The 57,528-nt window shown below is 59.7% G+C and carries 52 protein-coding genes (2 of these 52 cut by a window edge); 43 read left to right on the top strand and 9 right to left on the bottom strand.

What is annotated here, in order from left to right; all coding sequences use genetic code 11:
• A protein-coding gene (gene mutM / locus ACYQ54_RS17870; protein WP_460084730.1) for a bifunctional DNA-formamidopyrimidine glycosylase/DNA-(apurinic or apyrimidinic site) lyase crosses the window boundary here: on the bottom strand, positions 1-485 show its 5' portion. Its footprint begins 409 nt before the window's first position; 485 of the gene's 894 nt are visible here — the first part of the coding sequence; its start codon is at positions 483-485; the stop codon falls past the left edge of the window.
• Positions 486-726: 241 nt separating this feature from the next.
• Here mutM and ubiE point away from each other — a divergent pair, with 241 nt between their 5' ends.
• Both ubiE and ubiB read left to right on the top strand, forming a co-directional pair.
• Positions 727-1,530, top strand: coding sequence for a bifunctional demethylmenaquinone methyltransferase/2-methoxy-6-polyprenyl-1,4-benzoquinol methylase UbiE (ubiE, locus tag ACYQ54_RS17865; protein ID WP_460084729.1), 804 nt, complete (start codon positions 727-729; stop codon positions 1,528-1,530).
• Between the two features lie 3 nt (positions 1,531-1,533).
• Entirely contained in the window at positions 1,534-3,114 is a 1,581-nt protein-coding gene (gene ubiB, locus ACYQ54_RS17860) for a 2-polyprenylphenol 6-hydroxylase (protein WP_460084726.1), read from the top strand.
• A 96-nt stretch (positions 3,115-3,210) separates the two neighbouring features.
• On the opposite strand, the gene ACYQ54_RS17855 is transcribed toward ubiB, so the two are convergent.
• Positions 3,211-3,831 carry a GntR family transcriptional regulator gene (locus ACYQ54_RS17855; RefSeq protein WP_460084724.1) on the bottom strand — a complete coding sequence of 207 codons (621 nt, stop codon included), beginning with the start codon at positions 3,829-3,831 and terminating at the stop codon, positions 3,211-3,213.
• Positions 3,832-3,914: 83 nt separating this feature from the next.
• Between ACYQ54_RS17855 and ACYQ54_RS17850 the strand changes: the two genes are divergently transcribed.
• Positions 3,915-4,385: an OsmC family protein gene (locus tag ACYQ54_RS17850; protein ID WP_460084722.1), complete on the top strand. Its 471-nt coding sequence runs from the start codon at positions 3,915-3,917 to the stop codon at positions 4,383-4,385.
• Between the two features lie 3 nt (positions 4,386-4,388).
• Here ACYQ54_RS17850 and ACYQ54_RS17845 read toward each other — a convergent pair whose 3' ends face one another.
• Positions 4,389-5,012 (bottom strand): alpha-ketoglutarate-dependent dioxygenase AlkB, encoded by a 624-nt coding sequence (locus ACYQ54_RS17845; RefSeq protein WP_460084874.1) that lies wholly within the window; start codon positions 5,010-5,012, stop codon positions 4,389-4,391.
• Positions 5,013-5,033: 21 nt separating this feature from the next.
• Entirely contained in the window at positions 5,034-5,864 is an 831-nt protein-coding gene (locus ACYQ54_RS17840) for a glycine-rich domain-containing protein (RefSeq protein ID WP_460084719.1), read from the bottom strand.
• 354 nt (positions 5,865-6,218) lie between these two features.
• Here ACYQ54_RS17840 and dnaK point away from each other — a divergent pair, with 354 nt between their 5' ends.
• The 30 genes from dnaK to pnp all read left to right on the top strand — a co-directional run bounded on the left by dnaK (position 6,219) and on the right by pnp (position 38,012).
• Positions 6,219-8,141, top strand: a complete 1,923-nt coding sequence (gene dnaK / locus ACYQ54_RS17835) for a molecular chaperone DnaK (protein WP_460084717.1) — start codon at positions 6,219-6,221, stop codon at positions 8,139-8,141.
• A 163-nt stretch (positions 8,142-8,304) separates the two neighbouring features.
• On the top strand, positions 8,305-9,438 hold the full coding sequence (gene dnaJ / locus ACYQ54_RS17830) for a molecular chaperone DnaJ (RefSeq protein ID WP_460084714.1): 1,134 nt from the start codon (positions 8,305-8,307) through the stop codon (positions 9,436-9,438).
• Between the two features lie 105 nt (positions 9,439-9,543).
• Positions 9,544-10,206 (top strand): class I SAM-dependent methyltransferase, encoded by a 663-nt coding sequence (locus tag ACYQ54_RS17825; protein WP_460084713.1) that lies wholly within the window; start codon positions 9,544-9,546, stop codon positions 10,204-10,206.
• 127 nt (positions 10,207-10,333) lie between these two features.
• Positions 10,334-10,909 carry an NADPH-dependent FMN reductase gene (locus ACYQ54_RS17820; RefSeq protein WP_460084710.1) on the top strand — a complete coding sequence of 192 codons (576 nt, stop codon included), beginning with the start codon at positions 10,334-10,336 and terminating at the stop codon, positions 10,907-10,909.
• Between the two features lie 174 nt (positions 10,910-11,083).
• On the top strand, positions 11,084-11,644 hold the full coding sequence (gene hslV / locus ACYQ54_RS17815) for an ATP-dependent protease subunit HslV (protein WP_148582125.1): 561 nt from the start codon (positions 11,084-11,086) through the stop codon (positions 11,642-11,644).
• A gap of 6 nt (positions 11,645-11,650) precedes the next feature.
• Positions 11,651-12,169, top strand: a complete 519-nt coding sequence (locus ACYQ54_RS17810; protein ID WP_460084708.1) for a GNAT family N-acetyltransferase — start codon at positions 11,651-11,653, stop codon at positions 12,167-12,169.
• A gap of 3 nt (positions 12,170-12,172) precedes the next feature.
• The gene (gene hslU, locus ACYQ54_RS17805) at positions 12,173-13,477 is read left to right on the top strand and encodes an ATP-dependent protease ATPase subunit HslU (protein WP_460084705.1); all 1,305 of its coding nucleotides are present in this window, start codon (positions 12,173-12,175) and stop codon (positions 13,475-13,477) included.
• A gap of 88 nt (positions 13,478-13,565) precedes the next feature.
• Positions 13,566-14,060: a universal stress protein gene (locus ACYQ54_RS17800; protein WP_460084702.1), complete on the top strand. Its 495-nt coding sequence runs from the start codon at positions 13,566-13,568 to the stop codon at positions 14,058-14,060.
• 189 nt (positions 14,061-14,249) lie between these two features.
• Positions 14,250-14,807 (top strand): NifU family protein, encoded by a 558-nt coding sequence (locus tag ACYQ54_RS17795; RefSeq protein WP_460084699.1) that lies wholly within the window; start codon positions 14,250-14,252, stop codon positions 14,805-14,807.
• A 162-nt stretch (positions 14,808-14,969) separates the two neighbouring features.
• Positions 14,970-15,662, top strand: coding sequence for a tRNA (adenosine(37)-N6)-threonylcarbamoyltransferase complex dimerization subunit type 1 TsaB (gene tsaB, locus ACYQ54_RS17790; RefSeq protein ID WP_460084696.1), 693 nt, complete (start codon positions 14,970-14,972; stop codon positions 15,660-15,662).
• Positions 15,659-16,147, top strand: coding sequence for a ribosomal protein S18-alanine N-acetyltransferase (gene rimI, locus ACYQ54_RS17785; protein WP_460084694.1), 489 nt, complete (start codon positions 15,659-15,661; stop codon positions 16,145-16,147). Before tsaB ends, rimI begins: the two co-directional genes overlap by 4 nt.
• 54 nt (positions 16,148-16,201) lie before the next feature.
• Positions 16,202-16,651, top strand: coding sequence for a Fur family transcriptional regulator (locus tag ACYQ54_RS17780; protein ID WP_460084691.1), 450 nt, complete (start codon positions 16,202-16,204; stop codon positions 16,649-16,651).
• Positions 16,644-17,510: a lyso-ornithine lipid O-acyltransferase gene (gene olsA, locus ACYQ54_RS17775; RefSeq protein ID WP_460084688.1), complete on the top strand. Its 867-nt coding sequence runs from the start codon at positions 16,644-16,646 to the stop codon at positions 17,508-17,510. The genes ACYQ54_RS17780 and olsA overlap by 8 nt, the downstream gene beginning before the upstream one ends.
• Before the next feature lie 190 nt (positions 17,511-17,700).
• Entirely contained in the window at positions 17,701-19,176 is a 1,476-nt protein-coding gene (miaB, locus tag ACYQ54_RS17770; protein ID WP_460084686.1) for a tRNA (N6-isopentenyl adenosine(37)-C2)-methylthiotransferase MiaB, read from the top strand.
• Positions 19,177-19,260: 84 nt separating this feature from the next.
• A complete protein-coding gene (locus tag ACYQ54_RS17765) occupies positions 19,261-20,322 on the top strand; it encodes a PhoH family protein (RefSeq protein ID WP_460084871.1) in 1,062 nt (353 codons plus the stop codon).
• A gap of 16 nt (positions 20,323-20,338) precedes the next feature.
• Positions 20,339-20,854 (top strand): rRNA maturation RNase YbeY, encoded by a 516-nt coding sequence (ybeY, locus tag ACYQ54_RS17760; protein WP_460084870.1) that lies wholly within the window; start codon positions 20,339-20,341, stop codon positions 20,852-20,854.
• Between the two features lie 35 nt (positions 20,855-20,889).
• A complete protein-coding gene (locus tag ACYQ54_RS17755) occupies positions 20,890-22,086 on the top strand; it encodes a hemolysin family protein (RefSeq protein ID WP_460084683.1) in 1,197 nt (398 codons plus the stop codon).
• 156 nt (positions 22,087-22,242) lie between these two features.
• Positions 22,243-23,859 carry an apolipoprotein N-acyltransferase gene (gene lnt, locus ACYQ54_RS17750; protein ID WP_460084680.1) on the top strand — a complete coding sequence of 539 codons (1,617 nt, stop codon included), beginning with the start codon at positions 22,243-22,245 and terminating at the stop codon, positions 23,857-23,859.
• Positions 23,860-24,049: 190 nt separating this feature from the next.
• A complete protein-coding gene (locus ACYQ54_RS17745; protein WP_023014432.1) occupies positions 24,050-24,454 on the top strand; it encodes a helix-turn-helix domain-containing protein in 405 nt (134 codons plus the stop codon).
• A 112-nt stretch (positions 24,455-24,566) separates the two neighbouring features.
• Positions 24,567-25,739 (top strand): methionine adenosyltransferase, encoded by a 1,173-nt coding sequence (gene metK / locus ACYQ54_RS17740; RefSeq protein WP_460084678.1) that lies wholly within the window; start codon positions 24,567-24,569, stop codon positions 25,737-25,739.
• 82 nt (positions 25,740-25,821) lie between these two features.
• Positions 25,822-26,508, top strand: a complete 687-nt coding sequence (trmB, locus tag ACYQ54_RS17735; RefSeq protein ID WP_460084676.1) for a tRNA (guanine(46)-N(7))-methyltransferase TrmB — start codon at positions 25,822-25,824, stop codon at positions 26,506-26,508.
• 301 nt (positions 26,509-26,809) lie between these two features.
• Positions 26,810-27,403: a ribosome maturation factor RimP gene (rimP, locus tag ACYQ54_RS17730; protein ID WP_460084674.1), complete on the top strand. Its 594-nt coding sequence runs from the start codon at positions 26,810-26,812 to the stop codon at positions 27,401-27,403.
• A gap of 67 nt (positions 27,404-27,470) precedes the next feature.
• A complete protein-coding gene (nusA, locus tag ACYQ54_RS17725) occupies positions 27,471-29,126 on the top strand; it encodes a transcription termination factor NusA (protein ID WP_460084670.1) in 1,656 nt (551 codons plus the stop codon).
• A gap of 141 nt (positions 29,127-29,267) precedes the next feature.
• Positions 29,268-29,903 carry an RNA-binding protein gene (locus tag ACYQ54_RS17720; RefSeq protein ID WP_460084668.1) on the top strand — a complete coding sequence of 212 codons (636 nt, stop codon included), beginning with the start codon at positions 29,268-29,270 and terminating at the stop codon, positions 29,901-29,903.
• 29 nt (positions 29,904-29,932) lie between these two features.
• Complete coding sequence (gene infB, locus ACYQ54_RS17715) at positions 29,933-32,665, top strand: translation initiation factor IF-2 (RefSeq protein ID WP_460084665.1); 2,733 nt, start codon at positions 29,933-29,935, stop codon at positions 32,663-32,665.
• A 245-nt stretch (positions 32,666-32,910) separates the two neighbouring features.
• A complete protein-coding gene (gene rbfA / locus ACYQ54_RS17710) occupies positions 32,911-33,318 on the top strand; it encodes a 30S ribosome-binding factor RbfA (protein WP_460084663.1) in 408 nt (135 codons plus the stop codon).
• A gap of 203 nt (positions 33,319-33,521) precedes the next feature.
• The gene (locus tag ACYQ54_RS17705) at positions 33,522-33,998 is read left to right on the top strand and encodes a hypothetical protein (RefSeq protein ID WP_460084660.1); all 477 of its coding nucleotides are present in this window, start codon (positions 33,522-33,524) and stop codon (positions 33,996-33,998) included.
• Between the two features lie 108 nt (positions 33,999-34,106).
• Positions 34,107-35,051 carry a tRNA pseudouridine(55) synthase TruB gene (gene truB / locus ACYQ54_RS17700; protein ID WP_460084657.1) on the top strand — a complete coding sequence of 315 codons (945 nt, stop codon included), beginning with the start codon at positions 34,107-34,109 and terminating at the stop codon, positions 35,049-35,051.
• A 209-nt stretch (positions 35,052-35,260) separates the two neighbouring features.
• Entirely contained in the window at positions 35,261-35,530 is a 270-nt protein-coding gene (rpsO, locus tag ACYQ54_RS17695; protein WP_006935430.1) for a 30S ribosomal protein S15, read from the top strand.
• Between the two features lie 352 nt (positions 35,531-35,882).
• On the top strand, positions 35,883-38,012 hold the full coding sequence (gene pnp / locus ACYQ54_RS17690) for a polyribonucleotide nucleotidyltransferase (protein ID WP_460084654.1): 2,130 nt from the start codon (positions 35,883-35,885) through the stop codon (positions 38,010-38,012).
• 79 nt (positions 38,013-38,091) lie between these two features.
• Here pnp and ACYQ54_RS17685 read toward each other — a convergent pair whose 3' ends face one another.
• Positions 38,092-40,848 carry an EAL domain-containing protein gene (locus ACYQ54_RS17685; protein ID WP_460084652.1) on the bottom strand — a complete coding sequence of 919 codons (2,757 nt, stop codon included), beginning with the start codon at positions 40,846-40,848 and terminating at the stop codon, positions 38,092-38,094.
• Positions 40,849-41,342: 494 nt separating this feature from the next.
• Between ACYQ54_RS17685 and dapB the strand changes: the two genes are divergently transcribed.
• Entirely contained in the window at positions 41,343-42,146 is an 804-nt protein-coding gene (gene dapB, locus ACYQ54_RS17680) for a 4-hydroxy-tetrahydrodipicolinate reductase (protein ID WP_460084867.1), read from the top strand.
• Between the two features lie 29 nt (positions 42,147-42,175).
• Positions 42,176-42,796, top strand: coding sequence for a 2,3-bisphosphoglycerate-dependent phosphoglycerate mutase (locus tag ACYQ54_RS17675; RefSeq protein WP_460084650.1), 621 nt, complete (start codon positions 42,176-42,178; stop codon positions 42,794-42,796).
• A gap of 210 nt (positions 42,797-43,006) precedes the next feature.
• On the opposite strand, the gene ACYQ54_RS17670 is transcribed toward ACYQ54_RS17675, so the two are convergent.
• Complete coding sequence (locus ACYQ54_RS17670) at positions 43,007-43,831, bottom strand: helix-turn-helix domain-containing protein (protein ID WP_460084648.1); 825 nt, start codon at positions 43,829-43,831, stop codon at positions 43,007-43,009.
• A 155-nt stretch (positions 43,832-43,986) separates the two neighbouring features.
• Between ACYQ54_RS17670 and ACYQ54_RS17665 the strand changes: the two genes are divergently transcribed.
• Together ACYQ54_RS17665 and ACYQ54_RS17660 are read left to right on the top strand one after the other, a co-directional pair.
• Positions 43,987-45,720, top strand: coding sequence for a UGSC family (seleno)protein (locus tag ACYQ54_RS17665; RefSeq protein WP_460084645.1), 1,734 nt, complete (start codon positions 43,987-43,989; stop codon positions 45,718-45,720).
• 112 nt (positions 45,721-45,832) lie between these two features.
• On the top strand, positions 45,833-47,383 hold the full coding sequence (locus ACYQ54_RS17660) for a class I adenylate-forming enzyme family protein (RefSeq protein ID WP_460084642.1): 1,551 nt from the start codon (positions 45,833-45,835) through the stop codon (positions 47,381-47,383).
• 49 nt (positions 47,384-47,432) lie between these two features.
• Here ACYQ54_RS17660 and ACYQ54_RS17655 read toward each other — a convergent pair whose 3' ends face one another.
• From ACYQ54_RS17655 to ACYQ54_RS17645, 3 genes are read right to left on the bottom strand one after another with little or no spacing between them, the layout of a single operon-like run.
• Positions 47,433-48,434: an adenosine kinase gene (locus ACYQ54_RS17655; protein WP_460084639.1), complete on the bottom strand. Its 1,002-nt coding sequence runs from the start codon at positions 48,432-48,434 to the stop codon at positions 47,433-47,435.
• Between the two features lie 31 nt (positions 48,435-48,465).
• A complete protein-coding gene (locus tag ACYQ54_RS17650; RefSeq protein ID WP_460084636.1) occupies positions 48,466-49,356 on the bottom strand; it encodes a prephenate dehydratase in 891 nt (296 codons plus the stop codon).
• Between the two features lie 29 nt (positions 49,357-49,385).
• A complete protein-coding gene (locus tag ACYQ54_RS17645) occupies positions 49,386-50,132 on the bottom strand; it encodes a 3-deoxy-manno-octulosonate cytidylyltransferase (protein WP_460084633.1) in 747 nt (248 codons plus the stop codon).
• A gap of 185 nt (positions 50,133-50,317) precedes the next feature.
• Here ACYQ54_RS17645 and ACYQ54_RS17640 point away from each other — a divergent pair, with 185 nt between their 5' ends.
• From ACYQ54_RS17640 to ACYQ54_RS17615, 6 genes are all read left to right on the top strand, one after another.
• A complete protein-coding gene (locus tag ACYQ54_RS17640; RefSeq protein ID WP_460084630.1) occupies positions 50,318-50,869 on the top strand; it encodes a c-type cytochrome in 552 nt (183 codons plus the stop codon).
• Positions 50,870-51,027: 158 nt separating this feature from the next.
• Positions 51,028-52,449: a diguanylate cyclase gene (locus ACYQ54_RS17635; RefSeq protein WP_460084627.1), complete on the top strand. Its 1,422-nt coding sequence runs from the start codon at positions 51,028-51,030 to the stop codon at positions 52,447-52,449.
• Positions 52,450-52,559: 110 nt separating this feature from the next.
• On the top strand, positions 52,560-54,440 hold the full coding sequence (locus tag ACYQ54_RS17630; protein ID WP_460084624.1) for an extracellular solute-binding protein: 1,881 nt from the start codon (positions 52,560-52,562) through the stop codon (positions 54,438-54,440).
• Complete coding sequence (locus tag ACYQ54_RS17625) at positions 54,437-56,332, top strand: extracellular solute-binding protein (protein WP_460084622.1); 1,896 nt, start codon at positions 54,437-54,439, stop codon at positions 56,330-56,332. The genes ACYQ54_RS17630 and ACYQ54_RS17625 overlap by 4 nt, the downstream gene beginning before the upstream one ends.
• Positions 56,333-56,395: 63 nt before the next feature.
• Entirely contained in the window at positions 56,396-57,520 is a 1,125-nt protein-coding gene (locus ACYQ54_RS17620; protein WP_022999057.1) for a microcin C ABC transporter permease YejB, read from the top strand.
• A gap of 3 nt (positions 57,521-57,523) precedes the next feature.
• Positions 57,524-57,528: the beginning of an ABC transporter permease gene (locus ACYQ54_RS17615; protein WP_460084619.1), read on the top strand. 1,279 nt of this gene lie beyond the right edge of the window; 5 of the gene's 1,284 nt are visible here — the first part of the coding sequence; its start codon is at positions 57,524-57,526; its stop codon lies off the right edge, out of view.

Here is a 57,528-nt window from a genome sequence, read left to right as displayed (position 1 = left end):
GTTTCGCCGCCAAGGTCGTTGCCCAGAGGTTCCAGGCCGAGGTCACGGAAAAAGGGATGATCTGCAAGCACGGGTCGGGCAATGAGATCCATGAAGCCGAACCGGCGCGGGTCGTTGTAGACGATCCGGGCGCGTGCACCGTCGGCGGTCTCCAGGTGGAAGACGACGTGGTCGTGTTTCGGGTCCTTGCTGCGCGCATGGGCAAAGGTGCCCGGCGTATCCGCGGAAAGATCGTTTTCGATCCGGAACGATCCAGACATGCCAAGGTGCATCACCAGCACATCGCCGCTGTCGACATCGCCCAGAAGATATTTCGACCGGCGTGACAGCACGGTCATCCTGCGTCCGGTGAGCCGGTCCGCAAACCCGTCCGGAAATGGAAAGCGCAGGTCCGGCCGGTTCTGGTCGACCTTTGCTATCAGCGCCCCTTCGAAAGTGGGGGCAAGACCGCGCTTGACGGTTTCGACTTCCGGGAGTTCTGGCATGTCAGGTCTGGTATCCGCTGTCATGGCAGGCTATAGGCCTGCGGCATATGGTTTTTGGTGGCCGGCAACGATAGCGCTTGCCAATGGCTTGTACTATGGTCCGGCGCACTTTGAAGATAGTTTCGAAACGGCAATCCGCCAGCACTTTCAACAGGTGGATTGTCCAACGGGTAAGAAGTGATCGGCCCCGCCGCCGGCCGGCATCATTGCCGCGGCGCAGGGCGATCTTGGAGGCGCTTTCATGACGCAACAGGCACACGGACATTCGGCCAGGTCGAACCGCGCACCGGAAGAGATGCCGACCAGTTTCGGCTTCACAAGGGTAGCCGAAGGTCAGAAGCAGGCGCTGGTGGACGATGTCTTTCACAAGGTTGCCGAGCGCTACGACCTGATGAACGACCTGATGTCCGGCGGGCTGCACCGGGTCTGGAAGGATGCCATGGTCTCGTTCCTGGCGCCGCCCAAGACACCGGCCTCCAACTGGCGGCTGCTGGATGTGGCCGGCGGAACCGGCGACATCGCCACTCGTGTGGTTCGCCGGTCCAACGACACCGCCCGTGCGGTGGTGTGCGACATCAACGAAAGCATGCTCGGCGTCGGCCGTGACCGCGCCGAAAAGGCCGGTCTTTCCGATCTCATCACCTTCAGCCAGGGCAACGCCGAGGAACTGCCGTTTCCCGACAAGAGCTTCGATGCCTACACCATCGCTTTCGGCATCCGCAACGTGCCGGACATTCCCAAGGCCTTGCGCGAAGCGCGCAGGGTTTTGAAGCGGGGCGGCCGGTTCCTCTGCCTCGAGTTTTCCGAGGTCGACGTGCCGTTGCTCGACAAGGTCTACGACACCTTCTCCTTCAACGCGATCCCGGCCATGGGACGCTGGGTCACGGGTGACGGGGACCCTTACAGGTATTTGGTGGAATCGATCCGCAATTTCCCGAACCAGGACCGCTTTGCCGACATGATCCGCGAAGCCGGGTTCGAGCGTGTCGGCTACCGCAATTATTCCGGCGGAATCGCCGCCCTGCATTACGGCTGGAAACTCTGATACATGGCCTTTCCCGTGATGCCTTTCCTCCGCTTGGCGCGGGCGGGTTTCGTGATGGCGCGCGAGGGCGTGTTCGGTCTCGTTTCGCTGCCGGATCTGCCGCCCGGGCCACGGTTCGCCATTGCCATGGCGCGGCTTCTGGAGCGCCGGTCCGTTCGCAACAAGCGGGCGGACCTTCGTCTGTCCGACGCGCTCAACAAGCTTGGACCTTCCTATGTGAAGCTTGGCCAGTTCCTGGCGACCCGCGCCGATGTGGTCGGCAAGGAAGCCGCCCGCGAATTGTCCGCTCTTCAGGACCGCCTGCCGGCCTTTGATCACGACGCGGCCCGCGCCGCCGTGGCCGAACAACTCGGCAAGCCTGTCGAAGAGGTCTTCGTCTCGTTCGGTGAAGCGGTTGCCGCCGCCTCGATTGCCCAGGTCCATCCGGCGGTGATCCTCGACAAGGACGGCACGGAGCGCAAGGTTGCCGTCAAGGTTCTGCGGCCAGGGGTTTCCCGCCGCTTCCAGCGCGATCTTGAAAGCTACTACCTCGTTGCCCGACTGGCCGAACGGTTCCATCCGCCGTCACGGCGCCTGCGGCCTGTTGCCGTGGTGGACACCCTGGCGCAGTCGGTGGCCATGGAAATGGACTTCCGTCTCGAGGCCGCGGCCCTTTCGGAAATGGCGGAAAACACCGCAGACGATCCCGGTTTCCGCGTTCCTTCCGTCGAATGGCTGCGCACAGCCAAGGGCGTGCTGACCATGGAATGGATCGACGGCCGCAAGATGTCGGACGTCGAGGGCCTCAAGGATGACGGCCATGACCTTGAAGCGCTCGGGGCCGCTGTCATTCAGAACTTCCTGCGCCACACGCTGCGCGACGGCTTCTTTCACGCCGACATGCACCAGGGCAATCTCTTCGTTGAGCCGGACGGAACTCTGGTTGCCGTTGATTTCGGTATCATCGGCCGTCTCAACAAGCGCGAGCGCCGGTTCCTTGCCGAAATCCTGTTCGGCTTCATCACCCGCAACTACCGGCGGGTGGCCGAGGTTCACTTCGAAGCAGGATATGTGCCCGCGCATCAGGACGTCGACATGTTCGCCCAGGCGATCCGCGCCATCGGTGAGCCTATCCATGGCCACGACGCTAGCGAAATCTCCATGGCCCGGCTGCTCACCCAGTTGTTCGAGGTGACCGAGCTCTTCGAGATGAGCACCCAGACCCAGCTGATCATGTTGCAAAAGACCATGGTCGTGGTCGAGGGCGTGGCCCGCTCGCTCAATCCCAATCTCGATATGTGGCGAACGGCGGAGCCTGTGGTCGGCAACTGGATCAAGGACAACCTGGGTCCTGTCGGCAAGCTGCGCGATGCAGGTGATGCACTGACGGCACTCGCGCGCATCGCCAACGACATGCCGCTCTTTGCCGACAGAATCGGCCGGATGTCGGAAGAGCTGGAAAAGATGACACATGGCGGGCTCAGGTTCGACGAGCAGACCGCCGAGGCGATTGGCCGGGCGGAGGCGCGTCACACCCGCTCGGGGCGGGTCGCCTTGTGGGTCATTGCCACCTGCGCGATCGTGACGACCTACATGCTTTTCTGAGGCAGTTGGCCGGGCACTCAGCCCGGCCTTTTGCCGTCGAACCGCCGGTCCCGGTGCGGAGCGTCGCCCGGCGGAGCGCGCGGCCGCCTTGTCCGGTCAGCCGGGCATTGCCGCCAGCAGCGTCTCGCGCGCATCCGCAATATGGCGGATCAGAATCTCCGTCGCCCGGTCTTCAGCGCGCGATCTGCAGGCCGCGACCAACTCTTCATGATCCTTCAGCCATCTGTCGGTGAGGGTCGGCAAGACACCGTAGCCGGCAATGTGAATCCGGCAGGTCCGTCGCAGGTCTTCAATCATCGTCAGTTCCCTTGGCCGTTTTGCCGGCGCATAGAGGCTCTTGTGAAAGGCCCAGTCGCCGTCGGCCCACCGATCGGTGGCCGCATCGATGCTGGAATGGGCAAGGGCCGTCTCAATCTTCACAAGATCGTCGGTGTCCAGCCGTCTGATCGAGTGCCGCAGGCAGTCGGTCTCCAGCAGGCCGCGCAGATGATAGACCTCGTCGATCTCTGCCGGAGCAAGGTTGATCACACGTGCCCGGCGATTGCGTTCAAGGTCGATCAGCCCCCGTGCTGCCATAAGTTGCAGGGCGTCACGCACGGGTATGCGGCTCACGGAAAAGCGGGCCGCAATTTCTCCCTGTTTCAATTCCTCACCGGGACGGAAGAGTCCCGAAACGATGTCGGACTCGAGCGTGGCTGCAATTTTTTCCGCGGACATGGCGCCTCCCCGAATGTGCAATAGAGCCTTGACAGTGGCCTGTAAATCCAAAATGTATAAATGTATACATTTTAGGAGGCTGCATGAGCAACGAACACGGCTATTCATCTCTCATACGCTGGACAGGTAATCGCGGAGAGGGGACGAAAAGTTACAGATCTTACGACAGGACGTGGGAAATCCGGACCCCCGGAAAGCCTCCTGTATTCTGTTCAAACGACCCGCTGCTCGGCGGAAGTCCGGCGCTCCACAATCCGGAGGACCTGCTTCTCTCCGCCCTGGCGAGCTGCCACATGCTCTGGTTCCTGCATCTGGCAAGTGACGCGGGCATCGCCGTTACGGCCTACGAGGATGCGCCGGAGGCGACGGGGGAAACGGAGCCGTCCGGCGCCGGACGGTTTCTGCGCGCCGTCCTGAAGCCGGCCATCACCGTGCCAAAAGGCACGGACCTGGCAAAGGCCGATGCGATCCACCAGGAGATTCACAAGGTCTGTTTCATTGCCCGGTCGGTAAATTTTCCGGTGAGCTTCGAGGCGACTTATCTGGAAACGTGAGTGTCAGGCCGGATTGACCCGCCTCAGCGTGAGGTTGATCCGGCCGCCGTTCTTCAAAAGAGTGGATGTTCCCTTCAGCACCCGGTCGATGCCGTGAAAGGCGAGGCGAGCTTCACCGCCAAGCACGACAACGTCGCCCGACTGCAGGCGGAAGGATTTTGTCGGATCCTTGCGGGACAGACCACCGACGCGAAAGGTTGCCGTATCTCCCAGAGAGACCGAGACGACCGGCGCGTCGAACACCTGTTCGTCCCGGTCCTGGTGCAGGCCCATGCGCGCGCCTGCATCATAGAAATTGATCAGACAGGCCTCTGCGGGCGGCGCTGCGGCGGCAACCTCCGTCCAAAGGCCCGTCAAGGCGTCAGGCATGGCGGGCCATGGAGCACCGGTTACAGGGTGTGCGGGCTGGTACCGGTAGCCACGGATATCCGACACCCAGCCAAGCGGCCCGCAGTTGCTCATGCGCACCGAAAAAGGTTTGCCGGTTTTCGGCATCACCGGCTGGAACAGCGGTGCTTCGGCCACGATGGTGCGGATGTGCTCAAGCAACTGCTCCTGACCTGCGCGGTCAAAATAGCCGGGCAGGTAGAGAAGTCCGCTCAGACCGTTGATGGGGATTTCCTGCATGGTCAAGTGGTAGCCGCTCGTTCAGTCGCCTCCGCCGCAACCGCTGCAGCCGGAACTGCAGCTACTGTCGCCCCCGCCGCTGCTGGTGCCGCAGCCCGTGCTGCACCCGGAGGATTTTCCGGCGGTTGATTTCTTGAAGAGGATGAACAGCACCACGGCAATGAGGAACAGGGAAATCAGGAATTCGGACGTGTGCATGGTGGCCCAATGCCAGACCATATTGCGCAATCTCTCGATCAGGGTGTCGCCTTGCGCCTCTCCATGGGCGAAGGCCAGTCTCGTCCCCAGAAGCAGGGACATTGCCGTCAGCAGGGCACAGTGAACGACGGCGGGCGCTTTGCCGAACCTTCGGGCAAGGCCGGCAATCCGGTTTGGCCATTGCGGCTTGCGGATGATCCAGACGTCCTGCGCATTCACCCGCACAAACCCGGGTGCCTTTCCGAACCGGATGTCCTCCTGCGGCCAGATGTCCCGTGGCGGTTCACCGAATTCGGACCGGTAGAGCCGGAGTGTCCTGGCATAGGCTTGCCGGAACCGGAGCTCCTGTTCCGGGCCGCCCCTGGTCGGCATATGGTGCAGCGGGCCGCCAAGCGCCTCCCGCATAGCTCCCCAATAGTGTTTGGTGTAGGTCAGGTGCAGATGCCAGGCCTGGTCCACTTCGTCGCTCGGCGTCACGATGCCTTCGCCAAGACGGCTGAGATAGGCAAACCGAAGATATTCGGTCACGACACGTCTGGCGAAACCCCTGCTCCACCCGTTGTCGCGGGCAAGGCGCGCGGAAAACGGGAAGTCCGCTTCCACATCGTCCGGGTGGCTTGCTTCAAGCCTGTTCCAAAGACTGGGGTCTCGCAAATCCGATCTCCTTACCGTCTGGTGATTGCGCTGACAGATCGATCTTAACCGGTTTGCCCTGCCCATTTGAGCAAAACTCTCTGATGCCAGCCGATTGCATGTGGAATTCGCAAAGCTGACAATGTTGGTAACGATCTGGGAAGAAATATCGGCGAAGAACGGAAGGTCTGCGAAATGTCAGTGGACAGATGTCTTGCAGGTAAAGTTTCATCCACCTATATAGCGGTCAAGCTTCGCGCCAAATCATGAACCCATCGTTCTGGTGCGATGTCCGGGGAAACCCGGAACCCAACTGAGAGGAGCCGGAATGACGCCTTTTTGGGTCTATCCGGTTTGCTAGAAAGAGAGGCAGATATGGCAAAGGTCATTGGTATCGACCTCGGCACGACCAACTCGTGCGTCGCCGTCATGGACGGTAAAGATTCCAAGGTAATTGAAAACGCAGAAGGCGCCCGCACCACCCCGTCGATGGTGGCCTTCTCCGACGATGGCGAGCGTCTCGTCGGCCAGCCGGCAAAACGCCAGGCGGTCACGAACCCGACCAACACCCTGTTCGCGGTCAAGCGCCTGATCGGTCGCCGGTACTCCGACCCGACCGTCGACAAGGACAAGAAGCTTGTCCCGTTCGAAATCGTCAAGGCCGACAATGGCGACGCATGGGTGGAAGCCAACGGCGAAAAATACTCCCCGTCCCAGGTGTCCGCTTTCATCCTTCAGAAGATGAAGGAAACCGCTGAGAGCTATCTCGGCGAAAAAGTGACCCAGGCGGTCATCACCGTCCCGGCTTACTTCAACGACGCGCAGCGCCAGGCAACCAAGGATGCCGGCAAGATCGCGGGTCTTGAAGTCCTGCGTATCATCAACGAGCCGACGGCAGCAGCGCTTGCCTACGGGCTCGACAAGAACGACGGCAAGACCATCGCGGTCTATGACCTCGGCGGTGGTACGTTCGACGTCTCGGTCCTGGAAATCGGCGACGGTGTCTTCGAAGTGAAGTCCACAAACGGCGACACCTTCCTCGGTGGTGAAGACTTCGACATGGTCCTCGTCGACTACCTTGCGTCCGAGTTCAAGAAGGACCAGGGCATCGACCTGAAAAACGACAAGCTGGCCTTGCAGCGCCTGAAGGAAGCTGCGGAAAAGGCGAAGATCGAGCTGTCGTCCTCGTCCCAGACCGAAATCAACCTGCCGTTCATCACGGCGGATGCCTCCGGTCCGAAGCACCTGACCCTGAAGCTCACCCGCGCCAAGTTCGAGTCGCTGGTTGAAGCTCTGGTCAAGCGCACCATCGAGCCGATGAAAGCCGCTCTGAAAGACGCCGGTCTTTCTCCCGGTGAAATCGACGAAGTGGTTCTGGTTGGCGGCATGACGCGCATGCCGAAGATCCAGGAAACCGTGAAGACGTTCTTCGGCAAGGACCCGCACAAGGGTGTGAACCCGGACGAAGTCGTTGCCATGGGTGCCGCGATCCAGGCAGGTGTTCTGCAGGGCGACGTCAAGGACGTTCTGCTGCTCGACGTGACCCCGCTGTCGCTCGGCATCGAGACGCTCGGCGGTGTCTTCACCCGTCTGATCGACCGCAACACGACGATCCCGACCAAGAAGAGCCAGGTGTTCTCGACCGCTGAAGACAATCAGACGGCTGTGACCATCCGCGTCTTTCAGGGCGAGCGCGAAATGGCCGCGGACAACAAGGTTCTCGGTCAGTTCGACCTGGTCGGCCTGCCGCCGGCACCGCGCGGCGTTCCGCAGATCGAAGTTACCTTCGACATCGACGCCAACGGTATCGTCAACGTGTCCGCGAAGGACAAGGGCACCGGCAAGGAACAGCAGATCCGTATCCAGGCCTCCGGCGGCCTCAGCGACAGCGACATCGACCAGATGATCAAGGACGCTGAATCCCACGCCGATGAGGACAAGAAGCGGAAGGAACTGGTGGAAGCCAGGAACCAGGGCGAATCCCTGGTCCATTCCACCGACAAGTCCTTGAAGGACTACGGCGACAAGGTTTCCGAGGACGACAAGTCCGCGATCGAGACCGCTCTCGCCGCCCTGAAGTCTGCGCTTGAAGGTGAAGACCTGGAAGACATCAAGGCCAAGACACAGGCTCTGGCGGAAGCTTCCATGAAACTTGGCGAAGCCATGTATCAGGCAGCTCAGGCAGACGCCCAGGCCGAGGACGGCGAGGAAGCCGATCCAAAAGCCAAGGCTGAAGACGATGTCGTCGATGCGGATTTCGAAGAAGTCAAAGAAGACGACGACAAAAAATCCGCATAACTGAAGCATACCAGCCAGCCGGTTCCCGGCTGGCTGGTCCAATCCCGGCGCCGGTTGCTCGACTGCCTGATGAAAAGGGCACTTGTGCGCGGCGCCTTCGCCGTAATTGGCGCCGGCAAATGCCAGGCTGCCAGCGGTGCAACAACAAGACCGGAAGATCTTGATGTCGAAACGTGATTTCTATGAGGTGCTGGGTGTTTCGCGTGATGCGGATGAAAAGGCGCTGAAAAGTGCCTACCGCAAGATGGCGATGCAGTTCCACCCGGACCGCAATCCGGGCGACGAGGCCGCCGAAGCCAAGTTCAAGGAAGTCAACGAGGCCTATGACACGCTGAAGGACCAGCAGAAGCGTGCGGCTTATGACCGTTTCGGCCACGCGGCCTTCGAAAACGGCGGATTTGGCGGCGGCGGCGGTGCCGGTGCCCATGATTTCTCCTCCACCATGTCTGATATCTTCGAGGAATTCTTCGGCATGGGCGGAGGCGGCGGCCGCCGATCCGGTGGACGCGAGCGCGGCGCGGACCTGCGCTACAATCTGGATATCACGCTGGAAGATGCCTTCACCGGCAAGACGGTGGAAATCGAGGTTCCGACCAGCGTTACCTGTGACGATTGCTCCGGTTCGGGTGCAAAGCCCGGAACCAGCCCGACTACCTGCCGAACCTGTGGCGGGGCAGGCCGCGTGCGCGCCGCACAGGGCTTCTTCACACTGGAGCGCACCTGTCCGAGCTGTCAGGGCCGCGGCCAGGTGATTACGGATCCGTGCGAAAGCTGTGGTGGTTCCGGCCGCAAGACCCAGGAGCGCACGCTGTCCGTCAACATTCCGGCAGGTATCGAGGACGGCACCCGAATTCGTCTGGCGGGTGAAGGCGAAGCTGGCGTGCGCGGCGGTCCTTCGGGCGACCTTTATATCTTCCTCTCGCTCAGGCCACACGAACTCTTCCAGCGCGACGGCGCAGATCTTTATTGCCGTGTGCCGATTTCCATGTCGACGGCAACCCTGGGCGGCCAGTTCGATGTGCCCACGGTCGAAGGTGCAACCAGCCGCGTCAAGGTGCCCGAAGGCACGCAGACCGGCAAGCAGTTCCGGCTGCGCGGCAAGGGCATGCCGATCATGCGCTCCAGCCAGTATGGTGACATGTACATTCAGGTCACGGTCGAAACTCCGACGAATCTGACCCGTCGCCAACGTGAACTTCTTGCGGAGTTCGAAAAGGAATCCTCCGGTGAAAACCATCCCGAATCGGCTGGTTTTTTCTCCAAGGTGAAGGATTTCATCGATAATCTCGGTGCATAAGCGGCCAGAAACCGGGGAACTATGCGTGCAATTTGTGCGCTTGCCCATGGCATCTTATTGCAATCACTCCTATATTCCCCGCGTGGGGGATGTGAGTGAGGAAAGATGCTGAAACGCAATAGCTCGCGCCGGGAGGCTTTTCGGGAAAAGCTTGAAAAGGCAAGTGCCGTTCGGGCTAAGGTGCTCGATGAAGTCAAATTCATCCGTTCCTGGGCTCAGAACCCGCTTCGAACAGGTGCCGTTGCCCCTTCCGGGCCCGAGCTTGCCGCCAAGATGGCCTCCTTTCTGACGCCGCGTCCCCATTCAAGGGTTGTTGAACTCGGGCCGGGTACTGGCGTTGTCACGAAGGCGATCCTGGAACGGGGGTTTTCGTCGCAGCAACTCAGGCTCATCGAATATTGTCCGGAATTTTGTGAACTGCTGACCCGCAGATATCCGGGACTGAAGGTTGTCCAGGGGGATGCCTATGCCCTTGGCGAAACCCTTGGCCGGGCGGGCGATACGCTTTCAGCACCCCAGGACCAGCAGCATTCGCTTGACGGCATCGTGTCGTCCCTGCCGCTGCTGACGCGTCCGGAAACGGTGCGTAAGGCCCTTCTGGCAGAAGCGTTGGACCTTCTGAAGCCGGGCGCGCCTTTCATCCAGTTTTCCTATGGGCTGGTCGCGCCGGTCAAACCGGACATCCGTTCGATCTCTGTCTTCAGTTCGGACTGGGTCTGGAAGAACCTGCCTCCGGCACGCGTGTGGGTCTATCGCAAAGCCCATTGAGGCTTCACACGGCAGGGGACAGCGGACAGGAAACACTCCCATTTCCGGAAAAGCACCTTACACTCGGGACCAGACGGTTCACCGCGCTACATAAGGCGTGGGCTGGATAATTCTTGGGAAGGTTCTGATGCGCAATCCGAAGATCCTCGTTTGCTCGGGCTCGGTCCGGGGAGGTTCCTTCAACGGCAAACTTGCGGCACTTGCCGCCAAGAAACTTGCAATCCTGGATGCGGAAGTAACGCATCTCTCGTTGAAGGACTATCCGTTGCCGATCTACGACGGCGACCAGGAGAACACGGCGGGAGTTCCGGAAAACGCCAAGAAACTCAAGCGGTTGCTTCAGGGGCAGGATGGCGTCTTTCTGTCCTGTCCGGAATATAACGCCGGTATTACGCCCTTGCTGAAAAACACGCTGGACTGGATCAGCCGCGTGAAGGAGCCGGGCGATCCCTACAGGAACAAGATGTTTGCGCTGGGGGCGGCATCGACAGGAGCCTTTGGCGGCATGCGCGGACTGATCGGCATGCGCACCATTCTGGAAGTCGGTCTCGGGGCGATGGTCCTGCCGCAGATGGTGGCCGTGCCGAAAGCTGCCAACGCCTTCGACGACAAGGGCGAACTGTCTGACGAACGGGCCGGTGGCCAGATGGACAAGCTGGTGGATGCCCTCTTGCGTGCGACCCGGATCGAGATGTCGCACTGAGGGTGCGAATTTCTCACCAGAATCAGCATGCAAATACCTGCCGGGAGCCGATCACCCGAGGCTCCAAATCCTTTGTGACGCAGGCCGGTTCCCATTGACTGCTTGGAAATACCCGATTTGCCGCCTACATAGGGCGGCAGACAAGAAGACCATGAAGATTGCCAAGAGGATTGTATGAGCGAAACGCGCGAACCGGCCCAGTGGCACGGTACGACGATCATGATGGTGCGCAAGGGCGGCAAGGTGGTGATCGCCGGTGACGGTCAGGTCTCTCTGGGCCAGACCGTGATCAAGCACACCGCCCGCAAGGTACGCCTGCTGGCCAAGGGCGAGGTCATCGCCGGATTTGCCGGTGCGACTGCCGATGCCTTCACACTGTTCGAGCGCCTCGAGGCGAAGCTGGAACAGTATCCGGGTCAATTGATGCGTGCCTGTGTGGAACTGGCCAAGGACTGGCGGACGGACCGCTATCTGCGCCGTCTGGAGGCGATGATGCTGGTTGCCGACAAGAACGTGTCTCTGGTGCTGACCGGTACCGGCGACGTGCTCGAGCCCGAAGGCGGTGTCATGGGCATCGGTTCGGGCGGCAACTACGCGCTCGCCGCTGGCCGCGCGCTGGTCGATACCGACTATGACGCGGAAACCATTGCCCGCAAGGCGATGGCGGTTGCCGCGGAAATCTGCGTTTACACCAACTCCAGCGTGACCGTTGAATCGCTGGATACGGCCGAGTAAGGGCGGATGATTTCGTTTCGCCCCGTCACTGCCGAAGATCTGCCGATGCTGGCGGATTGGCTGGCACAGCCACACTGGCGGCAATGGTGGGGTGAACCGGAAGAAGAACTGAACAATATCCGGGACATGGTCGAGGGCAGGGATACGACCCGGCCTCTCATTTTTCAGGAAGGCGGTCTCGACAAGGGATATATCCAGGTCTGGTTTGTCGGCGATCAGCAGGCAAGCGAGATTGCCGGGGATTATCCCTGGCTGGATCTGCTTCCGGCCGATGCCGTTGGTGTCGACCTGTCGATTGCAGCCGAGGAAGACCTGTCCCGGGGACTTGGAACAAGAACTTTGCAGGCATTTGTCAGCCAATTGCGGAAAGAAGGCCATGAGCGGATCATCATCGATCCGAATCCGGCCAATCTCAGGGCTGTGAAGGCCTATCGCAAGGCTGGCTTCCAGGAGATCGAAGCACTTCTGGGCCGGACAGGCGACTGTCTGCTGATGGAACTCGTAAGTACGGAAGGCGTGTCTTAAACAATGTCCGATTTTTCTCCGCGTGAGATCGTTTCAGAACTCGACCGCTACATCGTCGGCCAGAAAGATGCCAAGCGCGCGGTCGCCATTGCATTGCGCAACCGCTGGCGCCGCCAGCAGCTGCAGGGCCAGATGCGCGAGGAGGTTCTGCCGAAGAACATCCTGATGATCGGCCCGACCGGTGTCGGCAAGACCGAAATTTCGCGCCGGCTCGCAAAACTGGCCAATGCTCCCTTCACCAAGGTGGAAGCAACCAAATTCACCGAGGTCGGCTATGTCGGCCGTGACGTGGAGCAGATCGTCCGCGATCTGGTGGAAGCCGGGATCACGCTGGTGCGCGATCAGAAACGCGAAGCGGTCAAGGCCAAGGCGCACATGCTGGCCGAGGAACGTGTGCTCGATGCGCTTGTCGGAAAGAATTCAAGCCCGGCAACCCGGGACAGCTTCCGCACCAAGCTTCGCGACGGCGAGATGGACGACAAGGAAATCGAGGTTGAGGTCCGGGCCCAGGCACAGATGCCGAGCTTTGATCTGCCGGGCATGCCCGGGGCCAGTGTCGGGGTGATGAATGTCTCCGATCTGCTGGGCAAGGCATTTGGTGGCCAGACCAAGACCAAGCGCACCACCGTTCGCGACAGCTACCAGCTCCTGATCAACGAGGAATCCGACAAGCTGCTCGATGACGACAAGGTGGTCGAAGAGGCGATTTCGCTCGTCGAGAATTCCGGCATCGTCTTCCTCGACGAGATCGACAAGATCTGCGCCCGTGAAGGCCGTGCCGGAGCCGATGTCTCGCGCGAAGGCGTGCAGCGTGACCTTCTGCCGCTGATCGAGGGCACGGTCGTTTCCACCAAGCACGGCCCGGTCAAGACCGACCATATCCTGTTCATCGCGTCGGGTGCGTTCCATGTGGCCAAACCCTCCGATCTTCTGCCGGAGCTGCAGGGACGTCTGCCGATCCGCGTGGAACTGCGCGCCCTCGACAAGGACGATTTCCGCGCGATCCTGACCGAGCCGGAAGCCAGCCTCATCAAGCAGTATGTGGCGCTTTTGGAAACGGAAAAGCTCACCCTCAGCTTCACCGAGGATGCCATCGACGAAATCGCCTCCATCGCGGTCGATCTCAATGCCTCGGTCGAGAATATCGGCGCTCGCCGCCTGCAGACGGTGATGGAACGCATCCTCGACGAGATTTCCTTCACGGCGCCGGACCGGCCGGGTGAGGAAGTCGAGATCACGGGTAAATTCGTCCGCGACAACATCGGCGACCTTGCCAAGAACGTCGACCTGTCGAAGTTCATCCTCTAGGACAGGCCCGAAAGACACCGGTTGAGCGCTCTGCGCGCGGCGATTTCGCCGCTTGCGGAGCGCGCGGACCGGTGGCAGCATGCGCCCCATGGTAGCTATTCGAAAAAGCAACGAGGAAGGCCACCGCCGGAAGTTTCTGGTCGTGGTTGACGAAACGCCCGAATGTGACCGGGCGATCGTATATGCCGCCAAGCGGGCGGCGCGGACCGGCGGTGTTGTCACGTTGGTCTTCATCATTGCGCCAGGCGACTTCCAGCATTGGCTGGGGGTTGAGGACATCATGCGGGCGGAAGCCCAGGAAGAAGCCGAAGCGGCTCTTGCAAAAGCCGCCGAGCGCGTGCGCTCCGTCGCCCGCACCGAGCCGGAATCGGTGGTCAGGGAAGGTGCCAAGGCCGAAGAGATCCTGGAGCTGATCGAAGCCGATGCCGACATCGCCATCCTGATCCTTGCCGCCAGTACGGGCTCGGAAGGGCCGGGGCCACTGGTCTCCTCGATTGCCGGAAAAACAGCGGGAACCTTCCCTATTCCGGTAACGATCGTGCCGGGCAACCTGGATGATGATTCCATCGCCGCACTGGCGTGATTGGCAAACGCAAGGCGCACGGTTTTCAGGAGATTGCTTGACCGTGCAGGAACTGCACCTATCTAGTTTTTAACGGTTCCAAACTGCTGCAAGATACGTTAGAAACATTCATCGGCGTTTTGCGATGGAGGTGAGGCGCAAAACGAGCCGGCAACACGGGCGCGACCTGAAGCGCAAGGACGAGAGAAGATGTTCATTCAAACCGAAGCCACACCGAATCCGGCGACACTGAAATTCCTGCCGGGACGGGTTGTCCTGCCGGAGGGAACCTACGACTTCCGCAACAAGGCGGATGCCGGGGTATCGCCTCTCGCACAGAAACTGTTCGACGTGCCGGGCGTGGTGGCGGTCTTTTTCGGCCATGACTTCGTGACCGTGACCAAGGACGAAACCGACTGGCAGCACATGAAACCGGCCATTCTGGGCGTGATCATGGAGCAGTTCATGTCCGGTCAGCCGGTCATGGCGACCAGCGAAGCGGAAAATATCGAGGAAGGCGAGTTCTTCGAGGCAGGTGACGCAGACACCGTCAGCACCATCAAGGAACTCCTGGAAACCCGGGTGCGTCCTGCGGTGGCGCAAGATGGCGGCGACATCACCTTCAAGGGCTTCAAGGAAGGCGTGGTCTATCTGTCCATGCGCGGCGCCTGCGCCGGCTGCCCGTCATCCACGGCAACGCTTCAGCACGGTATCCAGAATCTGCTGCGCCACTTTGTGCCGGAAGTCGAGGAAGTCCGCCCGATCTGATCGGATATTTCCTGTAGAGTTTCAAAGGCCCGGCATGTGTCCGGGCCTTTAATATTTTCGACTCCCATTCTTTGTGGAACGCAAGCCCCCCTTTGGACTTAGGTCCAAAGCCCCGCTCGACTCACGGGCCGGGCCGGGGTAGTGGCATGTGGGACAAAAACCTTGAGCCAGACCGGAATGCGCGTCCTCGCCATCGATACAGCCCTTGCCAATTGCGCCGCCGCCGTTCTCGACGACGGTGTGGAAACCGCGTGTTTCGAGGCATGTGGCGAAGAAATCGGCCGGGGACATGCCGAAAAGCTGATGGACATGATCGGCGAGGTCATGGCCGAGTCGTCTACCACCTTTTCCGAACTTGACCGCGTTGCCGTAACCATCGGACCCGGCAGCTTTACCGGACTGCGTGTCGGACTGGCCGTTGCCCGCGGGTTCGGCCTGGTGCTCGGCAAGCCGGTTGTCGGCGTGACCACACTGGCAGCCATTGCCCGTTCCGATGTTCCCAGGGACGAGGGGGGGCCTGTTCTGGTGGCACTGACCGGAAAAGCCGACGAGGTTTACTGTCAGCTGTTTCATGCCTCGGGTGCAGCCGCTGATGAAGCCGGTGTACGTACCATCGCTGATCTTGCGGCGAACCTGCCCAAGGACATAAGGTTGGCAGGTTCGGCATCGGAAAAAATCGCGAGGGAGCTTGGCCTTCCAGACAGCGCGATATTGTCCCGCAGCACTTTCCCGGGTATTCGGGATGTTGCGGAACTGGGGATCTCCGCCGATCCTTCGAGGTCATCCCCTTCGCCACTCTATTTGCGGCCGCCTGATGCGACGCCGCAAACGAAGGGAAGGATAGAACGGCAATGAGTTTTTGGTGGTTCTGGACCCAGCCGCCGGTGATAGAAGAGGCGCTGGACGAAGATCTACCGAAGATTGCCGATATCCACGCACTGTCATTCAAACACAAATGGAACACGGACGAGCTTGCGCGGATGAAAGCGCAGGACGGCGTCATGTTTCTTGTGGCGCGCCGGGCCAGTCCCTATGGCACGCGTGCACCGCTTGGCTTCCTGATCGTGCGCATCGCCGCAGATGAGGCCGAGGTCATCACCATTGCAGTTCACCCGCGCCAGCGCGGCCGCAGCATCGGCAAGAAGCTGATGGAAGCCGGTCTGTTCCGTTTGTATGGCGAACGCTGCAAACACCTTTTTCTGGAAGTGGACGCTGCCAACGAACCGGCGCTGCTGCTGTACCGGGCACTCGGCTTCAAGGAGGTCGGCAGCCGCAAGGGGTATTACAGCGACAGTGGAGGAGACGGGACCGCGCTTGTCATGCGCGTCGATCTTGGTTAAGCGCTGTAGCGGAAACGGATACGGTATCGGAAACAGACGGCGGACGGCATCGCAATGGTGGAAGAGCGGCAATCAGCGCTAGTGGATTTGTGCATCGAAAAAGGTATGCGCATGACCGAACAGCGCCGTGTCATTGCCTCCGTCATCGAAGCAGCCTCCGACGAGCACCCCGATGTCGAGGAACTTTACCGCCGCTCCGTGGCGATCGATCCGGGCATTTCCATTTCAACGGTCTATCGCACCGTGAAGCTGTTCGAGGATGCGGGGATGATCGAGCGGCACGATTTTCGCGACGGCCGTTCGCGCTATGAAACTGTTCCGGACGAACATCACGACCACCTGATCGATCTGCGTTCCGGCCAGGTGATCGAGTTCCGCAACGAGGAAATCGAGGCCTTGCAGGAATTTATCGCCAAGAAACTGGGGTACCGGCTGGTCGACCACCGGCTGGAACTCTATGGCGTTCCGCTCGATGTTCCGAAGGATGACCACGGCGATGGCTGAACTCAAGGCCGGGGTCATCATCTTCCTTCTGACGCTGGTGTCGCTGGTGCTGATCCCGCTTCAGTGGCTGGCGGTGAAGCTCGGTCTTCCGATGCAAAGGAAATTGCCCCAGCTCTGGCACCGGATCGCGACCCGGCTTGTGGGCATCAAGATCGAGCAGATCGGAAGCCCTGCCATGGACAGGCCGCTGCTGATCGCCTCCAACCACGCGTCCTGGGTCGATATCACCGTGCTCGGCTCGCTGATACCCCTGTCATTCATTGCGAAATCGGAAGTCTCGGGCTGGCCCATTTTCGGCCTGTTCGCCAAGCTTCAGCGCACGGTGTTCGTCAATCGCACCCGGCGCACGGAAACCGCTCAGGTGGCTGATGCCATTGCCGGGCGCATGGCAGCCGGCGATGCGATGGTCCTGTTTGCCGAAGGCACCTCCAATGACGGCAATTGCGTTCTGCCGTTTCGTTCAGCGCTGCTTGGGGCCGCGACCCGTGCCGTCGGCGACGACGAGACCTCGACGGTCTGGGTGCAGCCGCTGTCTGTCGCCTATCAGGGCTTTTACGGCCTGCCGATGGGCCGTGCCCACCGTCCGCATGTCGCCTGGTATGGCGACATGGAGCTTGCGGGCCACCTGTGGGGCATATTCTCGCGCGGTGCGCTCGACGTCGTGGTGCGCTGGGGCGAGCCGGTTCTGGTCGACCGGACAACGGACCGGAAGGACCTGACCCGCCGCCTTGAAACAGAGGTTCGAGCCATGACGATCGCCTCGCTGCTGCAAAAGCCGGTCGAGATCGAAGATTTCAGCGAAATCGAGCCACTCGAGTTCTTCTCAAACGGGGAAAAAACCGCTAAAGCTGGCGCCTGAATTTGCAAGGTGCCGTCCGCTGCCGTTCCAAGGCGCGGATCCTGGGCGTGATGGACGGATCGATCCTGCGCCCGTACCGGGTGAATTGCCCGATGAAGGCACAGACATTCACCACATCCGGCCGCCAGACAAAGGCCCAGTTTATGAAGGCCGAATCTACAAAGGCCAGTAGGAGCCCCACGAGGAGCGAATGACAAGCCGCCCTGAACAAGACCTGGAAACGGCCGCCACCGCCGTTTCTGCCGCCGAAACGACAGCCACCCGTGAGGGCGGGAACACCCGCAAGGTGTTCGTGCGGACCTATGGCTGCCAGATGAACGTCTATGACAGCGAGCGCATGACCGACGTTCTGGCGCCGGAGGGGTTCGAGGCGACTGACGATCTGGAAGACGCCGATCTGGTCATCCTGAACACCTGCCACATCCGTGAAAAGGCCGCCGAGAAGGTCTATTCCGAGCTTGGCCGTATCCGGAAGGTCAAGGAAGAACGGGCGAAATCCGGCAAGGACATGATGGTCGGTGTCGCCGGCTGCGTTGCACAGGCGGAAGGCGAGGAAATTTCCCGCCGGGCGCCCATCGTGGATCTCGTGGTGGGGCCGCAGAGCTACCATCAGCTGCCGTCTCTCCTGGAAAAGGCTCGCGCTGGCTCCAAGGTGGTCGAAACAGAGTTCGACATTGACGCCAAGTTCAACCACCTGTCCGCCCGTGCGGAAAGTCAGGTGCTGAAACGCCCGCCGTCCGCCTTTCTCACTGTGCAGGAAGGATGCGACAAGTTCTGCACCTTCTGCGTCGTTCCCTATACGCGCGGCGCAGAAGTTTCCCGCTCGGTCGAGCAGATCGTCTCCGAAGCCGAACGCATGGCCGCCGCCGGTGTGCGCGAGGTCACGCTGCTGGGGCAGAACGTCAATGCCTATCATGGAGCGGCGCCGGATGGTGCCGTCTGGGGGCTTGGCCGTTTGTTGAGGCGCCTGGCGGAAATCGACGGTCTGGACCGGCTGCGGTACACCACCAGCCATCCCCGCGACATGGATGACGACCTGATCGAGGCACACAAGGAACTGAAAAGCCTGATGCCGTATCTGCACCTGCCGGTGCAGTCAGGGTCCGACAAGATCCTGAAGGCGATGAACCGCCGTCATACGCGGGAAGAGTATTTCCGCCTGATCGACCGCATTCGCGAGGCGGCCCCCGATATTGCGCTCTCCGGTGATTTCATCGTCGGATTCCCGGGTGAGACCGACCAGGATTTCGACGACACGATGGATCTGATTCGACGCGTTGGCTACGGTTCCGCCTTCTCGTTCAAATACAGCTCCAGGCCCGGAACACCGGGCGCAACCATGGAAAATCACGTGCCGGAAGACGTCAAGTCTGTCCGGCTTGCCGAGCTTCAGGCCTTGATCAGCGAGCAGCAGAAAGCGTTCAACGCCTCGCGTCTGGGAATGACCTGTGACGTGCTTCTGGAGAAGACCGGCCGCAATCCCGGCCAGCTGGTTGGCAAGTCGCCCTGGTTGCAGCCGGTGCAACTGGATGCACCCGAAGACCTCATCGGGTCGATACAAGCGGTGGAAATCGTTGACATCGGGTCCAATTCCCTGTTCGGGCGGCTGATTGCGGGGCAAGATGATCTTGGAAGGTCCGGACGCATCCCGGCTCCGGCGGCCTAAAGGAGACGTCATTTGACGCGCGACAGCCACTCTTCATCCCGCAAGTCCTCGGTAGATTCCTCTGCGGCCGGTTCGGCCTCCGACATGACCCATATTGTTCTTGCCTTTGAAGATAACCGGCTGATCGGAGATCTCTTTGGGCAATTCGACCAGAACCTTGCGCTTATCGAACAGCGTCTGGGCATCGATGCCATTGCCAGGGGCAACCAGGTGACGCTCAAAGGCCGTCAGGCGGGGTGTGCTCAGGCGCGCACCGCGCTGGAGGCCATGTATCAGCGTCTGCTGCAGGGGCAGGAGATCCATCCGGGGGACGTCGACGGTGCCTTGCGCATGGCTGCAGCCGCCGAAGCGCAACTGCCGCTGCCGACGCTGGAGCCGAAGTCCCGGCTGGCCTTCGCCCAGATCGCGACCCGTCGAAAGACCATCGTTGCCCGCACGCCGACCCAGGACGCCTACATCCGGTCCATGGATCGGGCCGACCTGATTTTCGGAACCGGCCCGGCCGGCACCGGCAAGACCTTCCTGGCGGTTGCCTATGCGGCAGCGCTGCTGGAGCGCGGCGATGTCGCCCGTCTGATCCTGTCCCGTCCCGCTGTTGAAGCCGGCGAACGTCTCGGCTTCCTGCCGGGCGAGATGAAGGACAAGGTCGATCCCTACCTGCGGCCGATCTACGACGCCCTTTACGAGATGATGCCCGCAGAGAAGGTCGATCGTGGCCTGCAGTCCGGCATGATCGAGGTGGCGCCGCTGGCCTTCATGCGCGGCCGCACGCTGTCCAACGCGGTGGTGCTGCTCGACGAGGCGCAGAACACGACTTCCATGCAGATGAAGATGTTTCTGACGCGTCTCGGAGAAGGGTCGAAGATGATCGTCACCGGCGACCCGAGCCAGATCGACTTGCCATCGGGACAGGTGTCCGGTTTGCGTGAAGCACTTGGACTGTTGACCGACATTCCGGAAGTCGCTCATATCCGGTTCAACGAGAAGGACGTCGTCCGCCACGAACTGGTTGGACGGATCGTGACCGCCTACGACAACGCTTCGCGTGAAGAATCGGAAGCGCGCGAACGCCGCTTTGCCGAGCGAAAACGTGGTGCGGACCGCGACGGTGCCTCTGCGCGCCCTCGTGAAGCCGCAAATTCCTGAAAAGCCCTTGCCGACAATGCCTGACCGATTGCCCGAAAGTTTTCAGATTGACCTGTCGATAGAGGCGGGTGATTGGCCGGCGGAAAGCCAGTTGGAAGAAATTACCGCGAAGGCGGTTGCCGCTGCCTTTGCTTGTGCGGATCTGGAAGTTCTGGACGGGACGGAAGTCTCGCTGCTCTTTACCGACGACGCGTCGATCCGGCAGTTGAACGCGAAATGGCGGGACAAGGACAAGGCGACAAACGTCCTGTCCTTTCCCGGCAGTGATCCGCAAGGCGATGTCTACGGCCCGCTTCTGGGCGATATCGTTTTCGGTTATGAAACCGTCGCGGCCGAAGCCGCGGATCTTGGAATTGAATTTTCCGATCACCTTACCCATCTGACAGTTCACGGTTTGCTTCACCTTTTCGATTATGATCATCAGGAAAGTGAAGAGGCGGAACTTATGGAAAGTCTCGAGAAGGCCATTCTGGCCTCTCTTGGCATCGATGACCCTTACGCGGACAGGCCCCTTGTGGCTGACGGCGGTTAAGTGGCATCATGGGGTGTGATGTTCTTGATTGATGGATGATGAACTCAATTGAACCGCAAAGTCCGGTAACCGGGCAGAAACCTGCCAGCACTGGACAGGAACAGGACGGGGAAGACCCGCAACAGCCGAAGCCGCAGAGAACTGCGGCCTTTCTCGACCTCCTCAAACGCATCCTGCGCTTGGGCCGCCAGTCTTCGAGCTTGCGCGAGAACCTGGAGGATGAGCTTGCCCGCGAAGGCGGCGACGCCGCTTTCTCTCCGGAAGAGCGGATGCTGCTCGGCAACATTCTCAGACTGCGCGAATTGCGCGTCGACGATGTCATGATCCCGCGTGCGGATATCGATGCGGTGGAAGTGGAAACCAGCCTCAGCCGTGTCATGGAACTTTTCCAGACAAGCGGTCATTCGCGCATGCCGGTCTACGAAGAGACGCTGGATGATCCGCGGGGCATGGTCCACATCAAGGATTTGATGGCGTATATCGCCGAACGCGGCGCTTCCAATCGTCCTGCAACTTCTGTGGACAAGGAAAAAGATACAACCGGCATTCAACCGTCGAATTCGAATGCGCCAGCGCGTAACGGCCATAACATGCCTGATCTGGATCTGTCCTGCGTCGACCTGTCGGTCTCGCTGAAGAACACGGATCTGCTGCGGAACCTTCTGTTCGTGCCGCCGTCGATGCCGGCGACGGACCTGATGGCGAAGATGCAGGCCGACCGTATCCAGATGGCTCTGGTGATCGACGAATACGGTGGAACTGACGGCCTGGTGTCGCTGGAAGATCTGGTTGAGGAAGTCGTCGGCGATATCGAGGACGAACACGACGAGGACGAGGAGGCCATGCTGGCCTCCGCCGGGGAAGGCGTGTGGATTGCCGATCCGCGTCTGCCGCTTGAAGACCTCGATGCAGCGCTGGGCACGCACCTTTATGATGGCGAGATTTCCGAAGACGTCGATACGCTCGGCGGGCTGCTGTATTTCTCCGTGGGCCGTGTGCCGGTTCGCGGCGAATTGCTGCTTGTGCCGGATGAGGTTCCCGGGTTCGAATTCGAGGTGATGGATGCGGATCCGCGCCGCATCAAGCGCCTGAAGATCCGCCGCCGCCGCACTGACGCCCGTCCGCCGGATCTTCGCCGTCGTCCCAAGCGGACCGATAGCGCCCAGGGCGATGGTGGTCAGGACAGCGAGAGCCCGAAGCCCAAGGTTGCCGCGTCCAGCGGTAACGGATGACCTGGCGGCCGGGCGAACCGGCCCAGCAACGGGAGCCAAATGCGACAGGTTCCGGCTTCCGCGACAGGGCTTCTTCATTCATCTTTGGGATTAACCCTTGACCCCGCTGCGGCGAGCCGACAAATCTCCTGACCGCAAGAACGGGGAAGCTCTTTGATGCAATGGTTGTCACACCGCCTGTCGGCCCTGCCAAATACCTTTCTTCTGGCATGGGGTTGGCAGCGCCGCCTCCTGTGTGCCGCCTGCGGGGCCGTAACAGCCTTCGCGCTTCCCCCTTATGACGTCACCATCGTGCTTCTGGTCACGTTCCCCTGTCTGGTCTGGTTGCTGGACGGGTCCGTAGATCCTGCGCCGGGTAAGCGTCTTCAGCGGTTTCGCACGGGCTTCGCGCTCGGTTGGCTGTTCGGCTTCGGTTACTTCCTGTCCGGCCTGTGGTGGATCGGTGCCGCATTTCTCGTGGAAGCGGAGCGCTTTGCCTGGCTGATGCCTTTTGCGGTTCTGGCGATGCCGGTCGGTCTGGCGCTGTTCACGGGCCTCGGCATCGGCCTGGCGGCCGTGTTCTGGAGCGATCAGTTCCGCCGTATCCTGTTGCTGGCAGCCGGTCTGACCCTGTCCGATTGGCTGCGTGGCCATGTGCTGACAGGGTTTCCCTGGAATGCCTTCGGGTACGGGTTGTCCGGATCGTTGAGCCTGTCGCAGGCGGCAAGCCTCGTTGGTCTTTATGGTCTTACGTTCATCGCGGTAGCGGTGTTCGCTACCCCTGCCGTTCTGGCGGATGCGCGCCCGTTTCGCCAGCGGGTCACGGCTGTTGCCATTGCTGGCGTTGCATTGGCCGTGGTCGCGGGCTACGGCGCTGTCCGGCTGTGGCAGCCGGTTCCGCCCGTTGCCGATCTCGACGTCCGCATCGTTCAACCCTCGATCGATCAGAAAGACAAATGGCGGCCCGAGCTGCGCGATGAGATCTTTCAGACATTCCTGGACATGACCGAAGCGCCGCTTGGCGGCGCCGCACGCGTCGGCCAGCCGCGCATGGTGGTCTGGCCGGAATCGGCCGTGCCCTTCCTTTTGACGCAAGAGCCGGGTGCATTGTTCCGGATCGGCAAGTCGCTCAGCGACAAGACCGAACTGGTGACCGGTGCGATCAGGGCCGAACCCGGTCTTCAGGGGGCGGATTACTTCAACAGCGTTTTCGTCATAGGCAGCGAAGGCACGGTCCAGGGCATCTACGACAAGGTCCGTCTGGTGCCCTTCGGCGAGTATATCCCGTTTAAACCTCTGCTTGAATCTCTCGGAATCACCAACCTCGCAGGACCCCTGGAAGGCTTCGAGGCAGGGTATCAACCGCGCGTGCTGACCACCTCCGAAAGTTTTGGTTTTCTACCCATGATTTGTTACGAGGCGATTTTTCCGGGGTCTCTGGACGGCGTTTCCGGCAGGCCGGAATTTTTGCTGAATGTGACCAACGACGCCTGGTTTGGCCGCACGCCCGGCCCGTATCAGCATTTCGCCCAGGCACGTTTGCGCGCGATCGAAACCGGATTGCCGCTGATTAGAGCTGCAAATACAGGCATTTCCGCGGTCGTCGACGCCAAAGGTAATGTGGTCGCGAAACTTGCGATATTCGAGAAGGGGCTGATCGACGCCAAGCTTCCGCAGAGACTAGGTAACACTCTCTACGGCATTTTTGGCGATCTGCCGGTACTCATTTTCTCGTTCCTCATTGTAGTATTTGCGGCGTTTTACCAATACAACCGCTATTCGCGTGTAAATTGATAATTTTTGTTTGAGTTGAGTGAAGGAACTGTGATACAACCGTGAAATAGCCGATTGAAGGCTGCTTCATGTACAAGTGAAAGGTTGCGGGCAAACTTCGGTCTCTTGAACCTGTGGGGGGAACTCAGGAGAGCTTGTGCAAACGAAAACGAGCGGGCTTTCTCCGCGACAAAAAGAAAGAGCGACACAGATGCCCAGTAAAAAGTCTCCGAATCCGATCGATATTCATGTAGGCAGCCGCGTCAGGCTTCGCCGCATGATGCTAGGCATGAGTCAGGAAAAGCTCGGCGAAAGTCTGGGCATCACCTTCCAGCAGATCCAGAAATACGAAAAAGGCACCAACCGCATCGGTGCCAGCCGGTTGCAGCATATCGCCACGGTTTTGAAAGTTCCGGTTTCCTTTTTCTTCGAAGATGCACCCGGCACTCCCGAAGAGGCTGAAGGCTTTGGCGAAACCCAGCCGACGTCTTATGTTGTCGACTTCCTGTCTTCGTCCGAAGGCCTGTCCCTGAACAAGGCATTTGTTCGGATCGAGGACCCGAAAGTCCGTCGCCGGATCGTTGATCTGGTCCGGTCTCTCGCAGGCGACGACTGACAAAATTCACGCGCGCGCTTGACGCGGCGAAGAACTTCTAAGATTGATGCAGACGGAGCGGCGATGAAGATCGCCGCTTCTGTCATATTCATTCCCAGAAGGACGATCGCCAATGGCACGTCAGAATTACCTGTTTACCTCCGAGTCCGTCTCTGAAGGGCATCCGGACAAAGTATGCGACCGTATCTCCGATGCGGTTGTAGATGCCTACCTCAAGGAAATGCCGGAAGCGCGCGTTGCCTGTGAAACCCTGGCAACAACCAACCGCATCGTGATCGCCGGCGAAACCCGTGGTCCGGCCACTATCACCAGCGATTACATCGCCCATCTTGCCCGCATGGCCGTCAAGGATATCGGCTATGAGCAGGATGGTTTCCATTGGGAAAACTGCGATGTCGCCGTTCATCTTCATGCGCAGTCCGCTCACATCGCCCAGGGCGTCGATGCAGGCGACAACAAGGATGAAGGTGCCGGCGACCAGGGCATCATGTTCGGTTACGCCTGCCGCGAGACCGAAGAGCTGATGCCGGCTCCGATTCTCTTTTCACACAAGATCCTGCGTCTTCTGGCCGAAGTCCGCAAATCTGGCCAGGAGCCCGCACTCGGCCCGGATGCGAAGAGCCAGGTCACTGTCCGCTACGTCAACGGCAAGCCGGTCGAGGCAACCTCGATCGTTCTGTCGACCCAGCATCTGGATCCGGCCCTGACGTCCACCGACGTGCGCGCCATCGTCGAACCCTACATCCGCACAGCGCTGCCGGAAGGCTTCATCACGGGCGATACCGTCTGGCACGTCAACCCGACCGGTGCCTTCGTCATCGGTGGTCCCGACGGTGATGCCGGCCTCACCGGCCGCAAGATCATTGTCGACACCTATGGCGGCGCCGCACCGCATGGCGGCGGCGCTTTCTCCGGCAAGGACCCGACCAAGGTGGACCGTTCGGCGGCCTATGCGGCCCGGTATCTTGCCAAGAACGTTGTCGCAGCCGATCTGGCTGATCGCTGCACCATCCAGCTTTCCTACGCCATCGGCGTTCCGGAGCCGCTGTCGGTCTATGTCGACCTGCATGGCACGGGCCGTTGCGACGAGGCCAAGCTGGAAAAGGCACTGCGCGATGTCATGGGCCTCAGCCCGCGCGGCATTCGTCAGCACCTCAAGCTGAACAACCCGATCTATGAGCGCACTGCCGCTTACGGGCATTTCGGCCGCGAGCCCGAAGCCGATGGCGGTTTCAGCTGGGAGAAGACCGACCTGGTTGACGAGCTGCGCCCGCTTGCGGGATAAGCTCAGCTCCAGGCCGAACCATAGATGAAATGAAGCAGATCGCCGGTTCAGAGCCGGCGATCTGTCGTTTTGAAGATGCAGAATGACTGACCGTTACGAAGGTTCCTTTTACGGCCGCCGCAAGGGCAAGCCGCTAAGCCCGCGCCGTGAGGCGTTGATGGAAAACGAACTGCCGCGCCTGGCGCTGGATCTGGCAAAACCGGCCCCTGATGATCTGAGGGACCTCTTCGACGCTGACGTCGACGAGGTGTGCCTGGAGGTCGGCTTCGGCGGTGGTGAACATCTGCTGCATAGGGCCAGAACCAATCCGCGAACCGGCTTCATCGGCGTCGAGCCGTTTGTCGGCAGCATGGCCAAGGCCGTGACCGCCGTCGTAGAGGAGGGGCTCGGCAATGTCCGTCTTTATGATGACGATGCGGTCAACGTTCTGGACTGGCTGCCGGAGGCGAGCCTCGATCTGGCCTACCAGCTCTATCCGGATCCATGGCCCAAGAAGCGCCACTGGAAACGAAGGTTCATCAACGAACAGAACCTCGACCGCTATGCCCGGGCACTCCGGCCGGGCCACGAGTTCCGGTTTGCCAGTGATATCGATACCTATGTCGATTGGACGCTGCGTCATTGCCGCGATCATCACGCGTTTGAATGGACTGCGGAAACCGCTGCCGACTGGAAGTCTCCCTGGGAAGACTGGCCGGGCACGCGCTATGAGGCCAAGGCCATCCGCGAAGGCCGTATCGGCCGGTACCTGACCTTCCGCAGGGTGTAGCTGTACGGTGACCGGGGCTGCGCTTTTGTTGCCGTTTACCGGGGGAAACCGGGCGCGCGCCAACTTCTTTGAGGAATTTGGCCCGGCCTCTTGCCTTTTTGACTGCTTTGGCGTTATACAGCCCGTGTTTCACCTCAAACGGCTTATCTGAGCACTTTGAGAGTGGGCCCGCCGGGGACCCGCTCTTTTTTGCTTACATAACCGGAAACCGATGAGTTCGAGCAGGACTGCCCTATGTAAATCGACAATCAGGTGCATCTGATGCTCAAGAGCCGGTAACGGCCGCGAACAGGAGCCAAGTGTGAGCGCACACGAACCGAGAATTGTGACGGAACAGGGTCTTGATGCCCGTGTTGCCGCAATTGTGGAGCCGGTCATCGAAGACCTCGGCTACCGACTGGTGCGTATTAAGATCAGTGCTCAGAACGGTTGCACCTTGCAGATCATGGCAGAGCGTCCGGACGGCACGATGACGGTCGAGGACTGCGAAACCATCAGCCGTGGCGTCTCGCCCGCGCTCGACGTCGAAGACCCGATCAACCGGGCATATCATCTAGAAGTTTCATCTCCGGGTATCGACCGTCCGCTCGTGCGGGCCGGCGATTTCAACCGCTGGGCCGGCCATGAGCTGAAGGTCGAAATGGCCGTCATGCTGGACGGCCGCAAGCGGTTCCGGGGCACGCTCCTTGGCGCGGAAAACGGTATGGCCAATATTCGTCTGCCTGATGTGCGGGACGGCGAAGAGGATACCGTGGCGCTGCCGCTGGAAAATATCGGTGAAGCCAAGCTTGTGCTGACCGATGACTTGATTACCGCAGCTCTTCAGGCGGAAAAGGCGGCACTTGCCGCCCGTGGCCAGGAAGACGAGCTGTCGCAGGACAACATGCCCAACTGAGCCACAGGCTCTAAGGGAAAGAAGAAGAATGCGCCCGAACCGATCCTTGGCGCAAGAGGAGTGGAATATGGCAATCAGCGCGAACCGGCTGGAACTGCTGCAAATCGCTGACGCGGTCGCACGGGAAAAATCCATCGACCGGATGATCGTCATCAATGCAATGGAAGATGCGATCCAGAAAGCAGCCCGCTCCCGCTATGGCACGGAAACGGAAGTCCGCGCCGAAATCAATCCGAAGACCGGCGAGATCCGCCTGCAGCGTCTGCTTCAGGTCGTCGAAGCCGTCGAAAACGTTTCCACCGACATCTCTCTTGATGACGCGCAGGCCCGCAATCCGGAAGCCAGCATCGGCGACTTCATCGCCGAGCCGCTGCCGCCGCTCGATTTCGGCCGTATCGCCGCCCAGTCCGCCAAGCAGGTCATCGTGCAGAAAGTGCGCGAAGCCGAGCGTGACCGTCAGTATGAAGAATTCAAGGACCGTGTCGGCGAAGTCGTCAACGGTGTCGTCAAACGCGCCGAATACGGCAACGTTATTGTCGATCTTGGCCGTGGCGAAGGCATTGTCCGCCGCGACGAATTGATACCGCGCGAAATCTTCCGCACCGGTGACCGCATCCGCGCCATCATCTATGACGTGCGCCGCGAGCAGCGCGGTCCGCAGATTTTCCTGTCGCGCACTCATCCCCAGTTCATGGCGAAACTGTTCGCCCAGGAAGTTCCGGAAATCTACGACGGTGTCATCGAGATCAAGTCAGTGGCTCGCGATCCGGGCTCACGCGCGAAGATCGCCGTGATCTCCAAGGACAGCTCCATCGACCCGGTCGGCGCCTGCGTGGGTATGCGCGGCAGCCGTGTCCAGGCCGTTGTCGGCGAGCTTCAGGGCGAGAAGATCGACATCATTCCGTGGAACGAAGAAGCCGCAACCTTCATCGTCAACGCCCTGCAGCCGGCCGAAGTTGCCAAGGTTGTTCTGGACGAAGACGCCGAACGTATTGAAGTTGTCGTTCCCGATGACCAACTATCATTGGCGATCGGCCGCCGCGGACAGAACGTGCGTCTGGCCTCCCAGCTGACCGGCTGGGCCATCGACATCATGACCGAACAGGAAGAAAGCGACCGCCGCCAGAAGGAATTCCTTGAGCGTTCGCAGCTGTTCATGGAAGCCCTCAACGTGGACGAAATGGTCGGCCAGTTGCTGGCCACCGAAGGCTTTACCTCCGTCGAGGAAGTCGCGTACGTGGAGCTCGATGAGATCTCCATGATCGAAGGCTTCGATGATGACACCGCCGTCGAAATTCAGGCACGTGCCCGGGATTATCTGGCCGAACTGGAAGCAAAACTCGACGAAGAACGCATTTCGCTTGGTGTTGCCGACGACTTGAGGTCGATTGATGGCCTGACAACGGCTATGCTGGTTGCTCTGGGCAAGGACGACATCAAGACGATGGAAGACCTTGCCGGATGCGCTGCTGACGATCTCGTCGGCTGGACCGAACGCAAGGACGGTGAGACAAAGCGCTTCGAAGGTGCCCTTTCGGAATTCGACATGTCCCGCGCGGAAGCGGAAAACGTCGTGATGGCCGCCCGTCTGGCAGCCGGCTGGATCACCGAGGAAGAACTCGCAGCTCAGGCGGAAGCCGACGTGGCTGAAGAAGAAGAAGAGGCCGAAATGGCCGAAACCGTTGGAGAAGAGCCACAGAGCGGCGCGATCCTGAACGGGTAACGAGAGAGGCAAAAGCCTCCTGTATGAAGTTTCCGGCATGGCCTTGAGCTGGTCGGCAGCTTCGAATTCGCAAGTTCGATCAGCTTTTCTGCGCCGGGGAGGTTTCCACCGGAAAGCAGGTTGATCTAAAGGAGTGGCAGCGTGCCCAGGAAGAGTGAGCCAACCGAACGGCAGTGTGCCGTTACCCGGGAGGTTCAGCCCATCAGTACGCTGATCCGGTTCGTCCTCGATCCGCAAGGTGAGGTGGTCCCGGATCTGAAGCGGGTTCTTCCAGGGCGTGGTGTTTGGGTAACCGCCGCGAAAGACATCGTGGCTGTTGCCGAAAAGGACCGGAAAAAGGTCTTCGGCAGGGGTTTTAAAGGGGAAGCCTCTGTCGAGCCGGGACTGGCGGATCGTGTTGATGCGCTCATGGAACGATCGGCGCTGCAAGCGCTCTCCATGACGCGCAAGGCCGGCGAGCTGGTGACAGGCTACGCGAAAGTTGAAGCGGCCCTGCGGCAGGATGATGTCGCCGGGCTGGTCCATGCCTCGGACGCTGCAGAAGACGGGGTAAGGAAGCTGGCGGCAGTGGCTGCCAGCAGTCAGGAACTCTCAAACGGATGCCAAATCGTCCGTTTGTTCGATTCGGACCAATTGGATTTGGCATTGGGCCGGTCAAATGTGATACATGCTGCACTGCTTGCGGGGCAGGCGAGCGAAAACTTCCTGTCGCGGGTGCGCGATCTGGAGCGTTTTCGCTACTCCTCCGCGGTAAGCAGCGATAATGGCAACGCTTGAAAAGGCGGTTGCGCAGGACTGAAGGCAATATGAGCGATACGAAAAATCCAGGCGACAAGACAATCAGCGTTGAGCGTGGCAAAACGCTTGGCCTAAAGCGCGGCGGTGGCGATCAGGGAACTGTTCGGCAGTCCTTCTCGCATGGCCGGTCCAAAGCCGTCGTCGTGGAAAAGAAGAAGCGCCGTGTCGTGCTCCCGGGGCAGGAAGCGAAAGCTGAAGCCCCTGCGCCGACAACGCAGCGCCTCGAGCGGCCGGCTGAAGCGCCACGTACGCCGCCGCAACCAGATCCGCAGGCGACCAAGCAGGCTCGCCGGTCTGCGTCCGGCCAGCGCCAAAAGGGCAACGGCAACGTTCTGCGTACCCTGACCAAGGAAGAAGCGGCAGCCCGCGCGGCAGCCCTTCAGATGGCCAAGGTTCGGGACGAGGAAGACCGCAAGCGCCGCGAAGAAGAAGACAAGCGCCGCGCAATCGAGGCGGCTCAGCGTCAGGCCGAAGAAGAAGCCCGCGCCAAGGTCGAAGCGGAAGAGCGCGCCAAGCGCGAAGCCGAAGACGCTCTCAAGGCTGCGGAAGAGGCCAAGGCAGGCCCGAAAGCCGAGCCGGCTGAAGAAACCGCTCCGGAAGCTGCCGCGCCCGTACGCAAGGAAACTGCAGGCCGCACCGTGGTGCGCAAGCCCGCTCATGCTGACGGCGGCAAGCCGCCCAGCCTTGACGACATGGGCAAGCGCAAGGCACCGGAGGCACCGGCTGCACGTGCGAAGCCCGAGCGCGGAGAAACCGAAGAAGAAGACCGCAACAACAAGGGCGTTCGCGCGGTCAAACGCCCGAAACAGGCTCCGGCCCCCGCCGCGCGTCCGCGCACCGGCGACGACCGTCGCCGCTCCAAGCTGACCATCTCGGCCGCCACCGGTGGCGACGACGGCCAGCGTGCGCGGTCTCTGGCCTCCATGCGCCGCCGCCAGGAAAAGGCGAAGCGCGGTCAGCAGCAGGTCGTGCGTGAAAAGATCATGCGTGAAGTCGTCCTGCCGGAAGCCATCACCATCCAGGAACTCGCCAACCGTATGGCCGAGCGCGCCGTGGATGTGATCAAGCTTCTGATGAAGCAGGGCCAGATGCTGAAGATCAACGACGTCATTGATGCGGATACGGCTGAACTGATCGCCCAGGAAATGGGTCACACGGTCAAGCGCGTCTCCGAAGCCGACGTGGAAGAAGGTCTGTTCACCACGGAAGACGAACCGTCCACCCTGTTGCCGCGTCCTCCGGTCGTGACAATCATGGGCCACGTCGACCACGGCAAGACCTCGTTGCTCGATGCAATTCGCAAGTCCAAGGTGGTCACCGGCGAAGCCGGCGGCATCACCCAGCATATCGGCGCCTATCAGGTCGATCAGGATGGCAACAAGATCACCTTCATCGATACCCCGGGCCACGCTGCGTTCTCGCAGATGCGTGCCCGCGGTGCGAAGTCGACCGATATCGTGATCCTGGTTGTGGCAGCCGACGATGGTGTCATGCCGCAGACAAAGGAAGCCGTTGCTCACGCAAAGGCGGCCGACGTGCCGATCATCGTGGCCATCAACAAGATGGACAAGCCGGAAGCCGACCCGAACCGCGTCCGCACGGAGCTTCTCAGCGAGAACCTCGTTGTGGAATCCATGGGCGGTGACGTGATCGATGTTGAAGTCTCCGCCAAGAGCGGCCTGGGCCTCGACAAACTTCTGGAAATGATCCTGCTGCAGTCCGAGGTTCTGGAACTCCAGGCCAACCCGGAACGCAAGGCAGAAGGCATCGTCATCGAAGCGCAGCTCGACAAGGGCCGTGGTCCGGTTGCCACCGTTCTGGTGCAGAAGGGTACCCTCAAGCCGGGCGATATTCTGGTTGCCGGTGCCGAGTGGGGCCGTGTACGCGCCATGCTCGACGAGAATGGCAACCAGGTGAAGGAAGCCGGTCCGGCCAAACCGGTCGAGGTTCTGGGCTTCCAGGGCACGCCGGAAGCCGGTGACATGGTTGCGGTCGTCGACAACGAAGCCCGCGCCCGTGAGATTACCGACTACCGTCAGCGCCAGATCCGCGAGAAGGCCTCCGTGGTTGCCTCCGGAACGCGCGGTTCGCTTGAGCAGATGATGAACCGTCTGCAGGAAACCGGCAAAAAAGAGTTCCCGCTGGTGCTCAAGGCCGACGTGCAGGGCTCCGCGGAAGCGATTGCCCATGCGCTCAACGAACTCGGCAACGACGAAGTCGGTGCACGCATTCTGCTCTCCGGTGTTGGTGGCATCACCGAAAGCGACGTCACGCTGGCGCTCGCTTCCAAGGCTCCGATCATCGGCTTCAACGTGCGTGCCAACAAGCAGGCCCGTGAAGCGGCAAGCCGCGAAGGCATCGAGATCCGTTACTACAACGTGATCTACGACCTCGTTGACGACATCAAGGCGGCCCTGTCGGGCATGCTGTCGCCGGAACGCCGCGAGACCTTCCTCGGCAATGCGGAGATCAAGGAAATCTTCCACATCTCCAAGGTTGGCAAGGTTGCGGGTTGTCTGGTTACCGAAGGTGTCGTGGAACGTGGCGCCAACGTTCGTCTCATCCGCGACGATGTGGTCATCCACGAAGGCGAACTGGGCACGCTCAAGCGCTTCAAGGACGAGGTCAAGTCTGTCGAATCCGGTCAGGAATGCGGCATGAACTTCGTCAAGTACCAGGACATGCGTCCGGGCGACGTCATCGAGTGCTTCCGCGTCGAGCAGATCGCACGGACACTCTGATCGAAGTCAGAAATTTACTTGAAACTGATGTCAGCGGCTTATTCAATTAAGCCGCTGACGTCGTATCTGGTCGCAGGTAACTCCGTTATGCCATGGTTTGGCCGTGGTATTCGCACCATCCAGATGGTCTCGCCACCGTCCGTGCTTCAGGCCCGGCAATGGCGCGGGGCGCTGGGACCGGTCCGCCAACGGCGCACGAATACGTCGGGACGGAATGCGCTGCCAGAGATGCAGGAACAACAACAATGGCAAGACAACACGGACAGGACAGCCGCGGCCCTTCCCAGCGCCAATTGCGCGTTGGCGAAACGGTCCGCAAGGAGTTGTCCGATATTCTGACCCGGGGACGGTTCTCCGACCCGGATCTCGACGGGGTGATCGTCACGATCCCCGAAGTGCGCATGACACCGGATCTGCGCCTGGCCACCTGCCTGGTGATGCCGCTTGGTGGCGTAAATGCTGAAAATGTCGAAAAGGCCCTGAACCGCAGCGCCAAATATCTGCGCGGCCAGGTGTCCCGCCGGCTGACGATGAAATACATGCCGGACCTGCGCTTCGTTCTCGACACGAGGTTCGACGACGACGACCGCATCGACACGCTGCTGCATTCTCCGGAAGTCTCCCGCGATCTCGACGCGGACGAAGAGAACTAGAGATCAACGGCTCACTGTTCCTGTTGAATTGTGGTCCCCGCGAAGGCGGGGACCCGGCAAACACAGGCGATTAGCTTGATTGCCGGAAGAGCGGGGTGCACTGGGGTTACCGGATCCTGGTCTTTCGCGCCACTCGGACCGGGATGACATGAAGAGCAGTGAGTTCTTTGCCGAGGCCAAGGCCTAACCCAAGCGGACCCGATATGGCGCTCTTCAGAACTATCGCAGCAATCGCACTTGGTGCAGCGACCTCTGCATGTGTCGTTTTTCCCGTTCCACGCACAGTCGCACCTGAGGTTTCGGGCGTGCTGTTAAACGATGGTATGCCGGTTGCAAATGCAGAGATTGAGTTGGTGGCAGCATTGGCTCCATCAGACGCATCAAAAGATAACCCGCCAGGGTCAAGGCATGCAGTCACCAGAACAGATGCAAATGGCAAATTCAAAGTAGGGCCGCTGACAGGGGTCAAAACAGTTCATACATACGGCGATGAACTCCTTGGATTTTACATTGTTATCAGGGCAGGGAACAAAGAGTTGATAGGCTTCTCTGATAGTGGAACAGGAAGTGTCCCTTCAAAGATAAGTGGGTCATGCGACTTGGCAAAGGCGCATAAACTTGGAAACCAGGTTACTTACTGTAGCCAAAATAGACTTCAAAAAACCGAGAATGATCGCTGACCAAAGCTGATGCGTTCAGGATCTTGCTGTTGCGCATGGATGGTGGGTTCGACAGTCAGTTTTTCATTTCTCGCCGTAAAACAATTGCAATCGTATTGAAACGTTCTCATGGCACGCCAAAAACAATTCAAAAGAAAAAAGAACGCAATCAACGGCTGGCTTGTGCTGGACAAGCCCTATGGCATCACCTCCAACGAGGCGCTCGGCAAGATCAAGCGGATCTTCTCGCCGGAGAAGGTCGGTCATGCCGGTACGCTCGATCCGCGCGCGTCCGGTCTCCTGCCGGTTGCCTTCGGCGAAGCCACGAAAACCGTTCCCTTCGTCATGGATGGCCGCAAGGTCTACCGTTTCGAGGTGACCTGGGGTGTTGAAACCAACACCGACGACACCGAGGGCGAGGCAGTTGCCACGTCCGACGTGCGGCCCAATGCGGACGAAATCTCGGCTGTCCTTGGTGAGTTGGTCGGCACGATCATGCAGGTTCCGCCGAAATTTTCCGCCATCAAGGTTGCGGGTGAACGGGCATATGATCTGGCACGCGATGGCGAAGAGGTCGAACTGGAAGCCCGCCCCATCGACGTGCATCGGCTGGATCTGGTCGACTGTCCGGACGAGAACCGGGCCGTTTTCGAGGCTGAATGCGGCAAGGGGACCTATGTGCGTGCGCTCGCCCGTGACCTCGGCCGCCGTCTCGGTACCTGTGGTCACGTTACCGAGCTGCGCCGGTTGCTGGTCGGGCCCTTCGGCGAGGACGACCTGATTGGCCTTGATGAGATCATGGAAGCGTCCGAGGCGCTGGACGAAGGTGCCGGCGTAGAAACCCTGGTCGAGGAGTTCGTCCTGCCTGTTCGCGAGGCGATGGACAATCTGATCGAGGTTCCGGTTTCGCTCGATGACGCCGCCAAGATCCGCAAGGGTATGGCGGTGCTGCTGCGCGGCCGCGATGCTCCGCTGAATACTGAAGTCGCCTTTGCCAGCCACGCCAATGTGCCGGTCGCCATCGGCTCAATTGACAAGGGCCGGTTCCAGCCGACCAGGGTGTTTCACCTGTAATTTCGGGTGTGGCGAAAAAACCTGAGAAACCTCTGGATTTTCGTAAGGTTTTCCGCCATATTCCGCCGCCATTGGGCACTGATGTCCAATTCGTCCGGAAGGATCCTTTGCTGAACGACATCTCGGCTCTGGAAACATCCGGATCAGGCCGGTCTCCGGCATTTCAACGTGTCCGGTCAACGGACCCCACTCTTTGAAAGGAAAGAGCGATGTCGATCACTGCAGAGCGCAAAGCTGAGCTCATCAAGGAATACGCCATCAAAGAAGGCGACACCGGTTCCCCGGAAGTACAGGTCGCGATCCTCACCGAGCGGATCAACAACCTGACTGAACACTTCAAGGGTCATGGCAAGGATAACCATTCCCGCCGCGGTCTTCTGAAAATGGTTGCGCAGCGCCGGTCCCTTCTGGACTACACGCGCGGCAAGAGCGAAGAACGCTACAAGTCGCTGATCTCGCGTCTTGGCATTCGCCGCTAAGATCTCAGAACCTGAAAGCGCGGTGGGTGAGAACCCGCCGCGTTTTTGTATTGCGTGACGGCTTTTGCCGGACGCGGCCCTTTCGGACAAAACACTGATCCGCTTCGGATCTTTGTTTCCTGAAAGAGCTTTGAGTGTTTCAAAATCGAGTGGAACGCTCTATAGAGACCTCGTGACATGTCATGGGGCAGGATTGCCGGCTTCTTTCCGTCTTGAGCCGAAAGCAGCTCGTCGTCTTGCCCGTGACCTGTCCGCCGGTAACCGGCCCATACGGGGCCGACCGGGAATGTGTCTGCCATCACCGTGCTGTACCGAAAACAGCCAAGGGCAGGCAAAGCTGTAAGGACAGATGATGTTTGATATTCATCGTGTGGAAGTCGAGTGGGGCGGACGCCCGCTCGTCCTCGAAACGGGCAAGGTTGCCCGTCAGGCCGATGGCGCCGTGATGGCGTCCTATGGCGAAACGAAGGTGCTTGCGACAGTCGTGTCCGCCAAGTCTCCGAAGCCGGGCCAGGATTTCTTTCCGCTCACCGTGAACTACCAGGAAAAGGCCTTTGCCGCAGGTAAGATCCCGGGTGGCTACTTCAAGCGCGAAGGCCGTCCGTCCGAGCACGAGACGCTGACGTCCCGCCTGATCGACCGCCCGATCCGCCCGCTTTTCGCAGATGGCTACAAGAACGACACCCAGGTGGTCATCACCGTTCTGTCGCACGATCTGGAAAACGCTCCGGACATCCTGGCGATGGTGGCGTCTTCCGCTGCACTGACCCTGTCGGGTGTTCCGTTCATGGGCCCGATCGGCGGTGCGCGCGTTGGCTACATCAACGGCGAATACGTTCTGAACCCGCTGGTCGACGACATGCCGGAATCCACTCTGGATCTGGTTGTTGCCGGTACCAACGACGCCGTTCTGATGGTTGAATCCGAAGCCAAGGAACTGGACGAAGACATCATGCTCGGCGCAGTGATGTTTGGCCACAAGGGCTTCCAGCCGGTGATCGACGCGATCATCAAACTGGCTGAAACCGCTGCCAAGGAACCGCGCGAGCTGGTCCTGCCGGATCATTCCGAGCTGTTCGGCAAGGTCAAGGCTATGGCTGAAAGCGACCTGGTTGCCGCTTACAAGATCACGTCCAAGACCGACCGCAAGAACGCAGTCGACGCTGCCAAGGCGAAGGTCGTTGAGGCGCTGATCACCAACGCTGCCGAAGGCGAAGCCGTCGAAAGCACCATTCTGGGCGAGCAGTTCAAGAAGCTGGAAGCGGAAATCGTTCGTGGCGCGATCCTCGACACCGGCACCCGCATCGACGGCCGTGACCTGTCGACCGTTCGTTCGATCTCTTCCGAAGTCGGCATTCTGCCGCGTGCACACGGTTCTGCCCTGTTCACCCGCGGCGAAACCCAGGGCCTGGTCGTTGCCACCCTCGGTACCGGTGAAGACGAGCAGTACATCGACCTGCTGGAAGGCACTGTGAAGTCGCACTTCATGCTGCACTACAACTTCCCGCCTTACTCCGTCGGTGAAACCGGCCGCATGGGCTCCCCGGGACGCCGCGAAATCGGTCACGGCAAGCTGGCATGGCGCGCGATCAACCCGATGATGCCTCCGCACCACGAGTTCCCGTACACCGTCCGCGTTGTTTCCGAAATCACCGAATCCAACGGTTCGTCTTCCATGGCAACCGTCTGCGGCACCTCGCTGTCGCTGATGGATGCCGGCGTTCCGCTGAAGGCACCGGTTGCCGGTATCGCCATGGGCCTGATCAAGGACGGTGACCGTTTTGCAGTTCTGTCCGACATTCTGGGTGATGAAGATCACCTCGGCGACATGGACTTCAAGGTTGCCGGTACCCAGGATGGTATCACGTCGCTGCAGATGGACATCAAGATCGACGGTATCACCGAAGAGATCATGAAGGTCGCTCTGGGTCAGGCCAAGGACGGCCGTATCCACATTCTCGGCGAAATGTCCAAGGCCATCACCGAAGCTCGTGCCGAGCTCGGCGAACATGCACCGCGCATCGAAGTGATGAAGATCCCGGTCGACAAGATCCGTGAAGTCATCGGTTCGGGCGGCAAGGTCATCCGCGAAATCGTGGAAAAGACCGGCGCAAAGGTCAACATCGAGGACGACGGCACCGTCAAGATCGCATCTGCCGACGGCAAGGCGATCAAGGCAGCCGTGAACTGGATCAACTCCATCGCCGCCGAGCCGGAAGTGGGCATGATCTACGAAGGCACCGTCGTCAAATGCGTTGATTTCGGCGCATTCGTGAACTTCTTCGGCGCCAAGGACGGTCTGGTCCACATCTCCCAGCTTGCTCCGAAGAAGGTTGCCAAGGTCACCGACGTGATCAAGGAAGGCGACAAGGTCTGGGTCAAGCTCATGGGCTTCGACGAGCGCGGCAAGGTCCGCCTGTCCATGAAGGTTGTCGACCAGGAAACCGGCAAGGAAATCGAAAAGAAGGAAGAAGCTGAATAAGCTTCGGTCCGACTGACGTAAGAATTGAAACGGGGACCTTTGGGTCCCCGTTTTTGTTTGTCTGCGTGTGGGAGGCGCGTCAGCCCGCGCGCGCCGCGACCGAATTGACGCCATTCATGTTGGCAAGATACCGATGGAAATCGACGCCGGTGAGTGGGCGGGCGAAACTGTAGCCCTGGATCAGCGAGCAGCCGAAGGAATGGATCAGTTCGCACTGCTCGCGCGTTTCCGCCCCTTCGCAAACCACCTCGATATGCAGCGAGGCAGCCATGGAAATGATGGCCTGCACCAGAGCCTGGCCATCCTTGTCCCGTTCCATGCCCATGATGAAGGTCCGGTCGATCTTGAGAGTATCGATCGGCAGGCGTTTCAGATAGCTCAGGGACGAATAGCCGGTGCCGAAATCGTCCAGCGAGATCTTGATGCCAAGCTTGCTGATGGCTTCCAGCACTTCGACCGGGTTGATGCGCTGGTCATCGAACATCACGCTCTCGGTAACTTCGAGCTGCAGGCGGGTGGGGTCCATTCCGGTTTCGCCGAGAATTTCTTCCAGCCGCGGCAGGAAATCCGCATCCCGGCATTGGCGTGGTGAAATGTTGACGCTGATGCCGTCGAGCTGCAGGCCGTTGCGGTTGCAGGACTGGAAGAACTTGCAAGCCTCGCGCAGCACTTGTTCGCCAAGCGGTACGATGAGCCCGCACTCCTCTGCGACCTTGATGAATTCCGCCGGGGGGACGACGCCCAGCTTGGGATCGGTCCAGCGCGCCAGGGTTTCGCAGCTTACGACGCGATTTTTTTCATAATCCACGATCGGCTGGAAATTCAGATGCAGCTCGCCCTTTTCGACAGCTTGCCGGAGGCCGACCTCGATCTGGCTGGCACGGGCGGCCTGTTCGTTCATGCGGGTGGCGAAGAACCGGTAGCTCGCGCCGCTGTCGGACTTGGCCTGCAGCATGCTGGTGTCGGCCTGCATCAGCAGCGCCTCGTCGTCTGTTCCGTCATGCGGACAAACGGCAATGCCGAGGCTGCCTGCAAGCACAGCTTGATTGTCGTCCTCCAGGTCGATCGGCTCCCCAACCGCCTTCAGTACGTCACGGGCCGTCTGCTCGATCTGCCAGCGGTCTTCAGGGTTCGACAGGATGATGGCAAATTCGTCGCCGCCCATACGGGCAACCGTCTGGTCCGGGCCAAGGGTCTGGGTCAGACGCGTGGCGATGGTTTCGATCACCTTGTCCCCGGCCTTGGGGCCGTAGGTTTCGTTCACGGTCTTGAACCGGTCGAGGTCGAGGATCATCAGGGCTGTCAGATCGCCCATATGCTTGCCGCGCTGAATAGCCTGGCGCAGTCTGTCCATGAACAGGCGCCGGTTCGGTAGGCCGGTCAGAATGTCGAAATTGGCATTCTTGGTCGCCAGTTCTTCCTGGCGTTTGCGCTCGCTGATATCGGTGATGGTGGCGTAATAGGCGCGTTCACCGCGCCATTCCGTCAGGCGCACATGCTGTTCCAGCCAGATCGGCCCGCCATCCTTGCGGATGCCCTTGACCTCATAGGCGCGAGGTGCGCCGCTGCCGTTTTCGCGCATGTTGTAATAGCTGCGCAGCCGACTGTGCTCCTCAGGCGCGTAGATCACCAGAGTGGGGGAATCGACCAGCTGTTTCGGCTCACCGGGCTCATAGCCGCACATTTGCAGCAGGGCGTCGTTCACATACAAGATGCGATGATTGGCGTGAACGAGCACACCGTGCATCGACCCGTCGATCATGTCCTTGAACTGGGCATCCCGGTTGCGCACGGATTCAAAGGCCGCCTGAAACATGGTGGCCAACTTGTTGAACTCGAATATCAGCCCGGGTGGCGGGGGCGAGACAACCCTGTCTTGCCGCAGGCTCATTGCATATTTCAGCAGACTGCCCAGGCTGGAGGAGGTAATGCGATTGACCAGCAGCGCGGCACCGATTGCCAGAATGGCTGTATAGAGCAGGAACGGCGTGAACAGCTGGCTGTAGGTATCCTCAACCTTTTGAAGCGTGTCGACGGGTTGCTTGATCACCGCGGCAAGCATATGGCCGTCCAGTCCCTGCATCAGTGGCGCAAAAATGAACAGATTTGCACCGTCGAGCGCATAATTGACCTCGTCTGGTGACGCATAGAGCCGTTCGGGAAGTACTTCCGTGGTCAGATCGCCAAGGCCCGCGACCACTTGGTCATCGTGATAGAAAGCCAGGTCTTCCACCCGCAGGGTCTTGGAGAGGACACCCGGCATCGAGAATGAATCGGTAACGGTGGTGCCGCCATAGATCTTGCCGAGCACCTGGCCGGTCGCGGGATCAAGAACCAGAACCGAGAGGGCCGTGGTGATCTGGATGGGATCAGAGTCGTGGTCCGCATAAGTCACCCAGATGTCGGGTGGCATGGCCGTGCGCACGTTCACCGGCAACTGATGGGTCAGGTCGATCAGGCCGAGACTGCCGTTGACCCAGCTGTCCTCCCCAGGGCGATCGATCAGGAGGATGTCCAGAACGGCACTGGTCATGCCTTCCGAGGCCTGTTCGACGATCTCCTTGGCGGCGTCCTTGTTGTTGTCCAGCAGGGCTTGCCGGATGTCCGGATGCGACGCGACCGCGCGGATCTGCGTTTCGAGCTTGTCCAGGTGTTGTGTGAAGACGAGCCGGGCGAGCGTGGCTTTGGATTTTGCCGTGCGGGCAATTTCGTGTTCGGCAATCGACAGACTGCCAAGATAGGTGATCCAGAAGAGTGCGATCGCCGTTGCGATAAGGCCGAACGCGAACAGGGCCATGACGAGGCGGCTGAAAGGAATGGAAAATTTGGCCTTCAACGAAGCACTCCTGGACAGGCGGGTGTCATCTGACAGGCAAACGTAAAGTGACGGGAAGCAAAGCGGAGCGGGGTCCTTCTGGTCTGGGGCGACGGGCCACTGCTGATCCTGCAAGAGCAGAGCGCCCGACGGCCGGTGCAAGACAGGCTGTAACGAACCAACGGGTACATAAGCACAGTAACATGAAATCTTGGCCCTGTTTTGCAATTGTAAGAAAAATCAATTGCGGATTTAAACGTACTTGCATGAGGTTTACCTTTGGTGAATTGAAAAGATGAAAATATTACAATCGTATTGTTAATTTAACTTGCCGTTCACCAATAAAAATGATGGATAAGTATAGTAATATTTGACAATTGCCGTTCCTGTTCCGCATCGAACGCGCTCTCTGTGAACAGGCGTTTGCCTCCCCCGGCGAAACTGGTATATCCCCAGCGGGACATGATCAGGGGCCGATTGCCCCGTGCGGAAGACGGAGCCACTTGATGGGGCAGATGCGCTTGGTAGTCGTTGGGGCCGGTGGCCGGATGGGCCGAGCCTTGACGCGCGCGGTCACGGACACACCGGGTGCCACCGTTGTTGCTGCGATCGAACGCGAGGGCTCCGAGTTTCTGGGCAAGGACGTCGGCGATCTGGCGGGAACCGGGCCCTTGGGCGTTCCTGTCACCGACGATCCGCTGACGGCCTTCGCCGCGTCGGATGGTGTTCTTGATTTCACGGCGCCTGCGGCAAGCCTCTGGTTTGCGGAACTGGCCGCGCAGGCCCGCATCGTTCACGTGATCGGCACGACCGGATGGGCGGAGGGGCAGGATGAACCTCTGCAGGCGGCCGCACGCCACGCACGAATCGTCAAATCCGGAAACATGAGCCTTGGTGTCAATCTTCTGGCGAGCCTGGTGCGGAAAGCGGCGGCTGCGCTCGATGCGGATTTCGACATCGAGGTTCTGGAAATGCATCACAGGCACAAGGTCGATGCTCCCTCGGGAACAGCACTCCTGCTGGGGCAGGCCGCCGCCGATGGCCGGGGGCTCGATCTGGCAGCCCATTCGGTCCGCTCGCGCGACGGCATCATGGATCCCCGCAGGACAGGCGATATCGGCTTTGCAACGCTGCGGGGCGGATCGGTCATCGGTGAGCATTCCGTGATTTTTGCCGGCGAAGGCGAGCGCATCGAACTCACCCACCGGGCAGAGGACCGGCAGCTGTTTGCCCGCGGGGCCGTCAAGGCGGCGCTATGGGGATTTGACCAGAAACCCGGATTTTATTCGATGGCCGACGTCCTCGGCCTCGAGTCTTGAAGATATGCATTTAGCTTGAGGAGAATGGCATGGACCGCCTTCTTGTGCTTGTCCGTCACGGACAAAGCGACTGGAATTTGAAGAACCTGTTCACTGGCTGGAAAAACCCGGACCTGACCGAGCAGGGCGTGGCGGAGGCCCACAAGGCTGGCGAGCAGCTCAGGGACCTGAAACTGTCCTTCGACATTGCGTTCACCTCGGATCTGTCGCGGGCGCAGAAGACGCTGGACATCATCCTGGAGGAACTTGGCCAGACCGGCCTCGAAACATTCAAGGACAAGGCTCTGAACGAGCGTGACTACGGCGACATCACCGGCATGAACAAGGACGAGGCGCGTGAGAAGTTCGGCGAAGAGCAGGTCCATATCTGGCGCCGCTCCTTTGACGTCCCGCCTCCCGGCGGCGAAAGCCTGAAGATGACCGCCGAGCGTGTTCTGCCTTACTACAAGTCGGAAATCCTGCCGCGCGTTCTGGCCGGTAGCCGCACGATTGTGGCCGCACACGGCAACTCGCTGCGCTCGCTGATCATGGATCTGGAAAACCTGTCACCGGAGGAGATCCTGAAGCGTGAACTGGGCACCGGAACGCCGATCATCTATCGCCTGGATGAAAACGGCGGTGTCGTCAGCGTTCAGGATCTTGCCGACTGAGGTCAGCTCTCCTTCAGATCCGGAATGAGCGCCATGGCCTGGCTCGGTCGGCGACATCGCTCCCAACGCCTTTCGGATTGCTGAGAAAATCATGTCCCGCTTCCTTCTTGTAGGAGCGGGACATTTTTTTGGTGTGGCGGGCAGGAAGCTGCCAAGGCAGCACGGATGTTCGGTGGGGCGTCAGGAAAAAGGCCGGGTGGCGATGTCCGTCTAAATGCCAAGCAGGGCAAGGTGGGTGCGTCTGTAAAATCCAGGTGTCAGCCCGGTCAGACGCTTGAAGGCACGAGACAGGTGTGCCTGATCAGAAAAACCCGTTGCGTAGGCTACATCCGCAACTTTTTCGCCGCGCGACAGCATGCTTTGAGCCTTGCGAAGGCGGTATTGAAGATGCCAGGCATGGGGAGGAAGGCCTTTATGCCGGGTAAAGCATCGGACAAGGCGGAACTGATCTATGCCGGCAACAGCTTCGAGGTCTGTCAGGCTGACATTCTGATCCGGCCGAGACGCAAGAAACGCCTTGCAGTCTTCAACGGCCCGCCATTCGGTACCGGTCTTGACCTGCGTCGGAGTTACGCTGGCATGGGATTCAAGAAACCGGGCCAGAACTGCAATCATTGCCTCTTCCTGTTCAAGCAACGCTGCCTCACCGAAGAGGTCGAACAGCACTGCAAGCCCACTGCTTAGCGCCTCATTCCTGATAACGGTCTCGCAAAAGAACTGTGCGTGCCGCCAGCCCGTGAGTTTTTCAATAAGCCCGGTCGGGATTGTGATTGTCCGATAGCACCAGCCACCGTCATCCGCCGGCTCACCGGCGTGGACTTCGTTAGGCGGCACCGCGACGAGCACACCACGTCCGCCCAGATGGGTCTCCCCCCGGTATCGGATGCGTTGCGTGCCATCATGCACCAACGAAAGCATCAGGCCGTCATGGCTGTGTCTGGGGAACCTGTGATTCTGGAAACGTCCAAACACAATTTCCGCGCCGCCCAGATCGTTGAGACGGAGGCCTTTCGGTATGTCATCTACCAGTTCCATGACTGTAGTTGTTCGGCTGTTTGACTTTGAATCAAGCACATTCTTGAACTTTGCTGACTATATTTTTCAAAGCCTGTGTTTTGCCAAGAACGTTCAAGAAACAAGGTTGTTGCCACGTCATTCTGACCGCTGAATTACAAAGCTGGAACAGTATGATGAACCAAGTTACTCCTGCGCACACATCAGTTTATGCAACACTCTGGCCTGGGGGAGAGACAGCGGTACCAACCTTCTCTCCCGCAAAACGGCCCAAAAACCTTGATGGTCTGACGGTCGCATTCGTCTGGGACTATGTCTTTCGCGGCGACGAAATCTTTCCGATCCTGCAAGAGGCGCTGACGGAAGCCTTCCCGGCGATGAAATTTGTCAGCTACGACAGGTTCGGCAATACCTTTGGTGGTGACGAACACGGTGTTCTGAAACGGCTGCCGGACAACTTGGCAGCCAATGGTATCGATGTCGCCATTTCCGGGGTCGGCTGTTGCGGGGCCTGTACACCGGCCGTCATTCGCGCAAGCGCCGCGATAGAACGCGCCGGAATTCCGACGGCCTCGCTTGTCTGCCAGGGGTTTGTCGCCCAGGCTCACGCAATTTCTCCCGGCCAGGGCTGTGCCGCCTTGCCGGTCGCAACACTGCTTGGTCATGTCGACAGCCTGTCGAAGGATGGACTGCGGGCAACGGTGCTTGAACATACGCTGCCGCTTGTCATCCGCTGCTTGACGGAAGCCCCGGTAGCGCAGGGCGTCGACACCGCCAGCTTTGCTCCGCAGGCGATTGTTGCAACCGGTACCTTCGAGGAGATCAACAGCCAATACGAAGAAAAGGGGTGGTCTGACGGACTTCCGATCGTTCCGCCAACCTTGTCCAAGGTCAGGGCGTTTCTGGACCACACATCTTGTGAGCCTGATCGGCAAATTGGCGTTCTTCAACCCTCCGGCTCCGCCGCGACGGTCTGGAATGTTGCAGTGAATGGGGTTCTGGCGGGATGCCGGCCCCAGGACATGCCCATTCTGGTCGCCATTGCCGAAGTGCTTGCCGATCCTGGCTACGGCGTCGAACACAGCGGTGACACGACCGGCGGTGACGCCCTGATCATTCTCAATGGACCGATCCTTGAGCAGATGGGTTTCAACTTTGAAAACGGAGCGATGCGTGACGGCTGCCAGGCCAACAGCTCAGTAGGGCGCTTTTTGCGGCTGTTCCTGCGCAATGTCGGCGGGTTGCGCCCGGGTGCTGGAGACAAATGCACATTTGGTCATCCCGCACGCATTGCCCTGGTCGAGCACGAAGCCGAGCTTGCCAAGCTTGGCTGGCAAAGCTTTGCCGAACAGCGTGGCTATGAGGCAGGAACCAATCTTGTCACGATCGGCCGTTTCACGGGCGATACAGTTGTTGGTTCGGTCTATGGCCGGGACCCCGATCAGATTGCCCAGTATCTGGCAGACGGGCTGATCCGCCAGTCCGGCTGGGAACTGATTTTTACGGTCGGGCTCGCTCCCGGAACGCATCGCCCGCTCGTCGCGATCAGTCCGATGATCGCAAAAACGCTGGCCAGGGCGGGTGTCGACCGGAAAGGGTTGCAAGGTCTCCTGTTCAAATACGCCCGCATTCCCGCCTGGAAAATGGAGACCTATGTCGGCGCCTACACCAATCTCGTTCCCGGCAGGCGGACGTTGAACGCGCTTCATGCTGAAGGTTTGGCGTCTGCACAATTTGCGCTGTCGGACGACCCTGACCGGTTGGTGCCTATCGTCGAGCGACCGGAAGATATCCTTCTGGTGGTGTCGGGCGATCCGTTTCGCTCGAATGCGATCGTATTTGGCAGCAATGGCCTTCACGGCTTTCCAACCAGCCGCGAATTTCACCTGAAGAGCGACCCGGTCGCTTGAGTGCCCGTCGGGCACCGGCAACACGGTGTCCGACCAACCTCCTGCGTCGTCATGAGCCATTCAAAGGCAGACAGGTCCACAGCAGTCAGTGCGACCTGCCAGGGAGACCGACATGCTTGATCACATAGGACAAATTCCCGCCGATGCTGCGCAACGATATGCCGGAAAGCAGGCGTTGGTATTCAAGGACAGAACGTTCAGCTACGCAGAACTCTACGGTTGCATCGAGGCTGTTGCCGGTGGTTTGAACGAACTAGGCATCGCCCAAGGCGATACCGTCACTCTCTATGCCGGCAATTCGTGGGAATGGGTCGTGAGCTATTATGCCATCGCCCGTCTTGGAGCGGTCATCAATCCGATCAACACGATGCTGACACCGAACGAGGTCGAATATGTCGTAAAGGACTGCAATTCCAAGGCAATCCTGTCGTCTCCGGACAAAGTCGCGTCAATCGCGCATGTGACAGGCGTGTCAGATGTGAAAGTGATCGTTGCGCTGGGAGACGAGCCCGTTGAAGGGGCCGTTTCTTTCAATAGCCTGATTGCATCCCGGCACCGCGCGCCTCCCTTGCAGGACGTCGACCCGACTGCCTTGGCAGCCATTGCGTACACCTCCGGAACGACGGGACGGCCGAAAGGAGCTATGCAATCTCACCGCGCGATTATCTTGAACAGTGCGATGACCAGCCAGATGCATATGCGGTCCGCGGTTGACACCGTCGTCAGTGCCTTGCCCTGTCCCCATGTCTACGGCAACGTTTTGATGAACGGGATGATGCTACGTGGCACGCAATTGATCCTGCACGAGAAATTCGATGCATCCGCAGTTTTGGCGGACATCGCCAAGTACAGGGCAACCGTGTTTGACGGCGTGCCGGCCATGTATATGTACATGCTGAATTGCCCAGACCTGGCAAGGACCGACCTCTCCAGTCTGACCAGATGTTATGTAGGTGGCCAGACGATGCCGGTCGCGGTTATGGAAGCAGTTGAGGCTGCGTTCAAAGTTCCGTTGATCGAGCTTTGGGGTATGACGGAAATCGCAGGACTTGGCGCAACACATCCGTGGCTCGGCAAGAACAGGCATGGTTTCATCGGCTGCGCGCTGCCTTACTGCGAGTTGCGGATTGCTGATCCGGAAAACGCAGCCTGCACCTTGCCGCATGGCGAAGTCGGCGAACTTATGGTGCGTGGCCCGATCGTGATGACCGGCTACTTTGGCGATCCCGACAAGACCCGCGAAACGCTCGAACCCGATGGCTGGCTGCACACCGGAGATCTGGGAACGATGGATCAGGATGGCTGTGTCAGTATCGTGGATCGCAAGAAGGACATGATCCTGACCGGAGGATACAACGTCTATCCTGCCGAGATCGAACGTGTACTGGCTGCCCATCCGGACGTCGCCCTGGCTGCGGTCGGCAAACAGGCTGACGAGATAAAGGGTGAAATAGCAAAAGCCTACATCGTGCTGAAAGATGGAGCGAGCGTCACAGAAGAGGACATCATCGCGTTTTGCCGGATCTCGCTCGCTGCCTACAAATGCCCACGTAAAGTCCAGTTCGTAAAAGACGTGCCGAAAACAAGCACAGGCAAAATCATGCGCCGCGAACTTCACGCGCTGGATGATGCCGTGGTGGAGCCTGCAGGGACCTCAATCTGAAATGAAAAGGGCGGCCAGAAGGCCGCCCCGAAAGTCTCTCAAGGAACCGTCAGATCACAAAGCCGCTCTGGGCGGCAATGTTCTTCAATGCCCGCTCCGGACGAGCACCGACATGGCTGATGACGCTTGCAGCGCACAGGCAGCCAAGTTCGGTTGCTTCCGTGAGCTTGTAGTCGCGGGCAAGGCCGAACAGGAACCCGGAGGCGAACAGATCGCCGGCTCCGGTCAGGTCGACCACGTTGTCAACCGTCTGGGCTGGCACCTTGACGGTCTCCTCACGGCTGATAGCCATTGCGCCTTCCTTGCCAAGCGTCAGGGCTGTCAACGCGCCGGAATCCCGGGCAGCATTCACTGCGCTGTCCAGATCCGACGTCTCGTAGAGGGCCTTCAGCTCGTGTTCGTTCGCGAACATCAGATCGACGACGCCGTCTGTGAGCAGGGCCTGGAACTCGCTGCGGTAACGGTCGACACAGAACGAGTCGGACAGGGTGATCGCCACCTGACGTCCGTTCGCATGGGCGATTTCAGCCGCCTTCAGGAAGGCTTTTTTCGCTTCTGCCGGATCCCAGAGATACCCTTCCATGTAGGTAACCGCGGCCGCGGCGACGACTTCCTCGTCAACATCGGCCGTACCGAATTCGGTACAGGCGCCCAGGTAGGTGTTCATGGTGCGCTCGCCATCCGGCGTGATCAGGATCATCGAGCGGGCGGTCGGCTTGCCTTCGTGCAGGCGCGGCGTGTTGAAATAGACGCCGGTGCCGTTCATGTCGTGATAATAGCTGTCGCCCAGCTCATCCTCGGCCACCTTGCCGAAATAGGCAGGGCGTCCGCCGAGCGAGGCGATGCCCGCGGCGGTGTTGCCGGCACTGCCGCCCGAAACGCGGACGGTCTGGCCCATCCTGTCGAACAGGCGCACCGCCTCGTCCGTGTCGATCAGGCGCATGGAGCCTTTCACGAGGTTTTCCTCAAGCAGGAAATCCTCCTCGACATGGGCGAAGACGTCGCAAATGGCATTGCCGATGCACAGGGCATCAAATCTTGTTTCAGTCATGAGTTCCTCTGGTGATGTCGGGCAGCCGGCATTACGAATGGGGATTCGGCCTGAGAGCACGGTTGGATTCCGGCTCCCTGATCTTGTCCCTGAACGGGCTCGCCCGGTAGACGCCGAGCATGTTCAGCTCGGCACAGAAGAAGGCCAGTTCCTCGAGCGCCAGGGCCACCTTCGGATCGTCCGGATGGCCTTCGACGTCCGCATAGAACATCGACGCGAAAAACTGTCCTTCAAGCTGATAGGATTCCAGCTTCGTCATGTTGACCCCGTTGGTCGCAAAACCTCCCAGTGCCTTGTAAAGCGCGGCGGGAACGTTGCGGACCCGGAAGATGAAGGTCGTGATGACCGGCTGGCCGTTATGCGCGGCCTCCATCTTGTCGCGCGAGAGAATAACGAAGCGGGTCGTGTTGTGCGCCTCATCCTCCACATCCCGGCGCAGGATGTCCAGACCATAGATTTCCGCCGCCATTTCCGGCGCAAGGGCCCCGACGCTCGGATCGCCCAGCTCGGCGATCTGCCGGGCAGAGCCAGCGGTGTCGCCGCCGACGACCGCCGTCAGACCGAGTTCGCGAATCACGTTCCGGCATTGTCCCAGCGCGTGGACATGGCTTTGCACCTTTTTCAGGTCTTCCAGCTTTGTGCCCTTGACCGCCATGAGCTGGAACCGTATCGGCATGAAATACTCGCCGATGATGTGCAGGTCCGATTTCGGCAACAGGTGGTGGATATCCGCGACGCGGCCGGCGACGGAGTTTTCAATCGGGATCATGGCCAGATCGGCCGACCCGTCGGCCATGGCCGAAAAGCAGTCCTCGAAGGTGGCGCAGGGGATGGCTTCGTAGTCGGGATAGACGCTCCGGCAGGCCATGTGCGAATTGGCACCGGTTTCTCCCTGGAACACGATTCTTTTTCTGTCGGTCATATGTCTTTCCGCCTTTCGGCAGTCTTTCGTCAGTTTGTCTGATAGGCCGCCCGGGCTCTTTCCAGATCTTCGGGTGTGTTCACGTCCATCGGCGCGCTGTCGATGACGGAGGCATCAATCCGCATGCCCGCTTCAAGGGCCCGCAACTGTTCCAGTTTTTCGCGCTGTTCCAGTGGCGAAGGCGGCAGTTCGACGAATTTCGCCAGGGCTGCCCTGCGGTAGGCATAGATGCCGATATGGTGGTAGTACGGGCCGTCACCGTGCGGGGCGACGGCCCTGGTAAAGTAGAGCGCGCGATGATGACCGTGGCCGTTCGGCGTGGTGACTGCCTTGACGAAATTCGGGTCGTCCCGGAAGGCTGTGTTCGTAAATTCGGTCATGATGGTCCCGAGGTCGACTTCCGCAATGCTGAGCGGAGCGAAGGCGGCGCGGATTGCCTCCGGTGCGATCAGGGGCACATCGCCCTGTACATTCAGGATGACATCGTGCTTCCCGTCCGGGTCGATCAGCCTGGCCGCCTCGTGAATGCGGTCGGAACCGGAGGCGTGGTCGACCCGCGTCATCACGGCCTCGCCGCCGTGATCCTGAACCGCTTCGAAAATGTCCTTGTCGTCACAGGCAACGGCCACCGGACCGATATCCGCGTTGCGGGCCTGTTCCAGAACACGCACGATCATGGGTTTTCCGCAAATGTCTGCAAGAGGTTTGCGAGGCAGGCGGGTGGCTGCGAGGCGGGCCGGAATAATCACAAGAGCAGCAGTCAATCGGGTCTCCATGGGGCCTGACGGGCGGAAGAAATGCAAAAAAACACGGGCCGCGTCCGTTTGTCGTATCAGATGCCCTTTTAAAGCTATGGACAGCAAGGTCAAAAAATTTGTAGGTTCCGGCAAATTTCGAAAAGCTGATAGGGTTCGCAGCGCCGCTGCGGGCCCGGACGCGTATGAGCTTGGAGCCGGAGAGAATGGATTCCTTCACGCTGAACAAGGCCGCAGGTGCGGTACTGATGGTTCTGATTCTGACTATGGGTGTCGGCATTGTCTCCGACATCATCTTCCATCCGACGATTCCGGGTAAGCCGGGCTATGAGATCGTCGTGGCGTCCGCAGAGGATAGCACCTCTGAAGTGGGCGCTGTTCCGGAAGTCGTTCCGATCTCCGAGCGCCTGATCGAAGCCTCTGCTGAAGACGGGGCCAAAGTGGCCAAGAAATGCGCCGCCTGCCATGACTTCACGCAAGGCGGGGCGAACAAGGTCGGCCCGGCACTTTGGGATGTGGTTGGCCGCAAGCCCGGTTCCCACGAAGGTTTCGGCTATTCCTCCGCGATGACCGCATTCGGCGAAGCGAATGCCGAGTGGACCTACGAAGAACTGGATCACTTCCTGGAATCGCCGAAGAACTTCATCTCCGGCACCACGATGGGCTTTGCCGGTCTGCGTAAGCCGGAAGACCGGGCAAACATTATTGCCTATCTGCGCGAGCAGGCCGAAACACCTGCACCGCTGCCGACCGAGTAAATCCTCGTCGTCGTTGCAGACGTGACAAGAACTGTAGAGAAGCCGGGTTAACTACCCGGCTTTTTTATTTGATTTATATGAAAAATTAACAAATCTTACGCTACGTAGTATTGTTGAAAAATGGACTGAGGTCGGGCAAGGACCCTATGGGCATCAACTTGACGAGGAATTTATTTTCTAAGTCGAATGGAACGTGGGCCGCTTCCATTGTTGCCGCCGTCTGTTTTCTGGCCGGCATTGCCGTCACTGCCCATGTCGGACAGTTGGTCCGCAATGAACTCGTTTCCCAGCACAAGCGACAGGCCGTCTCCTTCCTGTCGGAAGCGCGCGCTCGTCTGGAAGGCGAAATCAACCGCACGGTGGCCCATGGGCTCGGAATCCGGGCCTATGTGTCGCAATTTGTGGAACACCCCTTCGACATGGAGGACTACCGCGCGATCAGTGCCGAACTGATCGAGGAAAATCCGTCTATTCGGTCCATCGGTCTGGCCCCCAACAACATTCTGCGCGCGGTCTATCCCCTGGAACCCAACCAGGCGGCGCTGGGCCTGAATTACCGCATGAACACCGCCCAGTGGCCTGCGATCCGGCAGGCCATGATAACGCGTGAAGTCGTCATTGCCGGTCCGCTGGAGCTTGTGCAGGGTGGCCGGGCACTTCTGATCCGCATTCCCATCTTCCCTGCAAGCTTCGTTGGCCAGCCGCTGAAGGAGCGCAGCTACTGGGGTGTCGCCACGCTGGTGCTGGACGAAGAAGGCATGATGTCGACGGCCGGTATCAAGGATGTCATCAACGGCATCCGCATCGGCCTTGTGAACAGAAGCGCCGTTGCGGCCAACAACATGATCTTCGGCAGCCCGTCCCTGCTGGAAAAGGATCATGTCTCACTGCCGTTGCACCTGCCAGGTGGACTTGACTGGGCGCTTGTCGGCATGCCGGAGACCGGCTGGTCAAGCACCGGCAATCAGGTCTGGATCACTCAGCTTGTCGGCAGTCTCATCTCGCTCGTGTTCGGTGCGATGGCGTTTCTGCTGATCAGCGAGGTCTACAAGGTCCGCTCCATGGCGCTGCACGACCCGCTGACCGGGCTGGCGAACCGGCGCCTGCTGGAAGACCGCATGCACCAGCTTGCTGCCATGTGCGAACGCAGCGGCGCAGGGTTTGAGATTTTTTATGTCGACCTTGATGCCTTCAAACCGGTCAACGACAATTACGGCCACGCCGTCGGCGACCAGCTTCTGATCGAAGTCGGACAAAGGCTGCAGAATCAGATTCGCCAGACCGATACCGTGGCCCGGGTCGGCGGCGACGAGTTCATCGTTCTGACGCCGGGCAACATGCGACGCCAGGAAAGGGACACCTTTCTCAAGCGTCTGGGTGAACGCGTCACCCAGGTTTTCGAGTATTCGGGCGCCCGCCTCGATGTGCAGGCCAGTATTGGCACGGCAAGCTATCCGGGCGATGCCGCTACTGTGGAAGATTTGCTTAGGGTTGCTGACGGACGAATGTACGCGCAAAAGGCAAAGTCCAAGAGAAATTCTCCGGATATTTCCGAAAATGGCCTCCCTCAGGCAGGTTAAATTTCTGTCATCTCGACAGCCAGCAGGTGACGCAGGGCTAACAGGTCCCTACACTGTTTCTCTGAACCCGTTGATTTGGGTTCAGGAACCGGAAAGGGACGGAGAAGCCGATGGTGTTCAGATGGCGTACAGGGAAACGAACCGCCGCAGGGCTTGTTCTGGCAAGCGTGGTGGCGATATCAGGGGTCGACTCTGGACCGGCCAGCGCGGACGGGCCGGAATGGCATCATGCCGCTGCCCTCAACGGAACACCCAAGTATGGCGCTGACGTCACCCATTTCGACTATGTGAATCCGGACGCCCCGAAGGGCGGCACGGTCCGTCTTGCCGCCAGCGGTGGTTTCGACACGTTCAACATCCTGGCGCAGAAGGGCAACATCGCTCCAGGCATCCTGAATATCTACGAGAGCCTGATGGAGCCGTCTCTGGACGAGGAGGACATCAGCGCTCAATACGGCGTTCTGGCCGAAGCTGTCCGGTTCCCCGACGACTACTCCTGGGTCGAATACCGTCTCAATCCGGATGCAAAATGGCATGACGGCGAGCCGGTTACCGCGGAAGACGTCATCTGGTCCTTCGAAAAGTCGATCGAGCTCGATCCGCAACGCAAGTACTACTTCCAGAACGTCCAGAAATCCGAGATCGTCGGTGACCACACCGTGCGTTTCACATTCGACGTAAGCGGAAATCGTGAGCTGCCCAAGATCATGGGCCAATTGACCGTCCTGCCCAAACACTGGTGGGAAGGGACAAATGACAAGGGGGAGCCGCGTGACATCTCCCGCACCACGCTCGAACCGCCGCTCGGTTCCAGCGCCTACAGGATCAAGGAGTTCTCTCCCAACCGTCAGGTCATCTACGAGCGTGTTCCGGATTACTGGGGCAAGGATCTTCCGATCCGGGTCGGCACAGACAATTTCGATGAAATTCGCTACATCTCCTTCCTGGACGATTCCGTCCAGTTCGAAGCGTTCAAGGGCGACCAGTACGACTTCCACACCGAGCGCAGTTCAAGCCAGTGGGCCAAGCGCTACGACTTCCCTGCCATCAGGGATGGCCGGGTGGTGAAGGAGATCTTCCCCGACAAGTCCAGCGGCGTCATGCAGGGCTTTTTCCTGAACATGCGCCGGGAGAAATTCCAGAACCCGGATGTGCGTCAGGCACTGAACTATGCCTACGATTTCGAGACCACCAACGAGATCGTCTCCGCCAATCTTCTCAAACGCGTCAATTCCTATTTCGCCGGGACGGAACTGGCGTCCAGCGGCCTGCCGGAGGGCAAGGAGCTGGAGATATTGGAAGAGGTGCGGGACATGGTACCGCCCGAGGTTTTCACGGAGGAATACAAGAATCCTGTTGGCGGCAATCCGCAAAACGTCCGCGCCAACCTGCGAGAGGCGGTCAAGCTGCTGCGCAAGGCCGGGTACGAGCTGAAGGACCGCAAGATGGTCGATTCGAAAACCGGTGAACAGCTCAGCATCGAATTTCTCTATCGCGACAAGGCGAGCGAACGCACCCTCCTGCCTTATGCGCAGAACCTGGAAAACATCGGCATCAAGCCGGTCCTGCGGCTGGTCGACACGTCGCAATTCATCAACCGCGTTCGCAGCCGCGATTTCGATACGGTGGTGCTGGCAATCGGCCAGTCCCTGTCACCCGGAAACGAGCAGCGGGAATACTGGGGGTCTGCATCCGCCGACAACGAAAGTTCGGCCAACTATGCCGGCATCAAGAACCCGGCAATCGACAAGCTGATTGACAAGGTCATTTTCGCGAAGGACCGGGAAACCCTGGTGGCAGCCACCCACGCGCTCGACCGTGTGTTGCTGTGGAACCATTACGTGGTGCCGCAATTCTATTCCGACGAAACCCGCACGGCGCGCTGGAACCGCTTCGGACATCCCGAAAAGATGCCCGAATACAGCACCGGGTTCCCGACAATCTGGTGGTATGACAAAGAGCTGGCCGCCAAGACGGGGGCAGCGCGATGAGTGACCACGCGATGGCCTCCCGCCGACGTTTCCTGCAAATGAGCAGTGCCGCGGCGTTCATGTCTGCGGCGCCCTGGCCGGTGTCCACGGCCCTTGCTTCTTCAACCACGTATCCAGATGGGCCCGTACACGGACTTTCCGTTTTCGGCGATCTGAAATACGGGCCGGACTTCACCCAGTTCGACTATGTCAACCGGCTGGCACCCAAGGGTGGTACCTTCTCGTTTCAGGCACCCTACTGGTTCTACAACCAGAATGTCCTTACATATAACACCTTCAACGCCTTCATCCTGAAAGGCGACGCGCCACCGCGCATGGAGCTGTGTTTCGACACCTTGATGGTGCGGGCCTATGACGAGCCGGACGCGGTTTACGGCCTTGTCGCCGAAACGGTCAAGGTGTCGGAAGACGGCAACGTTTTCACGTTCAATCTCAGGCCGGAAGCAAAGTTTCACGACGGCTCCAAACTGACCGCCGAGGACGTCGCCTTTTCGCTGCTGCTTCTGAAGGCCGACGGACACCCCATGCTCAGCCAGCCGCTGTCTTCATTGAAGGACGTGGTCATTCTGGACGACTACAAGGTCGCACTGCAGTTCGACGGCTCCCAGTCGCGCAATCTGCCGCTCGTCGTTGCGGCGGACTATCCGATCTTTTCCAAGCGTTACTACACCGCCTACGATTTCAAGCAGTCGACCCTGACACCACCCCTGTCCTCCGGTCCCTACAAGGTCGGCAAACATGCCGTCGGCCATTATGTCGAATACCATCAGGTCGAAAATTACTGGGCGAAGGATCTCCCGGTCAGAGTGGGGCAATGCAATTTCAAGGTTATCCGGGTGGAGTTCTACCGCGAACGCCAGACGGCTTTTGAAGCCTTCAAGAAGGGCAAGACCTTCTACCGCGAGGAATTCACGTCGAAGAACTGGGCGACCGAATACAATTTTCCGGCAATTGAAGAAGGCAAGGTCGTGCGCCACGAGTTTCCCGATGGCCGTCCCTCGGGTGCGCAAGGCTGGTTCATCAACACCCGGCTCGACAAGTTCAAGGACCCCCGTGTGCGGGAGGCGCTGGGCTATGCTTTCGACTTCGAATGGTCGAACCAGAACCTGTTTTACGGGCTCTATACGAGAACCCAGTCCTTCTTCGAAAATTCAGACATGAAGGCGGAGGGCAAACCCTCTGCCGCGGAACTGGCGTTGCTCGACCCCTTCCGCGACCAGTTGCCGGAAGCGGTCTTCGGGGAAGCGGTGATGCAGCCTGTCAGCGACGGCTCGGGCTATGACCGCAAACTTTTGAAACGGGCAAGCGATCTTCTGGCCGAAGCCGGGTTCACCCGCAAGGGAACGGATCTGGTTGGGCCGGACGGCAAGCCGCTGACGATCGAGTTCCTGAACAACACCTCCGCGTTTGAGCGTATCGTCAATCCGATGATCAAGAACCTGGAACGGCTTGGCATAAAGGCCAGTCTGCGCATCGTCGATCCGGCGCAATATGAATCCCGTCTCAACGACTATGACTTCGACATTGCCAGCCGCAGGTTGAGCCTGTCGCCAACGCTGTCCGATACCATTCGTGAAATGTGGGGATCGAAGGCGGCGTCAATTCCCGGCACCTACAACACGTCCGGAATCTCCAGCCCGGTTGTCGACGCGCTGATCGACAAGGCCATCGCGGCAAAAACCCGCGAGGAAATGACCACCGCAGCCCGGGCCCTGGACCGGGTGTTGCGTGCCGGGCATTACTGGATCCCGCAATGGTTCAAGAACGTCCACACTGTTGCCATCTGGGATGTCTACGGCTTTCCGGAAGAAACGCCGCGCTACTTCTTCCCCGTTGAAGAACTGTGGTGGATAGACAAGGAAAAGGCGGAAAAACTCGGTAAAGCCGGGTAATATTTCCAGTGAAACCTCCGGCCCGCTTCAGAAGGCCAAGACAAAAGGGACTGCACACACTCCATGGGTGCCTACATCCTCCGTCGTTTGCTGCTGATGATACCGACGCTGGTCGGGATCATGGCCATCAACTTCGTCATCATCCAGTTTGCGCCAGGCGGTCCGGTCGAGCGGGTCATTGCCCAGTTGCAAGGAACGGACGTTTCGGCGACATCGCGCATCAGCGGTGGTGGCAGTGACATGCTGGGAGGTGGCAACGACGCCTCCGGTGGCAGTGGTGGCGCAACTGCAGACTCGGCCAGTTCGAAATATCGCGGTGCCCAGGGACTCGACCCGGAATTCATCAAGGAGTTGGAAGCTCAGTTCGGTTTCGACAAGCCGCCCCTGGAGCGCTTCTTGAAGATGCTGGGCGACTATGCCCGCTTCGATTTCGGCGAAAGTTACTTCCGTGACATCAAGATCATCGATCTGATCGCCGAAAAACTGCCTGTCTCGATCTCTCTCGGCCTCTGGATGACGCTGATTTCCTATGCGGTGTCCATCCCGCTCGGTATTCGCAAGGCCGTGTCGGACGGGTCCAGGTTCGATGTCTGGACGTCCGGTGTCATCGTGGTGGCCTATGCGATCCCCGGCTTTCTCTTCGCGGTTCTGCTGATCGTGCTTTTTGCCGGCGGGTCCTTCTGGGACATCTTTCCCTTGCGGGGACTTGTGTCGGACAATTGGGAGCAACTTTCCTGGCCGGCCCGGATTGCTGACTATTTCTGGCACCTTGCCCTGCCTCTGACGGCCATGGCCCTGTCCGCATTCGCCACAACCACGCTTTTGACCAAGAACTCGTTCCTGGATGAAATTCGCAAGCAATACGTGATCACGGCCCGGGCAAAGGGACTGACGGAAAGCCAGGTGCTTTACGGTCATGTGTTCCGCAACGCCATGCTGATCGTGGTGGCCGGCTTCCCGGGAGCGTTCATCTCGTCCTTCTTTGCCGGCTCGCTCCTCATCGAGACGATCTTCTCTCTCGACGGTCTCGGATTGCTCAGTTTTGAATCGGTGATCAACCGCGACTACGCGGTTGTTTTCGCAACCCTCTACATCTTTTCGCTCATGGGACTTCTGGTGAACCTCATCTCCGATCTCACCTACACCTGGATCGATCCGCGGATCGACTTCGAAAGCAGGGAGGTCTGATCGATGGT

Source organism: Roseibium sp. LAB1 (genome assembly GCF_054658235.1).
This window is presented reverse-complemented; position numbering and strand designations above follow the sequence as displayed.

Excerpts from the sequence above, each read along its gene's own strand:
- ubiE (WP_460084729.1), top strand. The coding sequence starts at position 727 with ATGACGCAACAGGCACACGGACATTCGGCCAGGTCGAACCGCGCACCG.
- ubiB (WP_460084726.1), top strand. The coding sequence starts at position 1,534 with ATGGCCTTTCCCGTGATGCCTTTCCTCCGCTTGGCGCGGGCGGGTTTC.
- ACYQ54_RS17855 (WP_460084724.1), bottom strand. The coding sequence starts at position 3,831 with ATGTCCGCGGAAAAAATTGCAGCCACGCTCGAGTCCGACATCGTTTCG.
- ACYQ54_RS17850 (WP_460084722.1), top strand. The coding sequence starts at position 3,915 with ATGAGCAACGAACACGGCTATTCATCTCTCATACGCTGGACAGGTAAT.
- ACYQ54_RS17845 (WP_460084874.1), bottom strand. The coding sequence starts at position 5,012 with ATGCAGGAAATCCCCATCAACGGTCTGAGCGGACTTCTCTACCTGCCC.
- dnaK (WP_460084717.1), top strand. The coding sequence starts at position 6,219 with ATGGCAAAGGTCATTGGTATCGACCTCGGCACGACCAACTCGTGCGTC.
- dnaJ (WP_460084714.1), top strand. The coding sequence starts at position 8,305 with ATGTCGAAACGTGATTTCTATGAGGTGCTGGGTGTTTCGCGTGATGCG.
- ACYQ54_RS17825 (WP_460084713.1), top strand. The coding sequence starts at position 9,544 with ATGCTGAAACGCAATAGCTCGCGCCGGGAGGCTTTTCGGGAAAAGCTT.
- ACYQ54_RS17820 (WP_460084710.1), top strand. The coding sequence starts at position 10,334 with ATGCGCAATCCGAAGATCCTCGTTTGCTCGGGCTCGGTCCGGGGAGGT.
- hslV (WP_148582125.1), top strand. The coding sequence starts at position 11,084 with ATGAGCGAAACGCGCGAACCGGCCCAGTGGCACGGTACGACGATCATG.
- ACYQ54_RS17810 (WP_460084708.1), top strand. The coding sequence starts at position 11,651 with ATGATTTCGTTTCGCCCCGTCACTGCCGAAGATCTGCCGATGCTGGCG.
- hslU (WP_460084705.1), top strand. The coding sequence starts at position 12,173 with ATGTCCGATTTTTCTCCGCGTGAGATCGTTTCAGAACTCGACCGCTAC.
- ACYQ54_RS17800 (WP_460084702.1), top strand. The coding sequence starts at position 13,566 with ATGGTAGCTATTCGAAAAAGCAACGAGGAAGGCCACCGCCGGAAGTTT.
- ACYQ54_RS17795 (WP_460084699.1), top strand. The coding sequence starts at position 14,250 with ATGTTCATTCAAACCGAAGCCACACCGAATCCGGCGACACTGAAATTC.
- rimI (WP_460084694.1), top strand. The coding sequence starts at position 15,659 with ATGAGTTTTTGGTGGTTCTGGACCCAGCCGCCGGTGATAGAAGAGGCG.
- ACYQ54_RS17780 (WP_460084691.1), top strand. The coding sequence starts at position 16,202 with ATGGTGGAAGAGCGGCAATCAGCGCTAGTGGATTTGTGCATCGAAAAA.
- olsA (WP_460084688.1), top strand. The coding sequence starts at position 16,644 with ATGGCTGAACTCAAGGCCGGGGTCATCATCTTCCTTCTGACGCTGGTG.
- miaB (WP_460084686.1), top strand. The coding sequence starts at position 17,701 with ATGACAAGCCGCCCTGAACAAGACCTGGAAACGGCCGCCACCGCCGTT.
- ACYQ54_RS17765 (WP_460084871.1), top strand. The coding sequence starts at position 19,261 with ATGACCCATATTGTTCTTGCCTTTGAAGATAACCGGCTGATCGGAGAT.
- ybeY (WP_460084870.1), top strand. The coding sequence starts at position 20,339 with ATGCCTGACCGATTGCCCGAAAGTTTTCAGATTGACCTGTCGATAGAG.
- ACYQ54_RS17755 (WP_460084683.1), top strand. The coding sequence starts at position 20,890 with ATGATGAACTCAATTGAACCGCAAAGTCCGGTAACCGGGCAGAAACCT.
- lnt (WP_460084680.1), top strand. The coding sequence starts at position 22,243 with ATGCAATGGTTGTCACACCGCCTGTCGGCCCTGCCAAATACCTTTCTT.
- ACYQ54_RS17745 (WP_023014432.1), top strand. The coding sequence starts at position 24,050 with ATGCCCAGTAAAAAGTCTCCGAATCCGATCGATATTCATGTAGGCAGC.
- metK (WP_460084678.1), top strand. The coding sequence starts at position 24,567 with ATGGCACGTCAGAATTACCTGTTTACCTCCGAGTCCGTCTCTGAAGGG.
- trmB (WP_460084676.1), top strand. The coding sequence starts at position 25,822 with ATGACTGACCGTTACGAAGGTTCCTTTTACGGCCGCCGCAAGGGCAAG.
- nusA (WP_460084670.1), top strand. The coding sequence starts at position 27,471 with ATGGCAATCAGCGCGAACCGGCTGGAACTGCTGCAAATCGCTGACGCG.
- infB (WP_460084665.1), top strand. The coding sequence starts at position 29,933 with ATGAGCGATACGAAAAATCCAGGCGACAAGACAATCAGCGTTGAGCGT.
- rbfA (WP_460084663.1), top strand. The coding sequence starts at position 32,911 with ATGGCAAGACAACACGGACAGGACAGCCGCGGCCCTTCCCAGCGCCAA.
- ACYQ54_RS17705 (WP_460084660.1), top strand. The coding sequence starts at position 33,522 with ATGGCGCTCTTCAGAACTATCGCAGCAATCGCACTTGGTGCAGCGACC.
- truB (WP_460084657.1), top strand. The coding sequence starts at position 34,107 with ATGGCACGCCAAAAACAATTCAAAAGAAAAAAGAACGCAATCAACGGC.
- rpsO (WP_006935430.1), top strand. The coding sequence starts at position 35,261 with ATGTCGATCACTGCAGAGCGCAAAGCTGAGCTCATCAAGGAATACGCC.
- pnp (WP_460084654.1), top strand. The coding sequence starts at position 35,883 with ATGTTTGATATTCATCGTGTGGAAGTCGAGTGGGGCGGACGCCCGCTC.
- dapB (WP_460084867.1), top strand. The coding sequence starts at position 41,343 with ATGCGCTTGGTAGTCGTTGGGGCCGGTGGCCGGATGGGCCGAGCCTTG.
- ACYQ54_RS17675 (WP_460084650.1), top strand. The coding sequence starts at position 42,176 with ATGGACCGCCTTCTTGTGCTTGTCCGTCACGGACAAAGCGACTGGAAT.
- ACYQ54_RS17670 (WP_460084648.1), bottom strand. The coding sequence starts at position 43,831 with ATGGAACTGGTAGATGACATACCGAAAGGCCTCCGTCTCAACGATCTG.
- ACYQ54_RS17665 (WP_460084645.1), top strand. The coding sequence starts at position 43,987 with ATGAACCAAGTTACTCCTGCGCACACATCAGTTTATGCAACACTCTGG.
- ACYQ54_RS17660 (WP_460084642.1), top strand. The coding sequence starts at position 45,833 with ATGCTTGATCACATAGGACAAATTCCCGCCGATGCTGCGCAACGATAT.
- ACYQ54_RS17655 (WP_460084639.1), bottom strand. The coding sequence starts at position 48,434 with ATGACTGAAACAAGATTTGATGCCCTGTGCATCGGCAATGCCATTTGC.
- ACYQ54_RS17650 (WP_460084636.1), bottom strand. The coding sequence starts at position 49,356 with ATGACCGACAGAAAAAGAATCGTGTTCCAGGGAGAAACCGGTGCCAAT.
- ACYQ54_RS17645 (WP_460084633.1), bottom strand. The coding sequence starts at position 50,132 with ATGGAGACCCGATTGACTGCTGCTCTTGTGATTATTCCGGCCCGCCTC.
- ACYQ54_RS17640 (WP_460084630.1), top strand. The coding sequence starts at position 50,318 with ATGGATTCCTTCACGCTGAACAAGGCCGCAGGTGCGGTACTGATGGTT.
- ACYQ54_RS17630 (WP_460084624.1), top strand. The coding sequence starts at position 52,560 with ATGGTGTTCAGATGGCGTACAGGGAAACGAACCGCCGCAGGGCTTGTT.
- ACYQ54_RS17625 (WP_460084622.1), top strand. The coding sequence starts at position 54,437 with ATGAGTGACCACGCGATGGCCTCCCGCCGACGTTTCCTGCAAATGAGC.
- ACYQ54_RS17620 (WP_022999057.1), top strand. The coding sequence starts at position 56,396 with ATGGGTGCCTACATCCTCCGTCGTTTGCTGCTGATGATACCGACGCTG.